The 52,958-nt window shown below is 65.3% G+C and carries 42 protein-coding genes and 3 pseudogenes; 22 read left to right on the forward strand and 23 right to left on the reverse strand.

Annotated features, from left to right (window positions below; translation table 11 throughout):
* Positions 1–153: 153 nt before the first annotated feature.
* Positions 154–708, forward strand: coding sequence for a putative glycolipid-binding domain-containing protein (locus G3N58_RS11055; protein ID WP_205999175.1), 555 nt, complete (start codon positions 154–156; stop codon positions 706–708).
* On the opposite strand, the gene G3N58_RS11060 is transcribed toward G3N58_RS11055, so the two are convergent.
* The 8 genes and pseudogenes from G3N58_RS11060 to G3N58_RS11095 form a co-directional block, all read right to left on the reverse strand.
* Positions 683–1,723 (reverse strand): alpha/beta fold hydrolase, encoded by a 1,041-nt coding sequence (locus tag G3N58_RS11060; RefSeq protein ID WP_205999176.1) that lies wholly within the window; start codon positions 1,721–1,723, stop codon positions 683–685. The genes G3N58_RS11055 and G3N58_RS11060 overlap by 26 nt on opposite strands.
* Entirely contained in the window at positions 1,720–2,601 is an 882-nt protein-coding gene (locus tag G3N58_RS11065; RefSeq protein ID WP_205999177.1) for a metal-dependent hydrolase, read from the reverse strand. Before G3N58_RS11065 ends, G3N58_RS11060 begins: the two co-directional genes overlap by 4 nt.
* Before the next feature lie 103 nt (positions 2,602–2,704).
* Positions 2,705–3,613 (reverse strand): SDR family oxidoreductase, encoded by a 909-nt coding sequence (locus G3N58_RS11070; protein ID WP_167049807.1) that lies wholly within the window; start codon positions 3,611–3,613, stop codon positions 2,705–2,707.
* 218 nt (positions 3,614–3,831) lie between these two features.
* Positions 3,832–5,367 (reverse strand): annotated as a pseudogene (locus tag G3N58_RS11075) (NAD(P)/FAD-dependent oxidoreductase); the annotation flags it as partial.
* A 273-nt stretch (positions 5,368–5,640) separates the two neighbouring features.
* Positions 5,641–6,507 (reverse strand): MerR family transcriptional regulator, encoded by an 867-nt coding sequence (locus tag G3N58_RS11080; RefSeq protein ID WP_167049811.1) that lies wholly within the window; start codon positions 6,505–6,507, stop codon positions 5,641–5,643.
* Positions 6,508–6,597: 90 nt separating this feature from the next.
* Positions 6,598–7,191 (reverse strand): GNAT family N-acetyltransferase, encoded by a 594-nt coding sequence (locus tag G3N58_RS11085; protein WP_205999179.1) that lies wholly within the window; start codon positions 7,189–7,191, stop codon positions 6,598–6,600.
* A gap of 112 nt (positions 7,192–7,303) precedes the next feature.
* A complete protein-coding gene (locus G3N58_RS11090; RefSeq protein ID WP_167049815.1) occupies positions 7,304–8,218 on the reverse strand; it encodes a MurR/RpiR family transcriptional regulator in 915 nt (304 codons plus the stop codon).
* A 114-nt stretch (positions 8,219–8,332) separates the two neighbouring features.
* On the reverse strand, positions 8,333–9,220 hold the full coding sequence (locus G3N58_RS11095) for a DMT family transporter (protein ID WP_205990790.1): 888 nt from the start codon (positions 9,218–9,220) through the stop codon (positions 8,333–8,335).
* Between the two features lie 111 nt (positions 9,221–9,331).
* Here G3N58_RS11095 and G3N58_RS11100 point away from each other — a divergent pair, with 111 nt between their 5' ends.
* Positions 9,332–10,771: a PLP-dependent aminotransferase family protein gene (locus G3N58_RS11100; protein ID WP_167049819.1), complete on the forward strand. Its 1,440-nt coding sequence runs from the start codon at positions 9,332–9,334 to the stop codon at positions 10,769–10,771.
* Between the two features lie 30 nt (positions 10,772–10,801).
* Here the strand turns inward: G3N58_RS11100 and G3N58_RS11105 are convergent, their stop codons facing one another.
* The 3 genes from G3N58_RS11105 to G3N58_RS11115 form a co-directional block, all read right to left on the reverse strand.
* Entirely contained in the window at positions 10,802–11,893 is a 1,092-nt protein-coding gene (locus G3N58_RS11105; protein WP_167049821.1) for a TAXI family TRAP transporter solute-binding subunit, read from the reverse strand.
* Between the two features lie 278 nt (positions 11,894–12,171).
* The gene (locus G3N58_RS11110; protein ID WP_205999180.1) at positions 12,172–13,260 is read right to left on the reverse strand and encodes a hypothetical protein; all 1,089 of its coding nucleotides are present in this window, start codon (positions 13,258–13,260) and stop codon (positions 12,172–12,174) included.
* Positions 13,261–13,684: 424 nt separating this feature from the next.
* Positions 13,685–15,217: an MDR family MFS transporter gene (locus tag G3N58_RS11115; RefSeq protein WP_167049825.1), complete on the reverse strand. Its 1,533-nt coding sequence runs from the start codon at positions 15,215–15,217 to the stop codon at positions 13,685–13,687.
* A gap of 75 nt (positions 15,218–15,292) precedes the next feature.
* On the opposite strand from G3N58_RS11115, the gene G3N58_RS11120 reads away from it, so the two are divergent.
* Together G3N58_RS11120 and G3N58_RS11125 are read left to right on the forward strand one after the other, a co-directional pair.
* Positions 15,293–16,150 carry a TetR/AcrR family transcriptional regulator gene (locus tag G3N58_RS11120; protein WP_205193380.1) on the forward strand — a complete coding sequence of 286 codons (858 nt, stop codon included), beginning with the start codon at positions 15,293–15,295 and terminating at the stop codon, positions 16,148–16,150.
* Positions 16,151–16,940: 790 nt separating this feature from the next.
* On the forward strand, positions 16,941–17,453 hold the full coding sequence (locus tag G3N58_RS11125) for a response regulator (RefSeq protein WP_167049829.1): 513 nt from the start codon (positions 16,941–16,943) through the stop codon (positions 17,451–17,453).
* A 122-nt stretch (positions 17,454–17,575) separates the two neighbouring features.
* On the opposite strand, the gene G3N58_RS11130 is transcribed toward G3N58_RS11125, so the two are convergent.
* Both G3N58_RS11130 and G3N58_RS11135 read right to left on the reverse strand, forming a co-directional pair.
* The gene (locus G3N58_RS11130) at positions 17,576–18,169 is read right to left on the reverse strand and encodes a Fur family transcriptional regulator (RefSeq protein ID WP_167049831.1); all 594 of its coding nucleotides are present in this window, start codon (positions 18,167–18,169) and stop codon (positions 17,576–17,578) included.
* 70 nt (positions 18,170–18,239) lie between these two features.
* On the reverse strand, positions 18,240–18,866 hold the full coding sequence (locus G3N58_RS11135) for a glutathione S-transferase (RefSeq protein ID WP_205999181.1): 627 nt from the start codon (positions 18,864–18,866) through the stop codon (positions 18,240–18,242).
* 216 nt (positions 18,867–19,082) lie between these two features.
* On the opposite strand from G3N58_RS11135, the gene G3N58_RS11140 reads away from it, so the two are divergent.
* Positions 19,083–20,750, forward strand: a complete 1,668-nt coding sequence (locus tag G3N58_RS11140) for an ATP-binding domain-containing protein (RefSeq protein WP_205999182.1) — start codon at positions 19,083–19,085, stop codon at positions 20,748–20,750.
* A gap of 52 nt (positions 20,751–20,802) precedes the next feature.
* On the opposite strand, the gene G3N58_RS11145 is transcribed toward G3N58_RS11140, so the two are convergent.
* Complete coding sequence (locus G3N58_RS11145) at positions 20,803–21,750, reverse strand: phosphoribosyltransferase (protein ID WP_167049837.1); 948 nt, start codon at positions 21,748–21,750, stop codon at positions 20,803–20,805.
* A 363-nt stretch (positions 21,751–22,113) separates the two neighbouring features.
* Between G3N58_RS11145 and G3N58_RS11150 the strand changes: the two genes are divergently transcribed.
* Both G3N58_RS11150 and G3N58_RS11155 read left to right on the forward strand, forming a co-directional pair.
* Entirely contained in the window at positions 22,114–22,671 is a 558-nt protein-coding gene (locus G3N58_RS11150) for a molybdopterin-dependent oxidoreductase (protein WP_205999183.1), read from the forward strand.
* Positions 22,641–24,479 (forward strand): ATP-binding protein, encoded by a 1,839-nt coding sequence (locus tag G3N58_RS11155; protein ID WP_167049841.1) that lies wholly within the window; start codon positions 22,641–22,643, stop codon positions 24,477–24,479. Before G3N58_RS11150 ends, G3N58_RS11155 begins: the two co-directional genes overlap by 31 nt.
* Before the next feature lie 27 nt (positions 24,480–24,506).
* On the opposite strand, the gene G3N58_RS11160 is transcribed toward G3N58_RS11155, so the two are convergent.
* The 3 genes from G3N58_RS11160 to G3N58_RS11170 form a co-directional block, all read right to left on the reverse strand.
* Positions 24,507–25,361 carry a helix-turn-helix domain-containing protein gene (locus G3N58_RS11160; protein ID WP_205999184.1) on the reverse strand — a complete coding sequence of 285 codons (855 nt, stop codon included), beginning with the start codon at positions 25,359–25,361 and terminating at the stop codon, positions 24,507–24,509.
* Positions 25,362–25,659: 298 nt separating this feature from the next.
* The gene (locus G3N58_RS11165; protein ID WP_167049845.1) at positions 25,660–27,000 is read right to left on the reverse strand and encodes a type II toxin-antitoxin system HipA family toxin; all 1,341 of its coding nucleotides are present in this window, start codon (positions 26,998–27,000) and stop codon (positions 25,660–25,662) included.
* 1 nt (position 27,001) lies between these two features.
* Complete coding sequence (locus G3N58_RS11170) at positions 27,002–27,256, reverse strand: helix-turn-helix transcriptional regulator (protein ID WP_167049847.1); 255 nt, start codon at positions 27,254–27,256, stop codon at positions 27,002–27,004.
* 263 nt (positions 27,257–27,519) lie between these two features.
* On the opposite strand from G3N58_RS11170, the gene G3N58_RS11175 reads away from it, so the two are divergent.
* The 4 genes from G3N58_RS11175 (at position 27,520) to zwf (ending at position 32,602) form a co-directional block, all read left to right on the forward strand.
* Positions 27,520–28,860: an FAD-binding oxidoreductase gene (locus G3N58_RS11175; RefSeq protein WP_205999185.1), complete on the forward strand. Its 1,341-nt coding sequence runs from the start codon at positions 27,520–27,522 to the stop codon at positions 28,858–28,860.
* A gap of 76 nt (positions 28,861–28,936) precedes the next feature.
* Positions 28,937–29,569 (forward strand): C39 family peptidase, encoded by a 633-nt coding sequence (locus G3N58_RS11180; RefSeq protein WP_167049859.1) that lies wholly within the window; start codon positions 28,937–28,939, stop codon positions 29,567–29,569.
* 393 nt (positions 29,570–29,962) lie between these two features.
* The gene (lhpI, locus tag G3N58_RS11185; RefSeq protein ID WP_205999186.1) at positions 29,963–30,931 is read left to right on the forward strand and encodes a bifunctional Delta(1)-pyrroline-2-carboxylate/Delta(1)-piperideine-2-carboxylate reductase; all 969 of its coding nucleotides are present in this window, start codon (positions 29,963–29,965) and stop codon (positions 30,929–30,931) included.
* A gap of 189 nt (positions 30,932–31,120) precedes the next feature.
* The gene (zwf, locus tag G3N58_RS11190; RefSeq protein WP_167283941.1) at positions 31,121–32,602 is read left to right on the forward strand and encodes a glucose-6-phosphate dehydrogenase; all 1,482 of its coding nucleotides are present in this window, start codon (positions 31,121–31,123) and stop codon (positions 32,600–32,602) included.
* A 222-nt stretch (positions 32,603–32,824) separates the two neighbouring features.
* On the opposite strand, the gene G3N58_RS11195 is transcribed toward zwf, so the two are convergent.
* Positions 32,825–33,781, reverse strand: a complete 957-nt coding sequence (locus G3N58_RS11195) for a LysR family transcriptional regulator (protein WP_167049855.1) — start codon at positions 33,779–33,781, stop codon at positions 32,825–32,827.
* Between the two features lie 819 nt (positions 33,782–34,600).
* Positions 34,601–35,655: pseudogene (locus G3N58_RS11200) on the reverse strand (NAD(P)-dependent alcohol dehydrogenase).
* Positions 35,656–36,003: 348 nt separating this feature from the next.
* Here G3N58_RS11200 and G3N58_RS11205 point away from each other — a divergent pair.
* Complete coding sequence (locus G3N58_RS11205; RefSeq protein ID WP_167050429.1) at positions 36,004–36,972, forward strand: AraC family transcriptional regulator; 969 nt, start codon at positions 36,004–36,006, stop codon at positions 36,970–36,972.
* A gap of 13 nt (positions 36,973–36,985) precedes the next feature.
* Here the strand turns inward: G3N58_RS11205 and G3N58_RS11210 are convergent, their stop codons facing one another.
* The 3 genes from G3N58_RS11210 to G3N58_RS11220 form a co-directional block, all read right to left on the reverse strand.
* Positions 36,986–37,807 (reverse strand): molybdopterin-dependent oxidoreductase, encoded by an 822-nt coding sequence (locus G3N58_RS11210; protein WP_205999187.1) that lies wholly within the window; start codon positions 37,805–37,807, stop codon positions 36,986–36,988.
* Positions 37,804–38,466, reverse strand: a complete 663-nt coding sequence (locus G3N58_RS11215) for a cytochrome b/b6 domain-containing protein (protein ID WP_167050427.1) — start codon at positions 38,464–38,466, stop codon at positions 37,804–37,806. The genes G3N58_RS11210 and G3N58_RS11215 overlap by 4 nt, the downstream gene beginning before the upstream one ends.
* 88 nt (positions 38,467–38,554) lie before the next feature.
* Positions 38,555–39,184, reverse strand: a complete 630-nt coding sequence (locus G3N58_RS11220; protein WP_167283944.1) for a hypothetical protein — start codon at positions 39,182–39,184, stop codon at positions 38,555–38,557.
* 242 nt (positions 39,185–39,426) lie between these two features.
* On the opposite strand from G3N58_RS11220, the gene G3N58_RS11225 reads away from it, so the two are divergent.
* Together G3N58_RS11225 and G3N58_RS11230 are read left to right on the forward strand one after the other, a co-directional pair.
* Entirely contained in the window at positions 39,427–40,098 is a 672-nt protein-coding gene (locus tag G3N58_RS11225; protein WP_167050423.1) for a heavy metal response regulator transcription factor, read from the forward strand.
* Positions 40,095–41,495 (forward strand): heavy metal sensor histidine kinase, encoded by a 1,401-nt coding sequence (locus G3N58_RS11230; protein WP_205999188.1) that lies wholly within the window; start codon positions 40,095–40,097, stop codon positions 41,493–41,495. Before G3N58_RS11225 ends, G3N58_RS11230 begins: the two co-directional genes overlap by 4 nt.
* 58 nt (positions 41,496–41,553) lie before the next feature.
* On the opposite strand, the gene G3N58_RS11235 is transcribed toward G3N58_RS11230, so the two are convergent.
* A complete protein-coding gene (locus tag G3N58_RS11235; protein ID WP_205999189.1) occupies positions 41,554–43,032 on the reverse strand; it encodes a sensor domain-containing diguanylate cyclase in 1,479 nt (492 codons plus the stop codon).
* A gap of 236 nt (positions 43,033–43,268) precedes the next feature.
* Here G3N58_RS11235 and G3N58_RS11240 point away from each other — a divergent pair, with 236 nt between their 5' ends.
* The 8 genes and pseudogenes from G3N58_RS11240 to G3N58_RS11275 form a co-directional block, all read left to right on the forward strand.
* Complete coding sequence (locus G3N58_RS11240; protein WP_205999190.1) at positions 43,269–44,201, forward strand: 2-hydroxyacid dehydrogenase; 933 nt, start codon at positions 43,269–43,271, stop codon at positions 44,199–44,201.
* Positions 44,202–44,404: 203 nt separating this feature from the next.
* Positions 44,405–47,335, forward strand: coding sequence for a molybdopterin-dependent oxidoreductase (locus G3N58_RS11245; RefSeq protein ID WP_205999191.1), 2,931 nt, complete (start codon positions 44,405–44,407; stop codon positions 47,333–47,335).
* Between the two features lie 43 nt (positions 47,336–47,378).
* A complete protein-coding gene (locus tag G3N58_RS11250) occupies positions 47,379–48,161 on the forward strand; it encodes a 4Fe-4S dicluster domain-containing protein (RefSeq protein ID WP_205990560.1) in 783 nt (260 codons plus the stop codon).
* A gap of 31 nt (positions 48,162–48,192) precedes the next feature.
* The gene (locus G3N58_RS11255; protein ID WP_167050411.1) at positions 48,193–49,149 is read left to right on the forward strand and encodes a DmsC/YnfH family molybdoenzyme membrane anchor subunit; all 957 of its coding nucleotides are present in this window, start codon (positions 48,193–48,195) and stop codon (positions 49,147–49,149) included.
* Positions 49,150–49,236: 87 nt separating this feature from the next.
* Positions 49,237–49,482, forward strand: coding sequence for a hypothetical protein (locus tag G3N58_RS11260; RefSeq protein WP_205999192.1), 246 nt, complete (start codon positions 49,237–49,239; stop codon positions 49,480–49,482).
* A gap of 87 nt (positions 49,483–49,569) precedes the next feature.
* Positions 49,570–50,322, forward strand: coding sequence for a Fic family protein (locus G3N58_RS11265; protein WP_346778259.1), 753 nt, complete (start codon positions 49,570–49,572; stop codon positions 50,320–50,322).
* Between the two features lie 554 nt (positions 50,323–50,876).
* Positions 50,877–52,082 carry a UDP-N-acetylglucosamine 2-epimerase (non-hydrolyzing) gene (gene wecB, locus G3N58_RS11270; protein WP_167283952.1) on the forward strand — a complete coding sequence of 402 codons (1,206 nt, stop codon included), beginning with the start codon at positions 50,877–50,879 and terminating at the stop codon, positions 52,080–52,082.
* A 51-nt stretch (positions 52,083–52,133) separates the two neighbouring features.
* A pseudogene (locus G3N58_RS11275) lies at positions 52,134–52,958 on the forward strand (cellulose synthase); the annotation flags it as partial.

The following is a 52,958-nucleotide window of genomic DNA, read 5'->3' on the forward strand; positions in this document are numbered from 1 at the left end:
AACCGCGAGCATAGTCCGGCGACCCCGCATGAGGCATCGCTGTGCGTTGATAGTGGCTATTTGTGCGCGAGGCTTTCCACGTCGTGCCCGATCCGCTTTCGCGCTACGATAAACAACCGGCGCGCGCCGCGCCGTTTCGCGAGGAGACAGGCGATGCGTGAACTACGGTGGGCCTCGGAAGAGGGCGACGGCATCGAACATCTGATGTTCGATGCGCGCGACGACGGCTTCGCGGTCGAGAGTGTCGTCGTCGGGCAGCGCTACGGCAAGACGTATGGGCTGCATTACAGGGTGCGCTGCGATACGCAGTGGCGCACGCGCCATGCGTGGCTGAAGATCGTCGGCGGCGGCGAACTGGAATTGCACGGCGACGGCGTGGGGCGCTGGCACGACGGACATGGTCTGACGTTGGGCGCGCTCGAAGGCTGCATCGACATCGATATCGCCGCGACGCCGTTGACGAACACGCTGCCGATTCGCCGGCTCAAACTGGCCAAAGGCGAGCGCCGGCCGATCGAGGTCGCGTATGTCTCGACGCCGGAGTTGCAGGTTACGCGCGCCGAGCAGGCTTATACGTGCATCGAGCCGGATCGCGAGTATCGCTATGAAGGCCTATTCCGCGACTTCACCGCGGATATGCGGGTCGATCGCGATGGCCTCGTGATCGACTATCCGACGTTGTTTACGCGCTTGCCGCGCGCGCGTTGAGCGTTGTGTCGGCTGTCGTTGTGCTTGTAGTTGCGGCTGCCGTTGCGGTTGCCGTTGTGGCTGTCGTTGCGATTATGCTTGCGGCGTTTTCATCCGCCGCCTGTATTGGCCGTGCGTCGACAAACCGCGCGACATGCGCCGCGATCAATGCGGGATCGCGCAGCACGACCCAGTGGCTCGCGTCGATCTCGGTGCGTTCGTAGGCGCCGAGCCATCCTTCGAGTCCCAGCGATAACGCCGGTCCGACATAGCGGTCGCGCAGCGGCACGATGAACTGTACCGGCGCATGCGCGTGACGTGCGCGCGGCCGCAGCAGTGTGTCGATGAAATTCGCGCGATAAAGATTGAGGCCGTTGATCGCGTTGCGCTTCTGCGCGGGATCGCGAGCCGTGCGTACGTGCTCGGTCGCACGCAGCCATAGCGGCCACGCGTATGCGCCGCCCATGCGCCACACGAGTTCCGGCAGCCACGGCAGATGAAAGAAGAAGATGTACCAGGATTTCAGCGCTTGCCGCACGCCGCTGCCGAACGGGCGCCGCGTTTTGCGCTCTGCCGTTGCGTGCGTTGCGCGTGCCGTACGCTCCGCGCCACCGCCGCGCAAATCGAGCGATGCGTGATCGAGGCACGGTCCCGAGATCGATGTATACGATGCAATACGGCCCTTGAACGCCGGATCGGTGACCGCTTCCCAGCTTTGAATCGAGCCCCAGTCGTGACCGACGAGATGAAACGGCTGCGCGCCGCAGGTTGCATCGGCGACCGCGGCGAGATCGGCGGCAAGACGTTCGAGCCGGTACGCGGCGCGCGTGGCCGGTGCGCCGGACGCGCCCGCACCGCGCACGTCGTAGGCGATCACCCGATAGCGCGCCTCGAGTTGCGCGCGCACCGGTTCCCACACCGCGGCCGAATCGGGATAGCCGTGCACGAGCACGATCGGCGTGGCGTCGCGCGGTCCGCTGACGTAGACCGCGAGCCGCACGTTGCCGGCATCGACCGACAGCGTCTCGCGCATCACGCGGCCGCCCGCACGCCGCGGCGCGGTACATTGCGCGCGACCGGCGAGTGCGCGTTGGCGGCTTCGACGGCGGCGACGAGCCCGTCGATCCGCGCGAGTTGCGAGCGGTTGTCGTGATCCCACGGATGGAAGCCGGGCCGGAAAAAGCTCAGCCATTCGCCGGCGATGCGTGCAAACACGCCATGGCGCGGACCGTACAGGTACTTCGTGAGACGCCACATGCCGCGCAGGTGTCCGCCGCGCTTGCGATCGGCGACGATGAGCCGCACGTTGTAGTCGAACACGATGAGCCAGAACGTCAGCGTGGTGGCGAGCATCGTGCCGGTGCGCAGCAGGTAGCGCCCGAGGCCGGGTTTGAGCACCGTATTCCAGACGTCGTACGAAACGGACTTGTGCTCGGTTTCCTCGAGCGCGTGCCAGGTCCACATCTGCGTATAGCCTTCGACCGAGCCGGCGATGCGCGTCGAGTCTTCGAGCAGCAGACCGGCCAGCATCGCCGTGTAGTGTTCGAGGCAGACCGTGATCGCGAGCTGATACGAATCGGGCAGTACCTTGCGGAATAGATTGAGCAGCCACCACAGCCGCTTGTCGAGCTTGTGCGCGGGCAGTCCCGCCTGTTGCAGCAGGTCGTTGTACTCGATGTGCTCGCGCGTATGCATCGCTTCCTGGCCGATGAAGCCGAGCACCTGCTTCTTCAGCTCGGGGTCGTCGATCCGGTCGCGATAGTTGCGCACGGAATCCATGAAGAAGCGCTCGCCGGCCGGAAACAGCAGCGAAAGCGCATTGAAAAAGTGCGTGACGTGCGAGCCTTGCGCGTGCCAATCGCACGCGCGTTCCGGCGGCAGATTGAAACGCAGGTCGCGGCGAACTGGCATCATGGCCTGTCTCCCTTGTGATCGCCGGCACGATGACGTGCCCGGTCTTGCCGATTGAGCGCGGCGTGACTAACTCGGTATCGTTGAGCGTATGACATCGCGGACCTCACGCGCGCTTGCCGTCTAGCTGCGCGGCGCGGCGCGCGCGTTTTTCGGCGACGCGCTTGAGCCGGCGCGTCTGCATCACGACGAGCGCCTGATAGGCGGCGGGCAGCGTGCGCGCGAGCCAGTCGGCCGCGCGCGCGTCGCGGCCGATCAGCACGCGCCGTCTGTTTTTGCGCACGCCGTCGAGAATCACGCGCGCGGCATCGTCGGCGCTCGTGATGAAAAATTTCTCGAAGTCGTCCTTACCTTGCTGTTCGTTCTCGACCATGAAGCCGACCATGTTCTGCGCAATCCGGCTCGCTTGCGCGATGTTGGTTCGAATGCCGCCCGGATGCACGCAGGTCGCCGAGACGCCGCATTTCATGAGGTCGAGCTCCTGACGCAACGACTCGGTGAAGCCGCGCACCGCGAACTTGGTCGCGTTGTAGCCGCTCATGCCGGGCTGCGAAAAGAGCCCGAACACGCTCGACGTATTGACGATATGCCCCTCGCCCGAACTCTTCAGATACGGCAGGAACGCTTTCGTGCCATGCACGACGCCCCAGAAGTTGATGCCGACGATCCATTCGAGATCGGCGTACTCCATGCCGTCGATCGTGCTCGACAACGCGACGCCGGCGTTGTTGAACACGAGATTGACGCGCTCGTGTTCGAGCGCGGTGGCGGCGGCCCACTCGAACATCGCCGCGCGATCGGCGACGTCGAGCACGCGCGTCGTGATCCGCAGCGGCGCGCCGACCACGTGCGGCGCGGCGGCCTGCGCGAGCTGAGCGGTGTCGGCGAGGCTGGCCGGATTGCGGTCGGCGAGCGCGAGATGACAACCCTCGCGCGCGAGCCGGATCGCGAGCGAGCGGCCCATGCCCGAGCCCGCGCCGGTGATCGCGGCCACTTTATCGGTGAAGTGCTTCATTGGTTCCTGTCCTCCCTGATTGCTGCGCTGCCGTCGTTATCCGTTCAGGTCGCTTCCGCCGACATCACCGCGGCGTTGCCGTGCGCAGGCGCGGGTTGCTGCATCTGCGCTGTGGCGCTCGCGGGATGAGTCGACTGCCTGATCGCCTGCATGCCCGCCTGTACGCCCGCCTGTACGCCCGCCTGTACGCCCGCCTGTACGCCCGCCTGTACGCCCGCCTGCGGCGCGGGCGCAAGCGCGAAGTAATCGTTCATGCGGAACGTGCTGGTGGCCTGGCGGAACTTGTATGCGAAGCCCGGCCACAACGTGGTGTTCTTGCCGGTCTTCGGATCGAGATACCAGCTCTCGCAGCCGCCCGTCGACCAGATCGCGTGATCGAGCTTGCGCTGGATGCGCTCGTTGTAGTCGCGCTCGACCTGCGGACGCACTTCGATCGCGGCGGCCCGTTCGGTCTTCATCGTCCGCAGCGCCTGCAGGACGTATTCGACCTGCGACTCGATCATGAACACCATCGAGTTGTGGCCGAGACCGGTGTTCGGGCCGACGATCATGAAAAAATTCGGATAGCCAGGCAAGGTCGTACCGAGGTACGCATGCGCGCCGTCGCGCCACGTCTCGACGATATCGACGCCGCCGCGACCGCGTACGACACCGGGTGGAAACGGATCGGCGACCTGGAAGCCGGTGCCGAAGATCAGGCAGTCGGCCGGATGACGCACGCCATCGGTCGTGACGACCGCGTCTTCCTCGATGCGCGCGATGCCGGTGGTCTTCACCGAGACGTTCGCTTGCGCTACGGCCGGGAAATAGTCGTTCGAGATCAGGATGCGCTTGCAGCCCATCGTGTAGTTCGGCGTGAGCGTCGCGCGCAGTTGCGCATCGGGCACCTGGCGGCGCAGATGACGCTCCGCGACTTTCTGCGCGGTCTTCATCAGCGAAGGATGAATCGCGAAGCCGACCGCGCGCGATTCGAGTATGCAGTACAGCGCCGAGCGCATGATCTTCTGCGTGAACGGCAGACGTTTGAACAGCCACTGTTCGAGCGGCTTCACCGGCCGGTCGGCCTTCGGCATGATCCACGGCGGCGTGCGCTGGAACAGATCGAGATGCGCGACGCGCGGCTGGATTTGCGGCACGAACTGGATCGCGCTCGCACCGGTGCCGATCACGGCGACGCGTTTGCCTTCGAGCGCATAGTCGTGATCCCAGTGCTGCGAATGAAACGCCTTGCCCTTGAAGTTTTCGATGCCGGGAATATCGGGCAGCGCCGCGCGCGACAGGCCGCCCATGCCCGAGATCAGCACGCGCGCCGACCATTGCTGGCCGTTTGCGAAAGTCAGCTGCCAGCGGTGGCGCGTTTCGTCGTAGATCGCGCTCGCGAGTTCATGGCCGAAGCGCAGATGACGCTCGACGCCGAAGCGCCGCGTGCAGTCTTCGAGGTACGCGCGAATTTCGGGCTGGCGCGCGAACATGCGGCTCCAGTGCGGATTCGGCGCGAACGAAAACGAATAGACGTGCGATTGGACGTCGCACGCGCAGCCGGGGTAGTGGTTGTCGCGCCAGGTGCCGCCGACCGAGCCGGCCTTCTCGGCGATGACGAAATCGGTGATGCCGGCCTGGCGCAGGCGGATCGCCATGCCGAGGCCCGCGAAGCCGGAGCCGATGATCGCGATGTCCGTGTGGACCAGCGCTGTATCGAGAGGCGCGCGCGGTTCGGGCGGCGCGTCGTCGTGGGACATCGTGCGGGCGTTCATCCGATCCGTCTCCTTTTTACGCTATTAACTGTTACATTGATTGATGTAACAATAGAGGCTGAGAACGAAGGATGCAAGATGCCGGTTAGACGGCGGGCTCTAGGGTGGGGGCGCGGTGCGAGATGCGCCCGGCGTAGGCGGCGAGGCGCGTGACGGTGTGGGGTGGCGTTGGCCGGTGCCGGGCCTGGATTGCGGTTGCGGCGGGACTGAGTTGCGCCTCGCCAATGCTGGAAGCCGGCGAGGCCGTTTCGCAAAGCGGTGTGGGTGCCCGGCTTACTTCTTCGTCTTACTTTTTTTCTGCGCCGCGCGTTTTGCCGTTTCGCCGTCCGCGGAGTGGCCGAGCTTCTTTTCCATGATTGCGGCGACGCGGTCGCCGAGATAATCGCCGGAAGCTTCTTCGAGCGCGCGGTTCATTTCGCTTTCGACGAGCACGCTCGCCAGCGGCCGCAAGCGCCAGATCGCGTCGACGAGCGCGGGTACGTCGGCGGGCGGCGGCAGCGCATCGGCTTCATAGCGGTCGAGCTGACGCACGACCAGATCGACGAGCGCTTTCGCGACCGCGTTGAAATGCGGCCGCGCGATGCTCACCGCGTCGAGCAGGTCGGTGAGCGGGATGCCTTCCTTCGCCATCGTCGCGCCCGCGGCGAGCGCGGTCGGATTGGCAGAGACGAAAGACAGGCCATTGCGTTCGAGCAGCCCGAGCTCGACCGCTTTCGCGAGCGCGCTCGGCGAGGCTTTGTCGCCGAACATCTGCACCAGCTCGATCAGCGAATATTTTTTCGGCCGCTCGCGCGACCAGCGTCCGCCAATGGCGGTTTCGAGCCCGAGGATCGAGCGCAGGTCGTGACCCTCGTCGACGGCCTTGATGAGGTCCTGGATGTTCGCAAGCGTGTAGCCGCGCGCGAGCAGATGGTTGATGAGCTTCAGACGCGAGACGTGCGTGTCGTCGTACACGCCGACGCGGCCGCGCTTTTCCGGCGGCGCGAGCAGACCGCGATCCTGATAGGCGCGCACGTTGCGCACGGTCGTGTCGCTGACGCGCGCGAGTTCGTCGACGGTGTATTCGTTGCGCGGCGACGCGCTTGCCGGATGGCTGGAACCGGCGGGCGCGGGCGGGGCGGAAGGCGGCGTGTTCGGCATGCCCGGATTTTAACGCGGCAGCGCCGCGCGCCACCAGCGCGCGGGCCAGGTAGCGCGGCTCGCCTCATGGGTTCGCCCCGGAGGCTCGCATCAGCCGCTGATCGCGTCGTCGGGGGCGCTCGAAGCGCCGCGGCCGAGCGTGTGCTGCATCAGCGTCGTATCGAGCCAGCGGCCGTGTTTGTAGCCGACCGCCTTCAGCGTGCCGGTCAACTCGAAGCCGAGCTGGCTGTGTAAAGACAGGGAGCCGCCGCTGCCGCCATCGGCGATTACCGCGATCATCTGGCGCCACGGCCCGCTTTCGCAGCGTTCGATCAGCGCCTGCAGCAGCACACGCCCGAGGCCGCGTCCGCGATAGGCGTCGCTCACGTAGATCGAGTCCTCGATCGTGTTGCGATAGGCGGCGCGCGGGCGATACAGCGTGGCGTAGCAATAGCCGGCCACCTCGCCGTCGAGTTCCGCGACCATGTACGGCAGGCCGTGACCGCGCACCGACGCGAGCCGCATGCGCAGTTCGTCGACCGACGGCGGCGTTTCCTCGAACGAAGCGACGCCGGTCAGCACGTGGTGCGCGTAGATGGCCTGGATCGCGGGGAGATCGGCCTCGGTGGCGTCGCGAATCCGTGGCGTGCCGGGTGAGCCTGGGTTGGCAGTAGTGGGCGGGGACGTGGATCGGGTCGGGCTCATGAGCGTTCCTGGCGTGTTGCCGGCAAAGATTTCGACTATGCCTGCCGCGCGAGCAGATTTGAAGCGGGTCAAAAATCCCCGCTATGCGTGGGAGCGTACGAGAGCCGAGGCCTCAAAGATCGAACTGATCGAATTCGCTCTGCAATTCGCGGTTGCGCGCGACGCGCTCGTCGATGGCCGGCCCGAGCCGCTCCACCACGGCCGAGATCAGCAGATTGAACAGGCACGTGAGCGGTGCGAGCGAATCCCAGAACTGGCCGACGTCGGTCTTCACCTGCAGAAGATCGCCCTCGAAATCGCGCGCCCACGGGCAGTAAATGTCGGTGACGAGCGCGAAGGGCAGGCCGCGGCGCGAGGCGGCTTCGCAATAGCGGCGCGCGATGGCCGAGTACGCGCGCGTGTCGGTGACGATCAGATACGGTGCGTTGAATTCCGAGTTCAGCGAATCGACGTAGGAGCCCGACATGCCGTCGGAATAGAACACGCGCGGGCGGATGTATTCGAGGTAGCTGTAGAACGCATTGCCGATGCCGCGCGTCGACTGGATGCCGAGAATGTAAATGGCCTCGGCATGCGCGATGCGTTCGGCGACGCGCGCGAACACCGGCGAGCGCGCGAGTTCGTACACATGCTGGATCGCGCCGATTTCGAGTTCGAGCGATTGCGCGAGCGTCGCGTCGCGCGCAGACGAAGCGCCGGCATCGCCGGCGGCGGGCGTGCCGCCTTGCGCGTGAGCGGCTTCGTGCGTGCCGCGGCGGAACGCATCGAGCCGGTCGGTGATGAGCCACGGACGTTGCTGTGTGGTGCCGCGCAGTTCGCGCTTGAGATCGTCGAGATTGCGGTAGCCGATGCTGCGCAGAAAGCGGCCGACGGAGATGCCGCTCGTGCCGGCTTGCTGCGCGATCTGGTCAGCGGTCTCGAGGCCGAGCCGGTCGAGGTTCGCGAGCATGTAGCTGGCGACGCGTTTCGAAGTCGGCGTGAGTTCGGCAAAACGGGCTTCGACGGTTTGGGCAAAGGCGGTCGGCATCGGCGGTCGCGGCGCGGGGCAGGGGGTGAGCCATCGTCGGCATGATGACATATCGACCCGCGGGCCGCGCGATTCGATCCCGAAAAAGGCCGGCGGTTTTGGCCGGCCCGGGTGTCAGGCGGCGCGCCGCGCCGGCGCCGCGCGCGAGAAACGCCGCGCGAAGGCCACGCAGGCGACCACGACGACGGTGACGAGAATCATCGACGGCGGCACCTGTTCGTGCAGCAGCAGTCCCGCGAGCAGCAGGCCGAAGAACGGCTGCAACAGCTGCAACTGTCCGACCGCTGCGATGCCGCCGAGCGCGAGCCCTCGATACCAGAACACGAAGCCGATCAGCATGCTGAAGAGCGACACGTAGGCGAGGCCCCACAGTGCCGCCGCGCCGATGCCCGCGAACGAGGCGGGCCGCGTCCACCACGCGAGCGGCAGCATCAGCGGCAGCGACAGCACGAGCGCCCACGAGATCACCTGCCAGCCGCCGAGATGGCGCGAGAGGCGCGCGCCTTCCGCATAGCCGAGCCCGCAGACGACGATGGCGGCGAGCATCAGCGCGTCGCCGAGCGGCGAAGCGTCGACGCCGTGCCGCAACGCGAACGCGACGACTGCACCGCTGCCGAGCGCCGAAAACAGCCAGAACGCGGTCTGCGGCCGCTCGCCGCCGCGCAGCACGCCGAAGATCGCGGTCGCAAGCGGCAGCAGGCCGATAAACACGACCGCATGCGCGGCGCTCACGTGACGCAGCGCGAGTGCCGTCAGGAGCGGAAAACCGACCACGACGCCGAGCGCGACCACGACGAGCGGCAGCACGTCGCGCCGCACGGGCCGCGTCTCGCGAAACGCGAGCAACAGTAGCAGGCCGAGGAGACCCGCGATCGTCGCGCGCGCGACGGTCAGAAACACCGGGTCGAGCCCTTGCACGGCAAGACGCGTGGCCGGCAGCGAACCGCTGAAAATCAGCACGCCGGCGAGACCGCTGAGCCAGCCGTTGGTTGTCTTGTCCATTGAAGTTATCCCGCCTGTCGAGGAAGCACCATGATGCGCTCCGGTGCCGGAAACGGTAAGCTACAGATCAGTACACTTTGCACAAACTGTATTGAACATGGAGCAGTACAGATGACGGAAAACGGGAACAGCGGGGCGCCTTCGGGCACCCGGGTCGAGCGCGTGATGAACAGCCTGCGCGAGCGCATCGCGAGCCGTTCGCTGATGCCGGGCTCGCGCGTGCCGTCGATCCGCGCGATGACCGGCACGCTCGGCGTGTCGAAGTCGACGGTGGTGGAAGCCTACGATCGTCTGGTCGCCGAAGGGGTGATCGTCGCGCGGCGCGGCTCCGGTTTCTTCGTGTCGGGCCATGCGCCGCCGTTCGCGCTCGCCGATCTCGGGCCGCGCCTCGATCGCGAGGTCGATCCGCTGTGGCTCACGCGGCAGTCGCTGGAAACGGACTCGAAAGTGCTGAAACCGGGCTGCGGCTGGATGCCGGCGTCGTGGCTGCCCGAAGACGGCGTGCGCCGCGCGCTGCGCGCGGTCGCGCGCGACCCGCAGGCATCGCTTGCCGACTACGCGAGTCCGGCCGGCTGGCCGGCGCTGCGTCAGCAGCTTGCATGGCGGCTCGCGCAGCATGGCGTCGATGCGCCGCCCGAGCAGATCATGCTGACCGACGGCGCCACGCATGCGCTCGACCTCGTGTGTCGCTTCCTGCTCGAACCGGGCGATACGGTGCTGATCGACGATCCGTGCTACTTCAATTTCCAGGCCTTGCTGCGCGCGCACCGCGTGCGGATCGAGAGCGTGCCGTATACGCCGCAAGGACCGGATCTCGCGGCATTCGAGCGCGCGCTGATCGAGCATCGTCCGCGCCTCTACGTGACCAACTCGGCGATTCACAATCCGACCGGCGCGACGCTCGCGCCGGCCGTCGCGCATCGGCTGCTCAAGCTCGCGGGCGAGCACGATCTGCTGATCGTCGAGGACGACATCTTCGCCGACTTCGAGGACGAAGCCGCGCCGCGTCTTGCCGCGTTCGACGGGCTCGCGCGCGTGGTGTCGATCGGCAGCCTGTCGAAGACGCTGTCGGCGGCGGTGCGCTGCGGCTATATCGCCGCGCGCGCCGAATGGATCGAGCCGCTGATCGATCTGAAGCTCGCGACGTCGTTCGGCAACGGCCAGCTCGCGGCGGGCGTCGTGCATCGCATGCTCGTGGACGGCACCTATCGGCGCCATCTCGAAGCGATGCGCGCGAAGCTTGCCGATGCGATGGGCGAGACGATCCGGCGTCTCGGCTATGCGGGCCTTGATATCTGGACGCGGCCGCGCGCGGGGTTGTTCGTGTGGGCGCGTCTACCCGATGGGCTCGATGGCGCCGAGATCGCGCGTCATGCGTTGTCGGCCGGCGTGGTGTTCGCGCCGGGCAACGTGTTCAGCGCATCGCGGGCGGCCGCGGGCTTTCTGCGCTTTAACGTATCGCAATGCAATCGCCCGAAGGTCTACGAGGCATTGCAGCGGGCGATGGAAGCGAGTGCCGTGGCGGGTGCGACGCAGCGCGAGCGCGTTTGAACGCTCGCGTTTTTGCCCTACCGGCAAGCGCTATTTGCACAGCAGAAGCAGGCGCTCCTGGTCCGTGCAGGGCGTGCGCGGTTTCTGCGCGGCCTGGGTGGGCTGAGTGGTTTGAGCCGCCGCCGCGTTTATCGCCGCGCCGCGGTTCGCGATGCAGGCGCGCAGATGTTTTTCGACGGGGCCGTAGTACTTCCATCCGCGCACGAGCGTCGGCAGTTCGAGCTTCACCTGTTTCCATTTCGGATGGCCGTGCTCCTGCAGATTGTCGAAGTTCGCGCACAGCGAGTCGGCGAAATGATTCAGATTGCTGACGGTATCGCGCAGACCGTAGTCGTAGGTCACGAGAAACGCCTTCACGGTCAGGCCGGGCACGTCTTCCTTGAGCCAGCCCGGATAGCTGCTCTGACGGATCGTGGTCGGGAAGTAGGTCTGCTTCGCGCGGTTCGTTTCCGGCGCATTGGGGTCGGCGCGCAGCAGGCGCAACTGTTGCAGCAGGTCGGGACTCATGTCGTTGAAGAGCTTGGCGGGCTGCCCGACCACGATGATCGCGACGTCGATCTTCTTCACGATCAATGCGGCGAGCGCGTCCTCGTTGCTCAGGTGCTGGATGTTCTGCTCGGGAATCGGCTGGCCGAACATCAGGCGATAAAGCGTCGTTGCCGACTGCGCGGTGCCGCTGCCGAGCAGGCCGACGCTGATGGTTTTGTCCTTGATGTCGGCCAGCGTTTTCAGCGGCGAATCCGCGCGCACGACGACGTTGATCTCCTCGTCGTAGAGCGGCATGATGAGCCGCAATGGCCGGATCGTCGTGCCCGCTTCGGGGTTGCCCGAGTTCGCCATGTCGACGAATGCCTGGTACACGTCGGACTGCACGAGCGCGAGCTTTACGCCGGGCTCGAAGCGCATGCGCTGCACGTTTTCGGCCGAGCCTTTCGAGGCGACCACTTCCAGATCGATGCCGACCGGTTGCGCCACCCATTTCGCCAGATCGTTGCCGAACTGGATATACGTGCCGCGCTCGGGCCCCGTGACGATCTTGTAGTGAGCCGGTTCCGCACTTGCCAGCGAACCCACGACCAGCGCCGCCAGCCCCAGCCATCCCGCGAGAAGTCTCTTCAGCATGGTCTCTACCTATCGGTCAGGTTTATCGAGCTTCCCGCGTCGGCGCGCGCGAAGCGCCAGTGATCCGGCTGTGATGTCATGTTCGAGGTGCCGCGATGCCTGGATCCGTCTGTTTCCGCTCAGAGAAAGCACGATAAGGTGTGCGTTGGTATGGAGCATGGCAATTTATTCGGTATCCAGATAAAAAATTGCATGCCGGAAGGCGGCGAGACGATTTCCTGCCTTTCGAGCGTGCGTGCGAGTGTGCGCGTTGTTGCCGATCTGCTGTCGCTCTCCTGTTAATCGCGTCGAGGCGGCGGCGTTTGCAGTTGCGTTTGCGCGATCGGCTTGCCTTGTGCCGCGCCGGTGGCCGACGCGTGCGGATTGAGCGGCGCCCAGCCGGTCTCGCGAATCACACGTTCGAGAATGTTCTTCGCCATGTCGTTGCCACTGTCGATCGCCAGAGCCTCGTTCGCGTGCTGACGCGCGCACGGCCACGACTGTTGCGCGACGCAAGCCTGCGCGGCCTGCAACGCGCTGTCGCGGCGCTCGGTGAGGGGACGTAACTGCGCGGCCAGATCTTTCGCGTCGGCGTTGCCCGGTTGTAACGTTTGCGCGGCGGCGAGCGCGGCTTGTGCCTTGGACAGATCATTGCCGCGCAACGCGAGACGCGCAGCATCGAGTGCCCGCGTCGCGTCGCGGAACTGCATCGGCGGTTTCGCGGGCGCGGCGAGAACCGGTGGCGCGACAGGTGCGACAGGCGTAACCGGAACGACTGGCGTCGTGGGCCTGACCGCGGCCGGTGAATTCGCGGTCAGCGATTGCGTGACGGAAGGCGCCGACGCTAGTGGCGCGATCGTGCCGGTCGTCATTCTGGCATCCTGATTAATTGCATCGGCACTTTCATCCTCGTTGTCGGCGCCATCGCTAAAGAGGGTATAGCCGACATACGCCAGGGCAATGGCGACAAGCGCGCCGAGCACATACAGCACGCGTCGGATCGTCCGCGTTGTATTACGCGGCACATACACAGGTTCTTCTTCGAGCAGCGGATCCGGCGTATCGGGCGAGACGAGCGCCGTGCGCATGGCCGGCTTGCGGGGCCAGACTTCGTCATGGCGCGCCGGATGGGCGACGAGGCTTCTCTCGTCCTGCGGGTCCGATGCGTTCAGCCCGGTTTCGAAACTCTGTAAGGGCTTATGCATCGTGCTCGCGCAACTGCCCGGTATTTCGGTGCGTGTGTGAGGATGCAGGGCGGGGGCCGCATCCGCATCGAAGGGATGCGCGGCGCCGCAATACGGGCAGCGCGCAACCTGCCGGTACAGCGCGCCGCCGCAGCGTTTGCAGGGCATCGGAAAGCTATGGCCGGTTGCGGTCTGTATGGACATGCCGTGGACCCACCTGTGGAAAACGATGCCGTAAAGGCATGCTCCGGATCGTGTTGAGGCTGGAAGCTGGTCCGCGGAATCACGATCCACATGCGCCGGAGAGTCTCGCAGACGTAGGCCGCGCCTACGTTGCCGCTATTTCCAATATGTGGCGTTTCGCCGGGAACGTCAATCTGCTTTCATACCCGACCTGTGTGCGCTAGCACACATTCGGAAGCAGGACGAAACAGTGCTCATGCGTTGAGAACGAATGGACGTATGGCTTTTTGCACGTCGTTTGCGAGTGAACGCATTGCGCGAGTAGAGAAGAGCGGGATGGGCAATGAAACGGGCAATGAAATGAAGCGAGGCCGACGCGTTTTGCGTACGGCCTCGCGAGAGCGTCATCGTTAAGTGCTTGCATCAGGATGCAGGCACGTCGGGATTATTGCTTGCGCAGCGGATGATCCTTCAGCAGCCACGCGAGTGCGAAAGCGAGCACCACGACGCACGCGGCCGACAGATACACCGTGTGCAGCGCACCGGAAAACGCATGCAGATAATCGTTGCGCAATGCTTCGGGCAACTGTTGAATCGCGGCAGGGCCCAGGGCGTGCGGCAGTTCGGTATCGGCGGGAATCAGCTTTTCGAGGCGCGCGGCGAGGCCGTTCGAAAACACCGCGCCGAAACTGGCGACGCCGATCGAGCCGCCGATCGAGCGGAACAGCGTCACGCCCGATGTCGAGACGCCCATATGCCGGAACTCGACGGTGTTCTGAACGGCGAGAACCAGCACCTGCATCACCATGCCGAGACCGAAGCCGAGCAGGCCCATGTACAGATACATCACATGGATCGGCGTGTCGATCTGCAGGCGCGCGAGTAGCAGCATCGCGATCGATACGAGACACGTACCCATGATCGGGAACATGCGGTACTTGCCGATCTTGCTGATGACACGGCCGGTCACCATCGACATGATGAAGAGCCCGCCCATCATCGGTAGCATCTGCATGCCGGCCTCAGATGGCGTGGAGCCTTTCACCACTTGCAGGTAGAGCGGGATGAACGTTACCGAGCCGAACAGCGACACGCCGATGATGAAGCTGATGAGACTGCTCAGCACGAACGTGCGGTCTCTGAACAGTTCGAGCGGCATGATCGGTTCGACCGCGCTGCGTTCTTCGTGGATGAAGCCCCAGATCGACACGAGCCCCATGCCGAGCGTGAACCACAGTTGCGGCGACGACCACGGCAGGATCGTGCCGCCCTGGCTCGTGAACAGGATGATGCAGGTTAGCGCGCCGGCGAGAAACGCGGCGCCCATATAGTCGATCGTATGCTTCACGTGACGAACGTGCGGTCGGAAAACCGCGCCGATCACGACGAGCGAAACGATGCCGAGCGGCAGGTTGATATAGAAAATCCAGCGCCACGTCAGGTGTTCGACGAGAAAGCCGCCGAGCAGCGGGCCGATGACCGTGGCAAGACCGAACACGCCGCCGAACACGCCTTGATAGCGGCCGCGTTCGGCGGGCGGAATCACGTCGGCGATCGCGGCCATCGTCACGACGAGCAGGCCGCCGCCGCCGAGCCCTTGCAGCGCGCGCAACACGATCAGCTGGCCCATGTTCTGCGCGATGCCGCACAGCGCGGAGCCGACGAGGAACACGACGATCGCGGTTTGCAGCACGATCTTGCGGCCGAACAGGTCGCCGAATTTGCCATACAGCGGTACGACGATCGTCGAGGTGAGCAGGTAGGCGGTCACGACCCACGACAGGTTGTTGAGCCCGCCGAGTTCGCCGACGATGGTCGGCAGTGCGGTCGAGACGATCGTTTGATCGAGCGCGGCGAGCAGCATGACCAGCAGCAGCGCCGGAAACAGCAACCGGATCGGCGGATGGTCGGCGGCCGAAGCAGACCGCGAATCCGGCGGCGCGGATTCGACCGGCTGGGTCGTGGCGGGTTGTTCCATGGCGGAGACGCATTGAAATTAATTAATTGAGAGATTAATATATTCGACATTGTCTCTCACGTCAAATTGAATGCAATGGCAAGGATCTCGTCAGATGGCTCCGCGGTTGATAACCCCACGGTGAACGTGGCATCGTCGCCGCGTGCGCGGGGTAGCGCTCAGGAGCGTAATGCCGAGCGCGGTTCGTCGAAGCGCGGCACCGTCAAGGCAGCACAAGCTACGGCACACGCGGATACTGCAACCGATGCGGCAACTGATACAGCAACCGACACGAGCGCCGCATCGCCCGCTGCCCGCCGTCCGGGCCGGCCGACCGGCGCCGCACGCGGTCCCGAGCAACGCGCCCGTTTGCTCGATGCGGCGCTCCGGCTATTCGCGAAGCAGGGCATCGTAGAGACTTCGCTCGGCGAGATCGCGCGCGAAGCCGGCTTCACGCCCGCGATGGTGCATTACTACTTCAAGACACGCGATCAGTTGCTCGACGTGCTGATCGATGAATGTTTCGCACCGTTACGCGCGAGCTTCGGCGTGCCGTTCCAGGAGAATCCCGACGATCCGGTCGCGGCGATCACGCAGCTCGCGCGGCGGCTCGTGCAGGTCGCGGACGACTATCCGTGGTTTGCGTCGTTATGGGTGCGCGAAGTCATCAGCGACGGCGGGCTGCTGCGCCAGCGCATGCACGAGCGCTTCGGCAATGCGAATCAGAAGGCCTCGCTATCGGCCATCGCGCGCTGGCAGAAAGAGGGGCGTCTGAACGCGGCGCTCGAACCCGCGCTCGTGTTCGTCACGTTGCTGGGCATGACGATCCTGCCGCTCGCGACCTCGAAGCTGTGGGGCAACGATCCGATGCGGCGCAACATCGGCGGCGAGGAGATCGCGCGCCATGCGGTCGCGTTGCTGATGCACGGCATCGGCGCGAAGAAGGGCAAGTGAAGTTCAAGTGAGGCTCGCTCAAGACGACTCTTGCGAACGCCCTTCAGACGCCCGTCCAATTCCGTGTTTCTTTTTCCCGTCCTCGAACGTCGCTTTTGTCGCTTCCTTTGTCCCTTCATTCGGCGCTTCATTCGGCGCTTCATTCGGCGGATCAATCCCGAGCCGCGCCGCATCGCCGCAAACCCATTCGATGAGCAAGGCTTCGAGCCGGCCCTGCCAGGCCGCGGCTTGCGCAAGGTCGGCCGTTCAAGCCTAAGCTTCTGCAAAATGCGCCAGGCGCGGCAAGCGCACACTAGCGTGCCCATGATGACAGCGCCGCTGCCGGTCTTATCGGCTGCGTACCGACGGCTTCTCGTGCGAACGCGTTTCGCGCGCCGCGAAGCACTGCGGCAAGGCACGTGACGTGCTATTCATGGAGACCGAGGCGGGATGAACGCGGCCGCCGCGCGTAACCCGCGTGTAACCCACGTGCAACAAACGAGGGCGTCGCAGCCGCGCAAGCAATTCGACGGGCAGAAAAGAAACGAGACAATGCCGAGTGGCACGGCCCATGCGAGCGGGGTTGGGCACGAGCCGCGCCGGTAAATCGGTTGCCGGCAATCGGCGAGCCGTGGCAATACTGGGGAAGACGGGCAGGCGAAGCGCGGTGAATACCGGCGGCCGTTTTTTCATCAGCGTGCAATTTTGGCGCGTTACCGTGCGCACGCGTTGTACTCGGGAAGGTGATGAGCGCGATGTTTTACAATCGCGAACCTGTCTGCAACTCGGCGTGCGAAATCGAGTCGGAACCATGGACAGCAACACCGTAGCCGCGCAGATCGGCGGCAAGCAGCAGAGTGAAACATTGGCCGGTTCGGACGGCCTAACCGCTTTTCCAGAGCAACAACAGAAGATGAACGGAGCAATGAGGCTCGATCACGCCACGATCGTGCTGGTAGAGGACGACCCGGACAGCCGGGAGTCGCTGACCTTGTTACTCGAGGCGGAAGGCGCGAAGGTTTGCGCGGTGGCGGATGCGGAAGAGGGCGTGGAAGCGGCAATGCGCCTGTTGCCCGATGCGGTCGTCTGCGATCTCGATCTGCCGACGATGGACGGCTTCTATCTGATCCAGCGGCTGCGCGACCACGAGATTTGCGGCGGTCATTCGCCGGCGGTGGCCGTGGCCCTCACCGGCCATACCGACGACGCCTACCGTCTGCGCAGCATCGGCGAAGGCTTTCAGCATTTCATGACCAAACCCGCCTTGCCCGACGATCTGGTGACGCTGTTGCACGACGCGATCGACGCACGCGCGGCCGGTTGAGCGTCGCGGCGAATCCCGGCCGGAGTGCGCGGCAAGGCGCTGCCGCGCGATTGGCGCAACCTGCGCACCGGGTGCGCCAGCCGCGCCTGACCTGGTGCCGGCGCATGCTTGAGCCGCGATGATTACTTCGCCGCGGCCACCCGCGTTGCGGCACCTTCCGCCTGTTGCGCCTGGCAGGCGGAACACAATCCCTTCAACTCGATTTCATCGCTCGCGAGGCGGTAGCCCGCGTCTTCGATCTGCGCGACGAGCGACTGGCGCAGCTTCGGCTGGTGCAACTCGGTGACACTGCCGCATTGCTGGCAGACCACGAGAATGCCGTGCTGGCACTGCGTCAGGTCGTGGCACACGGTGAAGGCGTTGATCGATTCGATCCGATGCACGAGGCCGGCCGAGAGCAGGAAGTCGAGCGCGCGGTAGACGGTCGGCGGCGCCGAGCCGGGATGGATCTGGCGCATTTCGTCGAGCAGCGAATACGCCTTGGTCGCGCGCCCCGAATTCAGCAGCAGTTCGAGCACCTTACGCCGGATCGGCGTGAGCTTTTCGCCGCGCTCGCGGCAATATTCCTCGGCGAGCGCGAGGGCGGCTTCCTGCGAGGCGCCATGCGTGTGCGCGGCCTCATGATGCGCATGATGGCCGTGAGCATCGGCGGAATGGGCGGGAGTGGCCTGAGGGCCGGTTGCGGCGGGCTTGGCGACGGGCTTGGCGATCTTCATGCGTCGATTATAGAGGTCTCCACGTGATGCCGTGCCCGGCCGTGACCGAGCGCCAGCTCCGGACGCCACTTCAAGTTAGCGGAAAGTCGACGTATTTCCTGAAGCCCGAGCGTGTGGCGATGCGCGAATACCAACGCTCGAGATTCGGCAGCGGCGGCCGCTCGATGCCGTCGAGCCCGAACCAGCGCTTCGCATATGCGCCGATCACGATGTCGGCCAGCGTGAACTTCTCGCCTTCGAGAAAGAAGCGTCCTTGCAGATGCGCGTCGAGCAGGCGCCACAACTGGCCGACGGCGGCGACATCGGTGGCGAGCCGGGCCATGTCGCGCTGCTCCGCCGGCGTGCGCACGAGCGTCCAGAACACCGGGCGCTCGGCGGGCTGCAGTGTCGACAGCGACCAGTCGAGCCAGCGGTCGACGCTCGCGCGCAGCTTCGGCTCGGCCGGATACAGCAGGCTCGATTCGCCGTATTGCATCGCGAGATAGCGCAGGATCGAGTTGGATTCCCACAGCACGAAGTCGTCGTCGACCAGCGTCGGAATCTTGCCGGTCGGATTCATCGCGAGATAGTCGGGTTCGTTGTTGCGGCCGAATTGCAGACCGGCGTCGATGCGCTCGAACGGCAGCACGAGTTCGTCGCAGCACCACAAGACTTTCTGGACGTTGACCGAATTGGTGCGTCCCCAGATCGTAATCATCCGGCGAATCCTTTTCTTTTACGGTGGGTAAGCCGCGCCTCGCGCGCGGCGTTCGCCGGTAACGATACACGATGCGCGCGCGAGTGCGGGCGTGGCTCTGCTGCGTGCGACGGCGTTGCGTACAATGGCCGCACACCGGATCGCGCGTCCTGGCGCATGCATCTGCGCATCTGAACCACGCACTTCATCCACACGCTTCTCCCATTGAGGCACTGCATGGCCCGTATTGTTCCCGACGACTGGAAGAGCCTCGAAGCGACCGGCGCGGCCGCGCGCGAACGCGAAACGCTGGCGCTGCTCGAAAAGGCGCTGCCGGCCGACTACACGGTCTACCACGGCGTGCACTGGACGCGCCTGAACCAGAACTTCTCGGTGTTCGGCGAGGCCGATTTCGTGATCGTGAGCCCGGCGGGGCGCGTGATGATCGTCGAACAGAAAACGGGTTTTCTGCGCGAAACGCCGAAAGGGCTCGTCAAGGTCTATCTGCAGACCGAGCGCAATGTCGCGATCGCGCTCGCGCATACGATCGAGGGGCTGCATCGGCGCTTCACCGCGGCGTTCGGCGCCGGCACGTATTTCATCGAGGAGCTGCTGTACTGTCCCGATCACATCGTCAAGGATGCGGCGATTGCCGGCGTGAACCCGGCGCGCATCGTCGACGCGAACCGGCGCGACCGGCTCGCGGCCGTGATTCGCGAAGCGCTGCCGGCCGACGAGCCGCGCCTTGCCTGCGCCTCGAAAATCCACCACTTTCTCGCCGACGAACTCGCGCTCACGCCCGATACGAGCGCGCTCGTCGGGCAGGCAGGCACGCTCGTCACGCGTCTCGCGGGCGGGCTCGCGACGTGGGCGCGGCGGCTCGAATTCGCGCCGTTCCGGCTGCGCGTGATCGGCACGGCGGGCTCGGGCAAGACCCAGCTCGCGGTGCAGGTGATGAAGGATGCGGTCGCGCGCGGCCAGCGTCCGCTCTATGTGTGTTTCAACCGGCCACTCGCCGATCACATCGCGCGGGTCGCGCCGCCCGAGGCGAAGGTCGCGAACTATCACCAGTTGTGCGACTGGGTCGCGCGCGATGCGGGCCGCACGCCCGATTTCCAGTCCGCCCAGGTGTTCGATCGGCTGGAAGCGGTGTTCGCCGATACGCCGATCGAACCGCGCTGGCAATTCGACGTGCTGATCGTCGACGAAGGGCAGGACTTCCAGCAGCCGTGGGTGGCCGCCCTCGAGCGGCTGCTGCGCCCGGGCGGCGCGTGGTGGTGGCTCGAAGACCCGCTGCAGAACCTCTATATGCGCGAGCCGGTCACGCTGCCGGGCTGGACCACGTTGAAGGAAACCACCAACTACCGGAGCCCGCGCGACATTCTCGACTATCTGCGCGAGGTGCTCGGCGCGTCGGTGCCGCTCGCCGCGGCGCTCGCCTCGGGCAGTCCGTTCGACGGCTCCGAGGTTTCGCTGTCGGTCTACGACGAGGCGCAGGGCGCCGACGGCGTCATTGACGCGACCAAGCGCGCGATCACGCAGGCGTTGTCGCTCGGTTTTCGCAAGCAGGACATCGCCGTGCTGTCGTTTCGCGGCCGCGAGGGTTCGGCGATGAGCGCGCTCGATCAGCTCGGGCCGCATCGGCTGCGCAGTTTCACCGGCAAATACGATCTGTTCGGCAACCCCGAGTATCGCGAAGGGGATGTGCTGTTCGAGTCGATTTATCGCTTCAAGGGCCAGGCCGCGCCGTGTGTGATTTTCACCGAGATCGACTTCGACGCATTCGACGAGCGCAGCGCGCGCAAGCTGTTCGTCGGCGCGACGCGTGCGACCATGAAGCTGATCGTCGTAGCGTCGCAGCGGGCCACGCGGCATTTGCAGCCGCGCGAGGGGAAGGAGACGTAGCGCGACGGCTCGCGAGATTCAGCGAAACCCCGCGAAATTCAGCGCAGCCCGCTCAGCTCCACGCCCGCGCGCCGACCAGCATCCCCGTGCGCGTCAGCGCATCCCACCAGATCACGCGCAAAAGCGGCGCCTGCTGCGCGATCAGCAGCGCCTGCACCGGATCGCTTTCGACAAAATGCGTGACGCCCGCGCGCAGCGCCGCGCCCGCCTTGTGCGCGGCCGCGCCGGCGGGGCTCTCGTCGTGCCGGCCGGGCGCGCGCATCACCAGTTGCAGATGCGCGAAGCCGTGCCGCGCGAGCCATGCCTCGGTGCGCGCGCGATCCATCTCCGGGCGGCCGGTGATGATCGCGCGAACGCGCCGCAGATCGATGCCGGGCAGCACCTCGAACGGCGGCAGCGCGTCGCGTTCGGCGAGCGCGGCGGCGAGGTCTTCGTCGTAGCGCGCGAGCGGCACGTCGGGCAGCAGGATGCCGTCGAGGTCGATCGCGTAGGCCGCGTACTCGTGGTCGTCGGCCATGGCGGACGCGGCGCCGGCCTCGACGCGCGCCCAGTCGTCGCGATAACGCTCGGTGTACGCCTGGCGCTCCCACGGAAACAGTGCGAAATAGCCGCGCGCGTCGATCGCGTAGTCGGGCTGCGTGCGGCTCAGATCGTCGACGGCGCCGGTCAGCGTCTTCACTTCGAGCCCTTCCGCCTGCAGGAACGCGATGCAATCGACGAGCGTGAAGCCGCGCCCGGCGATGTCCTCGCACAGCAGCACCTTCGAGCCGCGAGGCGGAACCGGCAGCGTCGAATCCCACGCGACCTCGCGCGCGCCGCGGTCGTAGCGCAGGAACGCGACCGGCGTGCCAACCGCGTGCGACACCATCAGCGCGAGCGGCGCGCCGCCGCGTAGAATGCCGAGCGCCATCGTGAAGCGCTCGGCGAGCAAGGCGGGTTGCAGCGATTCGATCCAGTGATCGAGCTGTTCGTAGGTGAGGGGCAGGACCGGCTTGTTCATGGCTGTCGAAGCGCTGCGTGGCGCGTGGCGGGCGAGTGTCTCGGCAGGCACGGGAAGCTCGCCGGCGTGGCGCGGCGGTCCCCGTTTTTGCGACACTGGATTTTGGCGATATTATGCATGCGGGTCAAAGATAGCGTGTCGGGGGTGACACGCGTTCGGCGGCGCGGCACGACGTATCGCATGAGATCGCGGCGGTCGCGGCGGGTAGCGGGAGCGCCGTCTCCACCCTGTTGACGCAGGGGCGGCGACCCACGAGGGCGGGGCAAGGGAGCAAGGGGAGTGGGGAAAGCGTCGCGCGCCATCCCGGCGGAGTCGCGCCGCGGGCCGATCCCGCGGATCAACGAAAAACGGATAAGAAAGTCGATGGCCAAAGTCATTGCAACACTGCGCGGCGCAATCAGCGCAAGCGGCGCGCTCGGACCTGTGCGCTGGATGATGGCGCTCGCCTTCGCGCTGACCGCCTGCTGCGCGCAAGCGCAGGAGCCAGCGCAGGCGCCGCCGCTCACGCTCGACGTGTGGGGCAAGATCAGCAACACGAACGACGCGGCGCATCGCGTCTATCATTTCAGCGAAGCCCAGCTGCTTGCGCTGCCCGTTCATTCGATCACGACCGGGACCACCTGGACGCCGCGCTCGACCTTCACGGGTCCGCTGCTCGCCGACGTTCTGAAGACGGTCGGCGCAACCGGCCGCGAGATCGAATTCCGTACCTTCGACGACTACACCTACACCGTGCCGGTCTCGGACGCCGAGCGCTACGGCGTGATCGTCGCGTACAGCATGAACGGCCAGCGCCTGAAAATCAGCGACTTCGGGCCGCTGTTCCTCATCTACCCGCGCGACGAGTTTCCCGATGAACTGACGGGCGCGCTCGGCGACTCGAAATTCGTATGGCAGATCAAGGCTCTCATCGTCAAATAGTGCGCAGTCCGTGGCGCCGCGTGTTCCACGTGCTGATCTGGCTCACCGCGCTGGCGGCACCGGCCGGCGCGATCGGCTATCTGCTCTATGCGAATCTGCTGAACCCGCGCGTGACCGAGCAACTGACCGGCACCTATGACGGTTTCTATTGGGACGCCGCGCAGTTGCAGATCGCGTACGGGCGCTTCGAGAGCCAACTGCTGCTGTATCAGTCCGGTGTCGACGACGACTATCAGCGGCTGCAACTGCGTTTCCAGCTGCTGCAATCGAAGCTGCGCGTAATCGACGGCTCGACGCACCGGCTCGCCGCGCAACTCGCGCTGCTGCAGCGTCAGCTCGACGAGATCGGGGCGCTCGAACAGGTGCTCGACGATATCCAGCCCGAGGTCGACGCGCTGCCGCGAGACCGCGGCGGCGCCGCGCAGATCGTCTCCAAACTGCGCCAGCACTGGAACGAGGTCAACGATCTCGCGCTCTCGCGCCGTTTCGCCGACGTCGCCGACCGCGAGGCGATGAACCGCGATTTCATCGACAAGCGCCGCATGCTGTTCGCGGGCGGGCTGTTGCTGCTGTTGCTGTCGGCGGCGGCGACGCTGCTGCTCGTGCTGAACGGCCGGCGCCGCGCGCGGCTCATGCATCAGCAGCGCGCGGCGCTCGACGCCGAGCATCAGGCAAGCCGCGCGGCGCGCGAGGCGAGTCTCGCGAAGGACGCGTTTCTCGGCATGATCAGCCATGAGTTGCGCACGCCCTTGCATGCGATCGTGTCGTCGGTCGAACTGCTCGGCTTCAACTATCACTCGGAGGCCGACCGCAAGGTGATCCAGCGGCTCGAAACCGCGGCGCGCCATCTCGAAGCGCAGATGAAGGACCTGACCGACTACGCACGCCTCGGTGCCGGCAAGCTCGAATTGCGGCACGAGCATTTCGAGCCGCGCGAGCTGCTCGCGTCGATCGTCGACGAACACACGATGTCGGCCGAAGCGCGCGGGCTCAAGCTCGACAGCGAGGCGAGCGGCGTGAGCGGGCTCGTCGAGTCGGACCCGCACCGCATCCGCCAGATCGTCAGCAACCTCGTCACGAATGCGATCCGCTATACCGAAACCGGCACCGTGCGCGTACGGTTGCTGCAGCGGCCGGCGCTGCTGAGCTTCGTCGTCAGCGATACGGGGCCGGGCGTGCCGAACGCGCAGATTCCGCTGATCTTCCAGGAGTTCACGCAACTCGACGCCTCGCGCACGCGCCGCTACGAGGGTGCGGGGATGGGACTCACGATCGTGCAGGGGCTCGTGAAGCTGTTCGGCGGCACGGTCGACGTCGCGAGCACGCTCGGCGAAGGCACGACCTTCACGGTGACGATTCCGGTCGTGCCGGTCTCGACGGTCGAGCCGACCGGTGTCGCGGCGCAGGCCGAGCCGGGCGGCGCGCGGCCGTGCGTGCTGATCGTCGACGACAACCGGCTGATCCGCGAGTCGTTCAGCGAAATGGTCGCGCACATGGGCTATGACGCGCATGCGCTCGGCAATGCCGACGACGCGCTTGCGTGGCTCGACACGCACCGTTGCGACGTGGTGCTGCTCGATCTGCATATGCCGGAGCGCGACGGCTATACGTTTCTCGCGGAGTTCGCGACGCGCGGCGGGCCGTCGGCGGGCGTGCCGGTAATCGTGGTCAGCGCCTATGCGCCGGAGGTCGTGCGGGAAGGAGAAGGCGGCTCGCCGGAATTCTTCGAGGCGTTATTAAAGCCGGTACATTACGGTGATTTGCGCAATGCGCTGCAGCGGGCGTTAGCGGCGCGGCATGCGCTGTGAGGCGCGCGGCGCTTCAGCGCCGCCGCGTCACGGCCGGTTCAGGCGCTTCGACAGATCCGCGACGAGAATCGCCATGCGCGCGGGCTTCTCGTAACACGCGACGTCGTAGTTGCGGATCACCTGGCTGATCTCCGACTCGCTCGCCTTGCCGGTGAGCAGCTCGCCCGTCAGCACGAAGATCGGCGCGTCCGGATTCTCCGAGCCGCGCACCGCGCCGATCGCGGCGGCCGACGTCTGCGCGCCGAACAGCCAGTCGATGATCACGCCGTCGAACACCTGGGTCTGCAACTGCTCGGTGAAGGTCGCGAGTCCGTAGATCGCCACCGCCGCGAAACCGCTGCGTTCGAGGTAGTCGCGCAGGTTGTCGGCGCTTGCCTGATCGTCGTCGACGACGGCGATGGTCGGCTTGTCGGTCTCGGCGCGGCGCGGATAGATCTCGATCTTGTGGACTTCGTAGGCGCTCTGGTACAGCGTGCCGTCATGGCGCGCGACGCGCCATTGGCCGAGCCGCGCATACGCGACGAACTCGGGGCGGCTGCCCGCTTCGAGCGCGGCGCCGACCCAGGCGGTGCAGGCAAGCTCGGTCGAGCCGATGCAGAACACCGCTTCCTGGGCGACCGCGCCGACCACGCCCGGATCGAGCGATTGCGCGCCGAACAGCTGCGCCGCCGGTTCGTCGAACACTTCGGCGACTTTCTTGATCTGCGAGAGGGTCCAGGGGCTATTGCCGCGCAGCTTGCGGTGTCCCTGGGAAAAACTCAGATCGAGGATGCGGCATAGTTCCGTGGTTTGCTGGCGTTTGCCGATTCCATGCCGGCTCATCAACTCGCGCACGCGCTCGGCAACCGCGATGGAGTCGGGTGAGTTTGTTTCGTTGGCCATACTGCGTAAGAATCCGCCGTCTTAAAAGGTACAGAAAAGGTACAGGAAAAGCGCGGTGCGAGAGACACTGCGCAGCCGCGCGCAGTCAATACACATACCGCGCCGGCGCGGGGGACAGCAAATGTACCGTAAAAAAATTCACAATTTATGATTTTGTCGGGCCATCAGCCGACGCCGGCCCTGCGAAGGACGCAACGGGCATGCCCGCCATTTTTGATGTATTTCGCATCAAAACGAATTTTACCGATGAAACGATGACGTATCTGTAGGGTATGCCGCGCATGAGTTCCGTGCGAGCCTAGCTTGCCGGCATCTTTTCGAGCCTCGCCGCCGAGCTTTTCAGGCCTTTGAAAATCCGCTCCGCGACCTTGCCCGGAAACCGCTCGGGCAGCCGTGCCGCGACCCGCTCGATCACCGCGGGCGTCTGTTCGATGAGGCGCGCGATCAGCGGCTCGGCGTCGGCGCCGTAGGAGCATTTCAGCGCCATCGCGTTGAAGTGGCGCCGCTGCACGTCGCGAAACGCATCGTGCTTGCTGCGCGACCACAGGCCCATCGCGAGCCGTGCCTTGTACCACGACCACTGGTTCGGGCCGTTGCCCTCCACCGGCCAGATCGACATCACGTCGTAGAGCGGCGTGAGCCGGAAGTAGCCGCCCGCGAGCAGGCGGATGCTGAAATTCTTCGCGTGGCCGTCCGGCGCCGCGAGCATCCAGAACAGGATCTGGCTGGCGAGCAGCGTTTCGAGGTCCTGCCGCGCGTCGACCGATTGCTGGAGAATCCGCGCAAGATCGCGCAGGCCCGGGCCGCCTTCGTTTTCGTACTTGCGATGCGACGGCACGCCGTACACCTGGCAGAAGTCTTCCTGCGGCAGACGCAGCAGCCATTGGCCGCTCGAATGCATCTGCCGGTCGAAGCGCTCGACGGCGAGCACGCGCTGCTTGCCGAATCTCAGCACCTCGGCGTTCGCGGCCGGCAGGCCGTACTCGCGCAGAATCTGCAGACACAACCATTCGTTTTCGACCGACGTGCTGAGATCGGCGAGCCGGTTGCCGACGAGCCCGAGCGGCAGCTTGAAAATATGCGTGGTGGGCGTGGCGCCGTGCGGCCGCTGCCATTTGCCGTCGTGCCAGAGCAATGCGGTTTTCTCCTGGGCGCCCGCGAGCGAGATGCGGAAGTCGTCGGTTTCGTCGGGTGCGCCGAGCGCCGGGCCGCCGACCGTTTGCGCGAGCAGCGCCTCGATCTCGTCGTCCGTGAGCGGGGTGCCCTCGATGCGGCCGACGCCGTCGGGCCTGTCGTCTTCGCCGAGCAGTTGGACCGCGCCGACGCAGTCGCGGCCGATCGCCCGCAGCAGATCGAATGCGTCGAGCGTTTCGGTCTGGTAGCGTTGCGCGATGCGTTTTCTGATGACGTCGCTATCGGGCAGCAGGTTGTCGAAGTAGTTGAGCACGCGCGGCCCTTTGTGCGGCCAGTTGCCGGGCGTGAACGGCAGCGATAGCGACAGCGGCCGGCCCGCGGCCGAGGCGATCCACGGGAGATCGTAGGAGAATTCCATCGGGCCGCGCGAGGGCAGGCGCCAGATGCCGACGCGCTCACCGTTGGCCCAGACCGACAATGCCCGTGCGTGAGTCGCGCGCCCCATCTCACCACTCGATGATCGGCGCCGGTTCGGCAACCGGCTGGTTTTTGTCGAGCATCTGCAACTGCAGGCCGTAGGCGCCGCACAGCGCGAGCAACTGGGCGAGCGTAAGCGCGCTCGCGTCGGTTTCGAGCGACGAAACGCGGCTCTGGCTGACGCCGATGCGCGCGGCCGCCTCGGTTTGCGTGAGGCCGGCCTGCCGCCGGCTGGCGGCGAGCAGTTGGGCCATCTGGTCTGCCTGAGCGATGAGATGAAGCATGGCAAAATATCTGCGAGACGAATATTTGCAATATATTCGCCAAACGAATATTTGTCAAATATGCGTGTGGCGAATAATGTGCGAATGCCCGGGAAATTCGCTGAGCGCCAGTCCTGGCAGGCTTCCCGCCCGGATCGCCGGTCCGCGCATTGCGGACAACTCGCGCGCCTGCGAAGATGAGGTCCACGTTCAGGACCGTTCGCCCGCTGGTTGCGGCTCGATGAACATCACGCCATGCCCCCCGACCCGATAACCGCGATTCAATGACCACGACTTACCCGCTGCATTCGCACTTCACCCGCGCCGATCAAGCGTTTCCCGCCCATGCCGACGTCGTGATCGCCGGGGCCGGCATCATGGGCTGCGCGGCCGCCTACTACCTCGCGCGCCGCGGCCTCTCGGTCGTGGTGCTCGACAAGTCGCGCATTGCCGGGCAGCAGTCGTCGCGCGCATGGGGTTTCGTGCGCCAGCAGGGCCGCGAAGCCGCCGAGGTGCCGCTGATGATGGCGAGCATCCCGTTGTGGAAAGAACTCGAGCGCGAGCTGAATTTCGATCTGGAATGGCGCCAGGGCGGCTGCCTCTACGTCGCGACCGATGAAGAAGACTGGGTGGCGTTCCAGCAATGGATGGACGTCGCGCGCCAGCACGGGCTCGACACGCGCACGCTCGAGCGCCGCCAGATCGATACGGTCGTGAGCGGCATGCAAGGTCCGTCGCTCGGCGGCCTCTACACGCCGAGCGACGGCCAGGCCGAACCGCGCCGAGCTGCGGCGGCGTTCGCGGCACGCGCGGCCGAAGCCGGCGCGCTGTTTTTCGAAGGCTGCGGCGTGCTGGGCGTCGAGCGCGCGGGCGGCGCGATCGCCGGCGTCGTCACCGAGCGCGGGATGCTGCGCACCTCGCGCTTCGTCTGCGCGGCCGGCGCGAGCAGCTGGAAACTGCTCGGCACGCTCGGCCTCGAATTGCCGCAGCAGGCAGTGCGCGGCACCTGCATGCGCACCAATCCGCTGCCGGCCATCACCGCGTCGACGTTCTGGGGGCACGGCCTCGGCATCCGCCAGCGCGCGAACGGCGCGATCAATCTCGCCGACGACATGCAGGTCGATGTCGACATGACGCCTGGCCATTTCCGCGCGCTCAAGTGGTTCCTGCCCGAGCTGTGGAAGCAGCGCGAGAAGTTCAGCTTCCACCTGAACGGCGCGTGTCTGCGCGACTTGCGCGAGCGCCTGCCGGGCGGCGCGCCCGACGAAGCGCGCGTGCTGTATCCGCGCGATCCGCAGCCGCAGCCGAACGAGGGCCACGCGCCGCGCGCGCTTGCCAAACTGCGCGCGCTGTTTCCGGCGCTCAAGGACGCGCAGGTGGTCGAAGCGTGGGCCGGTCTGATCGACGTGCTGCCCGACGGCATTCCGGTGATCGACGCGCCGTCGCAGGTGCCGGGCCTTACGATCGCCACCGGCTTTTGCGGCCACGGTTTCGCGATGGGGCCGATCGTCGGCAAGCTGCTCGCGGAACTCAACGATGGCGGCCGCCCGTCGCTCGATCTGTCCGCGTTCCGTCTGGGGCGTTTCTTCGACGGCACGATGCAGCGGCCGCGCAGCATGCTGTAAAGCTTTTTGTTTTCCACGAGACCCGCCGATACGACTGTGCATGACCGTGAATAATCGCGAATCACCGCTACGACCGATGATCGAACCCGCACTGCGCCACACCGGCGTTCCGTACTACACGCAATGGGGCAGCCCCGCATGGGTGCGCGACATCGTCGAGCGGCAATGCGATCCGTGCGACGACCCGCACTGGCGGCGCAGCGGTTTCGCCGATCCCGAGCGCTACCGCTTCTGGGCCAAACGGCTCTGCGGACTCACCTGCCTCGAATCGGCACTCGACTACTGGCGCATCGGCCATCCGCCGCGCGCGGCGTTGCTCGACGCAGCGCTGCGGCATGGCGTGTACCGGCTGCGCGACGACGGCGGCGTCGACGGCCTGATCTACCGGCCGTTTGCCGAGTGGGCGGGCGCTGCGTTCGGCATCGAGGTCGACGTGCTGCCGCAGGTGTCGCTCGAAGAGATCGCCGCGCGCCTCGCGGCCGACACGCTCGCGATCGTTTCGGTGAGCCCCGAAATCCGCTATCCCGAACGGCCGAACCAGCGGCAGGGCGGTCATCTGATCCTGCTGCACGGCCGCGATCGCGAGGGCGCGTGGTTTCACAATCCATCGGGCGTCGCGCCGCATCAGGCCGACGTGTATCTGCCGTTCGCGACGATGGCGCGGTTCTATGCCGGACGCGGGATGACGCTGACGTTCGGCGCACGGTAGCGGCGGCGTGCGGTGTTCGGCAACGGCAGGACGGCAGTGTGGCAGGGCGGCGACAAGGGCGCGTGGTAGTAAGCGGTTGGCAATGCGGGGCTGGCGATACGAGGCTGGCGATGCGCCAGGTGACCGGTAAAGCGGGGCGGCACCTGGGCGCGCAAGCACGAACGTGGGCATGATCCGCGCGGCTGGTCATTTTCGCCGCGCTCGGTTACGGTGATGCCCATGCCCATGCCCATGCCCATGCCCATGCCCATGCCCATGCCCATGTCTGTGCCTGTGCGGTAGCCCCGCCCGCTCGCAAGCCACGGAGCCACCATCAGGCCTCACCGGCGCATCCGGCCCGCGCGGTCCTGCCCACCGAACACCACCCCTCACCAGGATTGGAACGCCCCGCCCATGATCCGTCCGCCCACGCCGATCTTCGACGCCGCCGCGACCGCGCGGCTGATGCCATACGCCGCGCTCGTCGAGGCGCTCGAACGCGCGAGCCTCGACTATGCGCAGCAGCGCATCGCGAGCCCCGAACGGCTCGTGGTGCCGCTCAACGCGGGCGGCATCATGCTGTCGATGCCCGCGACCGCGCCCGATCTCGCGATCCACAAGCTCGTCAACGTGTGCGCGAGCAACCGCGCGCGCGATCTGCCGACGATCCATGGCCAGGTCATGGCCTTCGACGCCGATATCGGCGAGACGCTGTTCGTGCTCGACGGCCCGACCGTGACGGGCCGCCGTACCGCGGCGATGTCGATGCTCGGCGTCGCGACGTTCATGCCCGCTGCGCCGCGCGAGTTCCTGCTGATCGGCACCGGCACGCAGGCGCTCCATCATCTCGAAGCGATCGGCGAGCTTTACCCCGAGGCGCGCGTATGGGTGCAGGGCAGCGCGCCCGAGCGTGCCGAGGCGTTCTGCGCCGCGCAGCGCGGCAAGGCGCGCGAACTGCGGATGCTGATGCAGCCGGCCCAACCCGCGCGAGGCGCCGCCGCGGCCTCTGCTTCCATCCCCGCCTCGATCGACGTCGTGATCGCGCTGACCACGAGCCGCCAGCCGGTCTATGACGAAGCGGCGCGTGCCGGACGGCTCGTGATCGGCGTGGGCGCGTTTACGCCGGAGATGGTCGAGATCGGCGCGAACACGCTCGCGGGAAGCGCCCTGTTCGTTGACGATCCCGCCGGCGCGAAGCACGAAGCCGGCGATTTCATCCAGGCGCGCGTGGACTGGGCGCGCGTCGCCGGCCTTGCCACGGTGCTCGGCGATGCCGGGCCGCGGCCGGGCGGCCCCGTGATGTTCAAGAGCGTGGGCTGCGCGGCCTGGGACCTCGCCGCGTGCCGGGTCGCGCGCGCGGCGTTGTCGTCGAAAACACCCTGAAAACAGGGCGCTTTCGCGCCCGCTTGGCATCTTGCCCCAACCTGGGGCAGATGTTGCCGTGCAAACTATTGCAAAACGTTGCACCATAGACGTTTGCCGGAAAAAAACGCCTGCGGATTTCCGCTGCCGGACCCGCGGGCTGCCGATTTCTGATCGACGCCTTTTCTCTTACGACGCTGCGACCGTGCCATGACGACCCAACAAGCCTCTGCCACACCCGAACTGCCGCTCGACATGATCATCTTCGGCGGGACCGGCGACCTGTCGTTCCGCAAGCTGCTGCCCGCGCTTTACATGGCGCATCTGCACGGCAATCTGCCATCCGATACCCGCATCCTCACGATCGGCCGCAAGCCGTGGTCGCGCGAGCAGTACATCGGCGAATTCATGGAGCAGAAGGCGAAGCCCTTCATCGAGAAGAAGGCGTTCGACGCAGCGGCGTGGGACAAATTTCTCGCGATCTTCGAATACGTGCGCATGGACGTCGATTCGCCCGACGATTACCTGCGCCTGAAGGAAGCCTCGCGCGAAGACGTGCGCCGCGTGTTCTATCTCGCGACCTCGCCGGACCTGTTCATGCACATCTGCGACAACCTTTCCGCGGCGGCGCTCGTCGACGGCAATTCGCGCGTCGTGCTCGAAAAGCCGCTCGGCCACGATCTCGCTTCCGCGCAGGAGATCAACATCGCGGTCGGCAAGCACTTTAGCGAAGCGCAGATCTACCGGATCGACCACTACCTCGGCAAGGAAACCGTGCAGAACCTGATGGTGCTGCGCTTCGGCAATCCGATCTTCGGGCCGCTGTGGCAGGCGCCGTACATCAAGAGCGTGCAGATCACCGTGGCCGAAACGGTCGGCGTGGGCAGCCGCGCGGGGTTCTACGACAAGACCGGCGCGCTGCGCGACATGGTGCAGAACCACCTGCTGCAACTGCTGTGCATCGTCGCGATGGAGCCGCCCGTGTCGCTCGATCCCGACGCGGTGCGCGACGAAAAGCTCAAGGTATTGCGCTCGCTGCGCCCGATGACGCCCGAGGACATCGCGCGCGACACGGTGCGCGGCCAGTACACCGCCGGCGCGGTCGACGGCGAGGCGGTCAAGGGCTACCTCGAGGAAGACAACGTGCCGGCCGGCAGCCGCGCCGAAACCTTCGTTGCGTTGCGCGCGCATATCAACAACTGGCGCTGGGCCAACGTGCCGTTTTTCCTGCGCACCGGCAAGCGCATGCAGAAGAAGCTCTCGGAAATCGTCATCGAGTTTTCCGATCTGCCGTTCTCGATTTTTCCGAGCGGTGGCCGCAACTATGGCAACCGGCTCGTGATCCAGTTGCAGCCGGAAGAGTCGATCCAGTTGCAGATGCTCGCGAAGGAACCGGGCAGCGGCATGCATATGCTGCCGGTGAGCCTGAATCTGGACCTGCAGCAGGCTTTCACCGAGCGTCGTGCCGAAGCGTATGAGCGACTGCTGATCGACGTGGTGCGCGGGCGTCTCACGCACTTCATGCGCCGCGACGAACTCGAAGCGGCATGGGCATGGGCCGAGCCGATTCTCGACGGCTGGGCGAAGTCGGGCGAGCGGCCGCGCTCGTATACGGCGGGCACGTTTGGGCCGGCCGCGTCGACTGCGTTGATGGCGCGCGAGAACGCGGTGTGGGCTGAAGAATCGCAGTAAGCGTTGCCGATGGGCGCCGCCGTGGTGTGGTGGCGCGATCGACGTGCCCGGCCCTATCACCGCAACCGCCGGATTCAACGGGTGGTTCGATCCTGAAGCGGCGCAAACGGCGCTGCGTTTGCCGATCAGACAGAAGTGATTCCGCTCGACTTGACGGACAGCGAGTTCGTGACGAGCCGCATCCCCGCGTGCGTGCGCATTGCCGCGTAGCAGGTTCGCGCTTCATGCGGGATGCAGCCCGCGCAGCAACTGGCGTACGCGCGACAGATCCTGCTCGACGTGGCCGTTCTTCTCGAACAGCTCGGCGAGCCAATCGACGAACGCGCGCACGCGCGGCGACACGCGACGGTTTTTCACATACGCGATCGAAACCGGCATCGGCACCGGTTTCCATTGCGGCAGCACTTCGCGCAGCAATCCCGCATCGAGGTAGGGCTGCGCGGCGACGCGCGCGGGCTGAATGAGACCGAGCCCCTGCAGGCCGCAGGTCAGGTAAGCCTGCTCGTCGGTGACTCTGACGAAGCCATCGAGCTTGACCGTGAGCGCTTCGCCGTCCACTTCGAAATCGAAATCACACTCGCGGCCGTTATGCGGCGACACGCAATTGACGGCGACGTGCGCATGCAGATCGTCGAGATCGACGGGCGTGCCGTGGCGGGCGAGATAAGCCGGACTCGCGCAGGTCACGTGTTCGAGCGTGCCGAGTTGCCGCGCGACGAGGCTCGAATCGGGCAATTCGCCGAGCTGGATGCTGCAATCGATTGCTTCGGATACCAGATCGACGGTGCGGATGCTCACGCCGATCGCGAGATCGAGATTCGGGTAGAGCGCGTGAAACTCGTCGAGAGCGGGCAACACGATTGCGGTTGCAACGGAGTTCGGCATTTCGATACGCAGACGGCCGGTCAGATTGTCGGTCGAATTACGGATGCTGGCTTCCATCTCGTCGATATCGGCGAGGATTTGCGCGCAGCGTTCGTAGTAGGCAGCGCCTTCCGGCGTGACGCTTAGACGCCGTGTCGTGCGGATCAATAGCGCGGTGCCCAGCAGGGCTTCCAGGTTCTGGACGATCGTTGTTGCTGTTGCTCTGGGGATGTTTAATGACTCCGCTGCGCGGGTGAAGCTGTTGGTGTCCACGATTCGGATGAATGTGCGCATGGCGGTTATTCGGTCAATCATGGAGTGTGCTCCTGGTAAAGGGTTTTGCCTGCGGCGGTTTTTTGTCGTTGTTCTGACTTTGTTGGCCTTTCCTTGTGTTCATGTCGGTCTATTGGCGTTGCCCCTGTGCGGGGCGGCACCTACTTTCTTTGCGGCTGCAAAGAAAGTAGGCAAAGAAAGCAGCTTCACACCGCCAGTTCTTAAGCGGGTCCCCTGGCTTGGAGGGGGCAGTGGTGCATCTGGAATCGGTGCCCTCGCACATTCAATGCAGGTGACAAAGCCATCATCCGTTCCCACTCCGCACTGCGTGCGTCGCGGACGGGGCTGCCAGGAGAACCAGCGGGTTCGTTCGCAAGCGAGGGCCATCGACTACGCCTCGGCGACACGCCGAAACAACCGATGGTTTTTGAGCTGGGGTTCGGCGCGCGCAGCGCCGCCGGAAGAATGACTGCCTTGTCACTTACGCGGAGTGCGCGAGGAGACAGACTCCAGATGCACCACGATCCCCTCCAGGCCAGGGGACCCGCTTAAGAGCTGGCGGTGTGAAGCTGCTTTCTTTGCCTACTTTCTTTGCAGCCGCAAAGAAAGTAGGTGCCGCCCCGCACAGGGGCAACGCCAATAGACCGACACGAACACAAGGAAAGGCCAACACCAGAAGAACAACGACAAAGAAGCACCGCCCCACACAGGGGCAACACCAACAGACCGACACGAACACAAGGAAAGGCCCACAAAGTCAGAACAACGACAAAACCACCGCAGGCAAAAAAATAAAAACAACAAAACATACCCCCGCGCCGCAGGCAAAAAAACCATCCGCTGCGCGGGCAAAACCACCCACTACTTCCTCAAAGAATCCATATCCACCACAAACCGATACTTAACATCACTCTTCAGCATCCGCTCATACGCCTCATTGATCTTCTGCATCGGAATAACTTCAATATCGGAAGTAATGCCATACCGCCCACAAAAGTCCAGCATCTCCTGCGTCTCCGCAACTCCCCCAATCAACGACCCGGCCAGGCGCCGCCGCTTGAGAATCAGATTGAACACCTGTGGCGACGGATGATCGTGCTCCGGTACGCCACAACGAGCGTCAGCGTGCCATCCCGCTTCAACAGACTCAAAAACGGATTCAGGTCGTGCTGCGCCGCCACCGTATTGATGATGAGATCGAAGCTGTTCGCATGCGCTTCCATCTCTTCCGGGTTCTTCGAAATCACCACCTCATCGGCACCCAGCCGTTTCGCATCCTCGATCTTCGACGGCGACGTCGTGAACAGCACGACATGCGCACCCATCGCATGCGCAAGCTTCACGCCCATATGGCCGAGACCGCCGAGGCCGACAATGCCGACCTTCTTGCCTGGACCCGCACCCCACGTGCGTAGCGGCGAATACGTCGTGATGCCCGCGCACAGCAGCGGCGCGACGCCGGCCGGGTCGAGGCTGGCCGGCACGTGTAGCGTGAAGGCTTCGTCGACGACGAGTTGCGTCGAGTAGCCGCCGTATGTCACCCGGCCGTCGACGCGATCCATGGCGTTGTACGTGCCGACAAAACCGCTCTCGCAATACTGTTCGAGACCTTCCGCGCAATTCGCGCAGGTGCGGCACGAATCGACCATGCAGCCCACCGCGACGAGATCGCCGACCTTGTGCTTCGTCACGTTCGGGCCCACCGCGCTCACGCGGCCCACGATCTCGTGGCCCGGCACCAGCGGGTAGATCGTGTTCTTCCATTCATTGCGTGCCTGGTGCAGGTCGGAATGGCACACGCCGCAGAACAGCACGTCCATCTGCACGTCATGGGCGCGAGGCGCGCGGCGTTCGAGGTCGAACGGGACCAGCGGCGCGCTGGCGTCGGTTGCTGCATAGGCATAAGTCGTGCTCATGGGTAGCTCCAGCAAAAAGATGATGGCGCAAAAGGCGGCGCGCCAGCGATACGCAACCTGCGTTGCGGATGTGGCGAACCCCAGCATGAAACAGGATCGTGATGCGAACGACGGCAAGCGCGAAGCGGACCCGATTCTCCACTCGATGCGAGGTAGGGCAACGAATGGACGGGCGCGCTTTGCGCAACGAAAAGGACGATCCGGCAGGGTTCCCATCATAGGAGCCAGACACCGCTCGCGGAATACCTGATCGTCTTGAAGGTTTGCCTAAAACTCCTGGGTAGCGGCACGGCAGGCTGTTTGATGCTAGATTTCAAGCATTATTCTCTTGCCTGTCACCATACCGTCATGTCCACCCAAGTTGTCCGCCCAGCCACGCAAGACCTCGCGCAGCAGCGCGTGCTCGAACTGTTCGAGGTTCTCGCACCCAATGTCGGCTTCACGCGCACGAGTCTCGAAGGCGTCAACCTGCTGCGCGCGAATCAGCCGATGCCGCGCATGCCGGTGATGTACGAGCCGAGCATCGTGATTGTCTGCCAGGGACGCAAGCGCGGTTATCTCGGCGATCAGGTGTTCCAGTACGACGCGCAGCAGTATCTCGTGCTGTCGGTGCCGCTGCCGTTCGAATGCGAGACCGAGGCGAGTGTAGAGGAGCCGTTTCTCGGCATCTCGGTACGCGTCGATCTGACGATGGTCGCCGAGTTGCTGATGGCCCTCAACGAAACGCAGGGCGTCGCGCAGAACGAGCCGGTCGGCATCTATTCCACGCCGCTCGACCCGGCGCTCAGCAACGCGGTGCAGCGCTTGATGGAAGCGTTGGCCGCGCCGCTCGACGCGCGCATTCTCGCACCCGCCATCGTGCGCGAAATCTGTTATCGCGTATTGACCGGCGAGCAGGGCGATGCGATTCGCGCGGCGCTCACGCATCAGAATCACTTCGGCCGCATTGCGAAGGCGTTGCGGCGCATTCATGCGGACTATCACGGTTCGCTCGACGTCGATACGCTCGCGGCCGAAGCGGGCATGAGCCTCGCGGTGTTTCATGCGCAATTCAAGGCAGTCACGGCCACCTCGCCGATGCAGTACGTGAAGACCACGCGCCTGCATCACGCGCGTCTTCTGATGGTGCAGGACGGTTTGAATGTAGGCGCGGCCGCGGTGCGGGTTGGCTATGAAAGCGCGTCGCAATTCAGCCGCGAGTTCAAGCGCCTGTTCGGCCTCAGCCCCGGCGACGAAGTCAAACGCATGCGTGCCGTGTACGACTCGCCGCCGCGGCAGCCGCCCAAGCCGGCGCCGCGCTATGTCACCGCGGTCTGATGGCGACAGGCGGCTACAGGCCGCTGAACCAGTTGTAGCCCTGGTCTTCCCAGTAGCCGCCAGGGTTCGTGTTGGTCACGAAAATGGCCGCGATATGCTTCGGGTTCTTGAAGCCGAGCTTGGTCGGCACACGCAGCTTTAGCGGATAACCGTATTTGGCCGGCAGCGGCTCGTTGCGGAAATCGAGCGTCAATTGCGTTTGCGGATGCAGCGCAGTCGCCATGTCGAGGCTCGAGTAATAGCGGTCCGCGCATTTGAAGCCCACGTAGCGCGCGCTCAGATCGGCGCCGATCCGTTCGAGGAACGTGCGGAACGGCACGCCGCGCCATTGTCCGATCGCGCTCCATCCTTCGATGCAGACGTGACGTGTGATCTGCGAAACCTGCGGCAGCGCGCGCAGCTGTTCGAGCGTCCAGCTGCGCTTGTCGGCGATGAGCCCCGACACTTCGAGCCGGTAGGTCGAGCCGTCGATATCGGGCGCGTCGAACTCGGGATAGAACGCGTTGAACGGAAACGGGTCGGTGATCTCGCGTTCCGAATAGGTCGGCGCGAGTTTGTTGCGGTTGAACAGCCACGCCTGCACGCGATCGTTCCAGCGCGACATGGCCCACAGCACCTTGTCGACGGAATCGCCGTCCTGCATGTTGCAGCCCGACAGCATCGCGAGCGCGCCGATCGACAGCGACGAGCGCAGGAACAGACGCCGCTGCAACTGCTCGATCTGCGGCTGGTGGTCGGCGAGAAGGATGCGCGAGCGGCGCGTATCCTGCGCGGCAGCGGCACTTTCGGCACTCCCGGCGCTATCGGTTCCGTCGTTTCGTTTGGGCGTGTTCATGCGCGAGTCCTTTCCTGCGCTTCGCGCGGGGCATGCGAGACGCGGCGCGCGCGGCCCGTGAACATTGGCGGCAACGTGCGCGGCACCAGCAGCACGAGCGCCAGATGCACGACGACGAAGCCGGCCACGCCGGCCATCGCGACGAAGTGCACGCGCCGGGCGAAGTCGAAGCCGCCGAACAGCGCGGTTAGCCACGAGAATTGCACGGGCTTCCAGATCGACAGTCCCGAAGCGACGAGCAACACGCCGAGCATGAGCACGAGCAGATAGAGCGCGCGCTGCACCGCGTTGTATCGGCCGGTATCGTGCGGCAGTCTGAAGCGCAAGGCGAGCGCCGCATCGCGCGCCACCTCGCGCGGATGAACCGGCAGCAGCTTGCGCCGCAAATGCCCGCTTGCGAGGCCATACGCGAGATACAGCAGGCCGTTCGCGCACAGCAGCCACATCGCCGCGAAATGCCAGGCGATCGAGCCGCCGAGCCAGCCGCCGACCGTTGCCCACACCGGGAACGTGAACGGAAAGATCGGCGAGGCGTTGTAGATCGCCCAGCCGCTCATCAGCATGCAGACCATCGCGAACGCGTTGATCCAGTGCGTCACGCGCACGACGAGCGGGTGAACGATCAGGATGGCTTGCGGTTTTGCCTGCGGTTCGGACATCGGCGGAAAGCGCTCAGCGAAGAGAAGCGGCAAGCCGCGCCCGGTGCGGGCGCGGCCATTCGAATAAAATACAGGGAAGGGCGGTGCCTTACATCGGCGGCGTCACGCCATGCTCGCCGGCCGAGATGAAGTTCGCGGTCATCGAGCCGTCCGCTTCCTTATGCGCGAACAGCACGACCTTCGTGCCCGACGTGAGCAGCGCGCGGGTGCCCGGTTCGAGGCTGACGATGGGCACGTCCTGCGGAATCACGATCTTCTTTTCGCCGTCCTTGTACTTGACCGTGATCGTGCGGCCGTTGCTGACCACGAGCGAGCCGACCGTGCCGTTCGTCATCGTGCTGTTCGCGCCGAGATCCCACGGGCGATGGCCTTCGCCCGAGCCGCGCATGCTGGCCGGGAACACGTGCACTTCGAGCGCCTTCAGCGTGCCGTCGGCTTGCGGAATCGCGGCGGTGCCGACATAGCTGTCCGGCTTGATGTCGTTGACGTTGGCGAGCAGGACGCCGCGAATCGGCGTGTCGGCGGGCAGCTTCACGTCGACGTCCTTGCCGTCGCGCGTGTGCACTTTGAGCACGTCGCCCGACAGCGACGTTATCGTGCCGCGCAGGCCGGTCGGCGCGGCGGTCTGGGCCTGGGCCGCGGGCATCGTGGCGAACAGGGCGGCGGCGAGCGCGGGGGCGGTGAGGGCGCGCAGCATTCGCGCGGAAACGATCTTCATGAGGCTGCTCCAGGAAGGGTGAAACAGGGAATGGTGCGCACAGCCTAGCTCGCGCCCTGGCTCGTCGCGGTGACAGGCGGATGACAAAAACGTCATGAACGCAGGGTGACGGCCACGTAGAATGGCCGCCAGGGCCATTGCGGCGTATCGGGCATATTCGGGCATATCGAAGCGTGTGGAGCGTGCCGATCGGATATGCCGCGGGCCATTATGTCGAACCGTGGGCAGGAGCCGCGCGCATCATGAGCATTCTCGTCATCGAAGACGATCCGAAGACCGGCGATTATCTGAAGAAGGGCTTGCGCGAGAGCGGCTATGCGGTCGACCTCGCGCGTACCGGCACGGACGGCCTGCACATGGCGCTGGAACACGCATACGAACTCGTGGTGCTCGACGTGATGCTGCCCGGCATCGACGGATGGGAAATCATGCGCGCGTTGCGCGCGCGGCGCGATCTGCCGGTGATTTTCCTGACCGCGCGCGATCAGGTTAGCGACCGGATTCGCGGCCTCGAACTCGGCGCCGACGACTATCTCGTCAAGCCGTTTTCGTTTACCGAACTGGTGCTGCGCATTCGCACGCTGCTGCGCCGCGGCGTGATTCGCGAGAGCGACGTGTTCGAGGTGGCCGACCTGAAGCTCGACGTGCTGCGCCGCCGGGTCACGCGCGAGGGCGTCGAGATTCCGCTCACGAACAAGGAATTCATGCTGCTGCATCTGCTCGTGCGGCGCGAGGGCGAGGCACTGTCGCGCTCGCAGATCGCCTCGGAAGTGTGGGACATGAACTTCGACAGCGACACCAACGTGGTCGACGTGGCGATCAAGCGGTTGCGCGCGAAGATCGATCATCCGTTCGAGAAGAAGCTGATTCACACGGTGCGCAGCATCGGCTACACGTTCGGCGACGGCGCATGAGACTGTGGACCGAACGCTCGCTGATCGCACGCACGACGATACTGTTCGCGCTGATCGCGTGCGTCGTGATCGGCTCGCTCGGCGCGTATTTCTATCAGTCAGCCGAAGTATCGCTGCAGCGCCGCGCCGACGTCGTGCTGACCGGCCGCGTCGAGCATTTCAGCCGCATCGTGCACGATCTTTATTCGGTCAGCGAATTGAAGAAGCGGCCGCTGCTGTTCGAGACGATGCTCGGCGCGGAGGAGGACGTGCTGCTGTTTCGCCGCCCGGGCGAAGCGCCGTTCGTCGACGTGAATCCGGGCAATCTCGCGGTGCCTGATTTGCCGGCGCGTCCGGCGGGCAATCTGCCCGGCGTCGCCGATATCCGTCAGACGTTGCTGCCCGACGGCGTGCCCGTGCATTGGGCGGTCGCCACGGCGAGAGCGCGCGAGGACGGTACCGAAGTCGAAGTGATCGCGGGGCACCCGATGACCCACGAAATGCGCATGCTGGCCGCGTACCGCAACCGCATCGTGCTCGCGACGCTGATCGGCATGCTGGCCGCGACGCTGCTCGCCTACTGCGTATTGCGCCGCGCGCTGCGGCCGGTGCGCGAGATCGCGACGCGCGCCGCGCAGATCAGCCCGGCGAATCTCGCGGTGCGTCTCGACAGCGAGGCCGCGCCGCTCGAACTGCGTCAGCTCACGCGCGCGTTCAACGCCATGCTCGATCGTCTCGCGGACGGCTATCAACGCTTGCAGCAGTTTTCCGCCGACCTCGCGCACGAGATCCGCACGCCGGTTGGCGTGCTGATCGGTCAGACCCAGGTCGCGCTCGCGCAACCACGCGAGGCCGACGAATATCAGCAACTGCTCGAATCGAATCTGGAAGAGCTGAATCGCCTCAGTCATATCGCCGAGAACATTCTCTTTCTCGCGCACGCGGATCATGCGGGCTTGCCGATCGAGCGGCAGCCGGTCGACCTGCAAGGCGAACTGCTCAGGATCGCAGATTATTTCGAAGGTCTTGCCGACGAACGCGGCATGCGCTTCGAAGTCGATGCGGCCGGCGTGGTGTCGGCGAACCCGATGCTATGCCGCCGTGCGATCAACAATCTGGTCGTCAACGCGGTGCGTTACGGCGCGGGCGATACGGTCGTGCGCCTGAGCGGCGCGCAGGACGAGCAGGGCGCGACCGTGACGGTCGAAAACGAGGGCGCGCCGATTCCGGACGCGCAACTGGACCGTCTGTTCGACCGCTTCTATCGCGGCGACGCGGCGCGCAGCGCCTTCACCGAATCGAACGGACTCGGGCTCGCGATCGTCAAGGCGATCATGCATCTGCATGGCGGCACCGCGCGCGCGGTGTGCCCGATGCCGGGCGTGGTGCGCTTCGAGCTGAGGTTTCCGGGCGCCTGAGCGGGCGAGTTGCGAAGCAGCAAGCGCCGCCACGCGATCGGCTGGCCGGCAGCGTCTCTTACGCGTCCGGTCCATCCGTTGCCGGCTGGTTCTCATAGTGCGCGCGCTTTTTCTCGTACATCAGCAGATCGGCGCGCTGTACGCCCGCTTCGAGCCGGTCGCCGCGCTGGCAGGTCGCCGCGCCCATCGAGAAGCTCAGCGGTGCGCCCGGATAGAACTGGTTGTTCATCTCGACGAGCTGATGGATCGAATCGATCATCGCGGCGCCGCCGCGCTCGTCGGTATCGGGCATCAGGATCGCGAATTCGTCGCCGCCGATACGCGCCGCGTGGAACGGCAGCTCCATCGCCTTCGCGAGCACTTCGCCGGCGCGCCGCAGCAGCGCGTCGCCGGCCGCATGGCCGAGCTGATCGTTCACGCGCTTCAGGCCGTTCAGGTCGGCCATGATGATCGTCACGGGCCACGGCCCCTTGCGTTCGAGCCGGTTCAGTTCGTCGACGTAGAACGAGCGGTTGCGCAGCTTCGTCAGCACGTCGTGCTTGCCGAGGAATTCGAGGTAGGCCTCGGCCTTCTTGCGCGCGGTGATGTCCGTGAGCGCGACGAGCACGAGGTCCCAGCTATCCTCGTGGCCGGGCAGCACCGAGAATTGCAGATGCACGTGCACCTCGTTGCCGTCGAGCGAGTAGTTGAGCACTTCGCGCTGCTGGAACAGCTTGTTGTCCCACAGGTCGATCAGCTGCTCGCGGAAATGCGGGCGCATGTCGTCGCGGAACACGTCGGCGAGACGCGCGAGCAGCGTCTTCTTGTCCTTCGCGGCGAACATGCCGAGCGTGTGCTGGTTCACGTCGAGCACGTGAATCTCCGCCATGCAGCGTTCGACGAACTCGGGATGCACGTCGGTAAACACGCGGAAATCGCTGATGCCCGCCGCGCGCGCGCCGTCGATCAGGCGCTTGACCGCGCTGAAATCCTCGACCCATAGCGACACCGGCGAATGCTCGAAGAGACCGCGCGCGTACTGCTCGGCCAGCGAGACGCGGCGCCGCGCGCCTTCGAGTTCGGTGATGTCTTCGGTCGACACGAGCACGCGGTCCCAGCGCTCCTCGTGACCGGGCAGCACGGCGCCCTTGAGCAGCACGTCGAGCCGCCGTCCGCCGAGCGTGTAGTTGACCGTGTGGCTCGTGAAGTGCAATTGCCCGGCCCATAACTGGCACAGCTCTTCGAGGTGCGTCTTCAGCATGTCGTCGCGGAACACCGACGCGAGGTTATGCGTGAGCGTGTCGAAATCGGCGGCCTCGAACTGCGCGAGTGTCTGCCGATTGACCTTGATGACGCGGATGCGGTGCGCGCATTCGGCAACCCGGCGCGGGTCTTCCGCGAAATGGGCGCGCAGATCGGTCACGCCCGCGGCGCGCCATGCATCGAACAGCGTCTGCACGCCGCTGAAGTCTTCGAGCCAGAGCGAGACGGGGGCGAGCTCGAACATCCCGGAATCGTCGTTGACAGGCGCAGAGCCGCTCGTGAGGGTATCCAGCATGAGGTTCTCGGGATCGAAAGTGCGGCTATTTTATGACGGCTTCGCGCGCGCCGAAACGAAAGACTGGCGAGACGTCGTTTTTTTTCGCAGGCGCTGGGGGGCGAAAGCGGCCAAAGCGGCGAGGGGACGGCCATGCACGCGCGACCTTGCTACACTCGGACATCATGGGTTCGGCTTGAGCCCTGTCCAAACCCCGTCCGAACTCCGTCCATTCACCCCGTCGGGACACTATCGTCATGAAGCCATCCCTGCTGGTTCTGATCCCTCTAAGCGACGCGAGCCGCGCGAGTGTCGAGGCCGCGTTCGACGTCGTCTACGCCCCCGAACCGACGCAGCGCGAAGCCGCGCTCGCCACGCACGGCGCGGCGATCCGCGCGGTGCTGACGAACGGCACGACGGGTCTTGCTGCCGCGGAAATCGACCGCATGCCGCGACTCGAACTGCTGAGCGCGCTTGGCGCCGGCTACGAAAACCTCGCCGTCGATCACGCGCGCTCGCGCGGCATCGTGCTCGTCAACGGCGCGGGCACCAACGATCACTGCGTCGCCGATCACGCGTTCGCGTTGCTGCTGGCCGTCGTGCGCGACATTCCGCAGCTCGACCGGGCGACGCGCGAAGGGGTATGGCGCGATCATCTGCCCTTGCATCCGAATGTGTCGAACAAACGTTTGGGGATCGTCGGGCTCGGCCATATCGGCGCGAAGATCGCGCGCCGCGCCGCCGGGTTCGACATGGAGGTCGGCTACCACAACCGCAAGCCGCGCGAAGATTCGCCGCTGCGCTATTTCGACAACGTCGCGGCACTCGCGCAATGGAGCGACTTTCTCGTCGTGGCGACGCCGGGCGGCGCGGGCACGCGGCATCTGATCGGCGAGACCGTGCTGGCGGCGCTCGGTTCGCGCGGCTTCGTGGTCAACGTGTCGCGCGGCAGTGTCGTCGATACGGCGGCCCTGGCCCGGGCGCTGGCAGCGGGAACCCTGGCGGGCGCGGCGCTCGACGTCTACGAGGGCGAGCCCGAACCGCCGCAGGCGCTGCTCGGGCTGCGCAACGTGGTGCTGACGCCGCATGTCGGCGGCCGCTCGCCGGAAGCGATCACCGCGTCGGTCGACAACTTTCTCGCCAACGCGCGGCGGCATTTCGCGGGCGAGCCAGTGCTGACGCCGATCTGAATCCGAACGGCGCGGCGGGGCGGCAACGCTGAAAGCCAAACGGAAACTATCGGCGAGCCGGATAGTTTCCGTCGCGAATCGCGATTTCCCTTGTGACGGCGACGCGCATACGATGGTCGCTATCGTATGAGCCGCCTGAGTAGTATGAGCAGCACGGATGACCCGCTGCTTCGGCTCATCCGCAACCGCGCCGGAGATCGCCCATGGAGCATCGCGCCCGCACGCAGAACGAGCGGCTCGACATCAAGACCACCACCTGCTACATGTGTGCGTGCCGCTGCGGCATTCGCGTGCATCTGCGCGATGGCGAGGTGCGCTACATCGACGGCAATCCCGAGCATCCGCTCAACCAGGGCGTGATCTGTGCGAAGGGCGCCTCGGGCATCATGAAGCAGTACTCGCCCGCGCGCCTTACGCAGCCGTTGCTGCGCAAGACCGGCGCCGAGCGCGGCAGCGCGCAGTTCGAGCCGGTCTCGTGGGAGGTCGCATTCGACCTGCTCGAAAAGCGCCTCGCCGCGATTCGCGCGACCGATCCGAAGAAGTTCGCATTGTTCACAGGCCGCGATCAGATGCAGGCGCTGACCGGTCTCTTCGCCAAGCAGTTCGGTACGCCTAACTATGCGGCGCATGGCGGCTTCTGCTCGGCGAACATGGCGGCCGGCATGATCTATACGATAGGCGGCTCGTTCTGGGAGTTCGGCGGGCCCGATCTCGACAGCGCGAAGCTGTTCTTCATGATCGGCACGGCCGAGGATCATCATTCGAATCCGCTCAAGATCGCGCTCTCGAAGTTCAAGCGCGCGGGCGGCCGCTTCATCGCGATCAATCCGGTCCGCACCGGCTATGCGGCGATTGCCGACGAGTGGGTGCCGATCAAGCCCGGCACCGACGGCGCGCTCTTCATGGCGTTCCTGCACGAACTGATCGCCGCCGACGCGTGGGATCACGAGTTCGTGCGCCGCTACACGAATGCGGCCGAGCTGATCGATCTCGACGAGGGTAGCGAGAACTTCGGCCTCTTCGTGCGCGATCCGCGGCGGCCCGTGGGCAATCCGCTGTTTCCGCAGAACCATCTCTGGTGGGACCCGGCCGCGCAGCGCGCGGTGCCGCATCACACGCCGGGCGTCACGCCCGCGCTCGACGGCCGCTATACGCTCGAGGACGGCAAACCGGTCACGCCGTCGTTCGCGTTGCTGCGCGAGCGCGTCGCCGCTTGCACGCCGGAGTGGGCCGCAGAAATCACCGGCATCGCGGCGGCAACGATCCGCCGTCTCGCCGGCGAAATGATCGAAACGAGCCGCCGGCATCGCATCACGCTGCCGATCCGCTGGACCGATGCCTGGGGCGAAACGCACGAAACGGTCAGTGGCAATCCGGTTGCCTTTCATGCGATGCGCGGGCTGGCCGCGCATTCGAACGGCTTCCAGTCGATTCGCGCGCTGGCGGTGCTGATGTCGCTGCTCGGCACGATCGACCGGCCCGGCGGCTTTCGTCACAAGTCGCCGTTTCCGCGCGCGGTGCCGCCGTCGGCGAAACCGCCGAACAGTCCCGACGCGGTCAAGCCGAATACGCCGCTCGCGACCGGCCCGCTCGGCTGGCCCGCCGCGCCCGAGGATCTGTTCGTCGACGAACACGGCGGCCCCGTGCGCATCGACAAGGCGTTCTCGTGGGAGTATCCGCTCGCGGTGCATGGCGTCATGCATAGCGTCATCACCAACGCATGGCGCGGCGATCCGTACCCGATCGATACGCTGATGATCTTCATGGCCAATATGGCGTGGAATTCGTCGATGAATACGATGAAGGTGCGCGAGATGCTGGTCGACAGGCACGCGAACGGCGAGTACAAGATTCCGTTTCTCGTCGTGTGCGATGCGTTCCAGTCGGAGATGACCGCGTTCGCCGATCTGATCCTGCCCGACACGACCTATCTCGAACGCCATGACGCGATGTCGATGCTCGACCGGCCGATCTCCGAGTTCGACGGTCCCGTCGATTCGGTGCGTGTGCCGGTCGTGCCGCCGACCGGCGAGTGCAAGCCGTTTCAGGAAGTGCTGATCGAACTTGCGGCGCGCCTGAAGTTTCCGGCTTTCACCACGGCGGACGGCGCGCGGCGCTTTCGCGACTATCCCGACTTCATCGTCCATCACACCACGTCGCCCGATTCCGGCGTCGGCTTTCTGATCGGCTGGCGCGGCAAGGACGGCGACAAGGCGCTCGTGGGCGAGCCGAATCCGCGCCAATGGGAGCAGTACGCGAAGAACAACTGCGTGTTCCATTACCGCTTGCCCGAGACCTTGCAGTACATGCGCAACTGCAACGGACCGTATCTCGACTGGGCGGTCAAAAACGGCTTCCGCAAATTCGGCGAGCCGATCCTGATCCAGCTTTACTCGGACGTGATGCAGAAATTCAGGCTCGCGGCGCAAGGGCGCACGCGCGGCCGACAACCGCCCGAGCATCTGCGTGCGCGCCTCGCAACCTATTTCGATCCGCTGCCGTTCTGGTATGCGCCGCTCGAAAGCGCCGTGACCGATCTCGCGCGGTTTCCGCTGACGGCGCTCACGCAGCGGCCGATGGCGATGTATCACTCGTGGGATTCGCAGAACGCGTGGCTGCGGCAGATTCATGGGGAGAACTATCTTTACGTGAATCCGCAAACGGCGTCGGCGCAGGGCATTGCCGATGGCGGCTGGATCTACGTCGAATCGCAATGGGGCCGCGTGCGCTGCATGGCGCGCTTCAGCGAAACCGTCGAGCCGGGAACCGTATGGACCTGGAACGCGATCGGCAAGGCGGCCGGCGCGTGGAATCTCGGCCCCGGCGCGAACGAATCGCAGCGCGGCTTCCTGCTCAATCACCTGATTACCGACGAACTGCCCGGCGGCGATGGGCAGGCCGCGCGTCTGTCGAACTCCGATCCGGTGACGGGGCAGGCCGCCTGGTACGACGTGCGTGTGCGGATCTATCCCGCCGAAGCCGACGCGCGGCATACGTTGCCGCAATTCGCCGCAATGCCTGAATTGCCCGGCTCGGTGGGCGGCGGTGGTGTCGTGTCGCGCATCGTGCAGACCTATTTCGCGGGCCGTGGCGAATTCGCGGCGCGTCTGCGCGGCGCGGCCCGCCGCAAGTAACGATGACGCTGACGATGGCGGAAGCGACGGCAAGGAGCGTGCGATGACCCAGATGGCGCTGGTGATCGACCTGAACGTGTGCGTGGGTTGCCAGGCATGCGTGACGAGCTGCAAGGAGTGGAACACGTCGGGCGAGTCGGGCAGTCTCGCGGACTTCAACCCCTACGACGCGGACCCGTCCGGCACGTTCTTCAACCGCGTGCAGAGTTTCGAGGCGGGCAGTTTCCCCGACACGGAGATGATCCATTTTCCGAAGTCCTGCCTGCATTGCGAGGACCCGCCGTGCGTGCCCGTGTGTCCGACCGGCGCGAGCTACAAGCGCAAGGAAGATGGTCTCGTGCTGGTCGATTTCGATCGCTGCATCGGCTGCAAGTATTGCGCGTGGGCGTGTCCGTACGGCGCGCGCGAGCTCGACGAAGGGCGCAAGGAGATGACCAAGTGCACGCTGTGCGTCGATCGCATTCACGATGACAAGCTCTCCGAGCGCGATCGCCAGCCCGCTTGCGTGCTCGCGTGCCCGACTTCGGCGCGGCTCTTCGGCGACATTCACGATCCGCAGTCCGTCGTGTCGCAAGCGATCAGGGAGCGCGGCGGCTATCAGTTGATGCCGGAGTGGGGCACGCGTCCCGCGAATCATTATTTGCCGCGCGTGCCGACCACGTCCGCCGGTTGCGGTGGCGACGCATGCGCGTGCAAATCGTCCGGCTCGGCGGCCGACGGTTCGACGCCCATGCCGGCCTCGCCCGAAGCGGAACTCGCATCGGAACTCGAAGCGCAGCTCGGACGCGGCGAACTGCATCTCGCGTCGATGGCGAAGCGCATCTGAACAACAGCATGAACAACAGCGAGACCTCACGATGAATCCGGCATTTTCCGTCGTATTCCTGACGACTTTGAGCGGCGCGGCGCAGGGCTTGCTGATTGCGCTCGTCGGCGTGGAGAGCGCGGCGTGGTGGGGTCTCGTTGCGCAACCGGCCGCCGCGACCGCGTTTTACGTCGCCGGCGCGGCATTGGCCGTGGTGCTGGGCGGCCTCGGACTGATCGCGTCGTTTTTCCATCTCGGCCATCCCGAGCGCGCATGGCGGGCGATCGCGATGTGGCGCACCTCGTGGCTGTCGCGCGAATGCCTGTGCCTGCCCGCGTTTCTCGCGTGCGCGTGCCTGTATGGCGTCGCGCACGCGTTTGGTTGGCCGTGGTCGCTTGCGCTCGGCTGGCTCGGCGTGCTCGCGAGCGTGGCGCTATTCGTCTGCACCGCGATGATCTATGCCTGCCTGCGCTTTCTGCAGGAATGGGCGACGCCGCTGACGCTCGTCAACTTCGTGTTGCTCGGCTGCGCATCGGGCTTCACGCTCGCGACGGCGCTCAGCGCATGGCTCGCGCCTGCGTTGACGGCCGGGCTCGCGATCTGCGCGTGTCTGCTGACGCTGGCGGGATGCGCGAGCCGTTCGGCCTCGCTCGTGCGCAATGCGCGCTTGCGGCCGAAGTCGACCGTGCAGAGCGCCACCGGCATTCGCAACCCGAAGCTCGTGCAGGTGACGCGCGGCTTCACGGCGGGCGCGTTCAATCTGCGCGAGTTTTTCCACGGCAAGTCGGCGGGGACGTTGCGTGGCGTTAAATGGGCTTTTCTCGCGGCTGCGTTCGTTGCGCCGGTGCTGTTGATCGTGCTCGGCGCGAGCCTGCATTCGATTGACGTGTCGTTCGGGCTGCTGGCCGCGGCCTCGCTCGTGCAGTATGCGGGGCTCGTTGCCGAGCGCTGGTTTTTCTTCGCGGAGGCGAAGCATCCGCAGAATCTTTATTACGCGCGGGTGGGGTGAGAGGCTGGGGCGGGGGAGTGATGCGGGCAACCGCGTGCGATTCCGAGGGAGGATGAGCCGATGCTATGATAGGCACATGTGCCTATCATGCACGACGCGCCCGTCTGTTATGCCGGTACGTCGATGACCAATCGGGAAAAATATCTCGTACTGTTGCAGCAAGCCGGCGTCACGCAGGTCGAGAGTGTCGCCTTGATTGCCCGGCAGACGCAACGGCCCTGTTCGCCGCGCACGGTACGGACCTGGCTCGCGAAGCCCGGGACGCCGAGCGCACGGCCTTGTCCTGGCTGGGCCATCGAGGCGCTCGAGCGCCAACTCGAGAATGAGAAATAACGCGACTCTTCCACAGGCCCGGGTGCTTGCCCTCGATGTGCCGATTCCTTGCGACACGGAAACGTGATGACTCTCCAACTACAGGCGCTGCTGCAAACGGTCGATGCCAGCAAGACGCAACTCGATGCGGCACGCCCGCTGCCGCCCCACACGCTCGCGTCGCTGCGCGAAAAGCTTCTGCTCGAGTGGACCTATCACTCGAATGCGATAGAGGGAAATACGCTCACACTGCGCGAAACCAAGGTCGTGCTCGAGGGTATTACCGTAGGCGGAAAGTCGTTGCGCGAGCACTTCGAGGCGACGAATCATCGCGACGCGATCCTGTATGTCGAAGAGATCGTCGCGAAAAGCGAAACGCTCTCGGAGTGGCAGATCCGGAATATTCACGCACTGGTGCTCAAGGCGATCGACGACAAGGAGGCAGGCCGTTATCGCCAGGAGAACGTGGTGATCGCGGGCGCCAGCACGACGCCGCCCGATTTTCTGCATCTGCCGGCGGAAATGAAGCAGTTGATCGCGTGGTATGACGGCGCGGGAGCGATGCATCCGGTCGAGCGGGCCGCGGAACTGCATACGCGGTTCGTCAGGATTCATCCGTTCGTGGATGGCAATGGCCGAACCGGTCGGCTGCTTCTGAACTTCGAGTTGATGAAGGCCGGTTATCCGCCGGCGATCATCCGGAAAGAGGACCGGCTCGCCTACTACAATGCCCTGGACGAAGCCTGCGTGAGCGGCAACTATGACAGCATTTTCGTGCTGGTCGCCCACTCCGTGCTGCGTTCGTTGACGACCTACCTCGATGTGCTCGGACTCGCCGATTCGAGGCGTGACGACGAGTGACCGGTGCGGGGTTCGGAACCGTTGTAAATCGCTCGCGCAATCTATGCCGCATGCGGCACAAACTTTTCATCTCTCCCGCCAATACACGACCGGATTGAGGTCATATTCGTGTCGTTTCCGTTTTGGAGCGCGTTCATTTTCGTTGGCGGTTCGGCACCGGGATAAAACCGGTTATTGTCGACACCCGTGCTCTTGCTGATCTTTCTCCCGTCAAGTTTTCCTGCTCAATAGGGGCGCGACTTGCCGTCTTTTTGCCGGCTGATAGCGCTATTCGCCGGGCACGTCCCGGCGGCAATTATTTGCGCTGTATAAGCCGCTATTTCCACGAATTTCCAGGTTTCACCTATGGACAGAAAATCGCCAAACGTTTGCGTTTTGCGAATTTAAATTTTCCTTATATTAATTTATCAATAATTTGCAGTTTGGCTCGATAAACACTGGCTTTTTTAGGATAAGGCCGCTTAGAATTCTTTCCCTTCGGGGGAGTCGATATAGCATCCGGCTCGATTAATTTTTAGTGACACCAAAACAAAAACGACGGTAACAACAACGCTATGGGGTCCAGAATTCTGTCGATATTTGGCACGCGACCGGAAGCCATCAAGATGGCGCCGCTCGTCATGCGACTCGAACGCGAGGCGGAAGTTGAATCAGTTGTTTGCGTGACTGGCCAGCACGGATCGATGCTCGGTCAGGTGCTCGATCTTTTCGGCATCAAGCCGCATTACGATCTGGCGGTGATGACGGCCAATCAGACACTCAATGGCCTGAGTGCGCGGCTCCTGACGTCACTCGACGAGGTGCTTGCCGCCACGGGGCCGGACCGCGTGCTCGTGCACGGCGACACCACGACCGCCTCGGTGGCGGCGCTGGCCGCCTTCCATCGCCGCATACCAGTCGGGCACGTCGAAGCTGGGCTGCGTACCGGCAACCTGATGCAGCCGTGGCCAGAAGAAATGAACCGTCGCGTGGTCGACGTCATGAGCGACCTGATGTTCGCGCCGACCCCGCGTTCGAAGTCGAATCTCGAAGCCGAACACCTGCATGGCCGGATTGTGGTGACCGGCAACACGGTGATCGATGCGCTGCTGGCCATTGCCGCTCGCCTGGACGGCGACGCCGCGCTGCGTGCCGAACTCGACGCGCGCGTGCCGCCGCTCGACGACGCTTTGCCGGTGCTGCTCGTTACCGGACATCGCCGCGAGAGCTTCGGCGACGGTTTCGCGCGTATCTGCGAGGCGCTCAACCATCTGGCGCGCAGCGGGAAGGTGCAGATCGTCTATCCGGTGCATTTGAATCCCAACGTGCGCGGACCGGTGCAGGCGACGCTTGGCGAGGTGCCGCACGTTCATTTGATCGAGCCGCTCGACTATCTGAGCTTCGTGAGGCTTATGCAGCGCGCGTCGATCATCCTGACCGACTCGGGTGGCATTCAGGAAGAGGCCCCTGCGCTCGGCAAACCGGTGCTCGTGATGCGTGACGTCACGGAGCGCCCCGAGGCGGTCGAGGCCGGTACGGTGCAGCTCGTCGGCACGAGCCGTGAGGGTATCTGCGATGCCGTGCTAGCCTGCCTCGAACGGCTCGACGATGCACCCGGGCCGATTCCGTGCAATCCATATGGCGACGGCTTGGCATCGCAACGCATCGTAGCGGCGCTGACAGGCAAACCCTTCGCGGACTTCCCCGCAACGCTCACCGATGCAGCCGATCCGCCCGCGCGCCGGCACGCCTCTTCCTTCGAATTTGCCGGCGAGGCGTAGCGCCCGCATCCAGCACGTCCGCTCCCGCCGCTTCTTTCCTGACAGACGATCGTGAATTCAACCTCTGCTTCGCGTGCCGAGCGCTTCGCACGCATTCGCCGTAGCGGGGCTTCCCGCTGCCTGCATATCGCCGGTTTGTTGCTGGGCTGCGCGCTCGCGGCCACCGGCGGCTTCGCGCCGGTTCCAGCCGCCGCCGCATCCGCCGATGGTTTTGCCGAGGCGCTGACCAGTGCAGGCAACAGCGTGACGACGCGAACCGTCGCACTGCGCGATCTCGGCGTGCGTGACGTCGCCGTGCTCGATGCGCCGCGGGCGAGCCGCGAGTACTACTTTCCGGTGCCGGCCGGTGTGCCGCTCGACGGCACCGAATTGCAGGTCGATGCCGACTATCTGCACGCCGACGGCGGCCGCACGACGATGCGCGTCTCGCTCGACGGCTCGCCCGTGCTGGCTCGCGCGCTCACGGAGCCGCGCGGCGACGCGGCGGCGAGCGTCGGCGTGAGCGGCGAACCGAGGCCGGGCGGCTATGTGCGCGCCGGGCTTGCGTGGGCGTCGGTGGTCAACGACGCGGACTGCGCGGATCAGACCGCGATCGGCAACGTGCTGCGGGTCGCGCCCACCACGCGTCTCACGTATCGCTACGACACGAACGACGTCAAGGATTTGCGGACCGCCTGGTCGGCCTTGCCGCCGGTGCCGTCCATCGTGATCTCGGCGCCGCGCGTGGCCGCGCCGGGCTACGACACGGCATGGCGCGCCGCCGCGCTGATGCAGCGCGACGGCCACGAGCCCGTGATCCGCGCATGGCCCAAGGCTGGCGACACGATCGATCTCGGTACGCTCGACGTGCCGGCGCCGCTGCGCGCGCTGCCGGCG

The sequence above is a fragment of the Paraburkholderia sp. Ac-20342 genome (assembly GCF_017104985.1).
Classification (GTDB): domain Bacteria; phylum Pseudomonadota; class Gammaproteobacteria; order Burkholderiales; family Burkholderiaceae; genus Paraburkholderia.

Bases quoted from the DNA above. Each gene is read 5' to 3' on its own strand.
- G3N58_RS11055 (WP_205999175.1), top strand. From the start codon at position 154: ATGCGTGAACTACGGTGGGCCTCGGAAGAGGGCGACGGCATCGAACAT.
- G3N58_RS11065 (WP_205999177.1), bottom strand. From the start codon at position 2,601: ATGATGCCAGTTCGCCGCGACCTGCGTTTCAATCTGCCGCCGGAACGC.
- G3N58_RS11070 (WP_167049807.1), bottom strand. From the start codon at position 3,613: ATGAAGCACTTCACCGATAAAGTGGCCGCGATCACCGGCGCGGGCTCG.
- G3N58_RS11080 (WP_167049811.1), bottom strand. From the start codon at position 6,507: ATGCCGAACACGCCGCCTTCCGCCCCGCCCGCGCCCGCCGGTTCCAGC.
- G3N58_RS11085 (WP_205999179.1), bottom strand. From the start codon at position 7,191: ATGAGCCCGACCCGATCCACGTCCCCGCCCACTACTGCCAACCCAGGC.
- G3N58_RS11090 (WP_167049815.1), bottom strand. From the start codon at position 8,218: ATGCCGACCGCCTTTGCCCAAACCGTCGAAGCCCGTTTTGCCGAACTC.
- G3N58_RS11095 (WP_205990790.1), bottom strand. From the start codon at position 9,220: ATGGACAAGACAACCAACGGCTGGCTCAGCGGTCTCGCCGGCGTGCTG.
- G3N58_RS11100 (WP_167049819.1), top strand. From the start codon at position 9,332: ATGACGGAAAACGGGAACAGCGGGGCGCCTTCGGGCACCCGGGTCGAG.
- G3N58_RS11105 (WP_167049821.1), bottom strand. From the start codon at position 11,893: ATGCTGAAGAGACTTCTCGCGGGATGGCTGGGGCTGGCGGCGCTGGTC.
- G3N58_RS11110 (WP_205999180.1), bottom strand. From the start codon at position 13,260: ATGTCCATACAGACCGCAACCGGCCATAGCTTTCCGATGCCCTGCAAA.
- G3N58_RS11115 (WP_167049825.1), bottom strand. From the start codon at position 15,217: ATGGAACAACCCGCCACGACCCAGCCGGTCGAATCCGCGCCGCCGGAT.
- G3N58_RS11120 (WP_205193380.1), top strand. From the start codon at position 15,293: ATGGCAAGGATCTCGTCAGATGGCTCCGCGGTTGATAACCCCACGGTG.
- G3N58_RS11125 (WP_167049829.1), top strand. From the start codon at position 16,941: ATGGACAGCAACACCGTAGCCGCGCAGATCGGCGGCAAGCAGCAGAGT.
- G3N58_RS11130 (WP_167049831.1), bottom strand. From the start codon at position 18,169: ATGAAGATCGCCAAGCCCGTCGCCAAGCCCGCCGCAACCGGCCCTCAG.
- G3N58_RS11135 (WP_205999181.1), bottom strand. From the start codon at position 18,866: ATGATTACGATCTGGGGACGCACCAATTCGGTCAACGTCCAGAAAGTC.
- G3N58_RS11140 (WP_205999182.1), top strand. From the start codon at position 19,083: ATGGCCCGTATTGTTCCCGACGACTGGAAGAGCCTCGAAGCGACCGGC.
- G3N58_RS11145 (WP_167049837.1), bottom strand. From the start codon at position 21,750: ATGAACAAGCCGGTCCTGCCCCTCACCTACGAACAGCTCGATCACTGG.
- G3N58_RS11150 (WP_205999183.1), top strand. From the start codon at position 22,114: ATGGCCAAAGTCATTGCAACACTGCGCGGCGCAATCAGCGCAAGCGGC.
- G3N58_RS11155 (WP_167049841.1), top strand. From the start codon at position 22,641: ATGGCAGATCAAGGCTCTCATCGTCAAATAGTGCGCAGTCCGTGGCGC.
- G3N58_RS11160 (WP_205999184.1), bottom strand. From the start codon at position 25,361: ATGGCCAACGAAACAAACTCACCCGACTCCATCGCGGTTGCCGAGCGC.
- G3N58_RS11165 (WP_167049845.1), bottom strand. From the start codon at position 27,000: ATGGGGCGCGCGACTCACGCACGGGCATTGTCGGTCTGGGCCAACGGT.
- G3N58_RS11170 (WP_167049847.1), bottom strand. From the start codon at position 27,256: ATGCTTCATCTCATCGCTCAGGCAGACCAGATGGCCCAACTGCTCGCC.
- G3N58_RS11175 (WP_205999185.1), top strand. From the start codon at position 27,520: ATGACCACGACTTACCCGCTGCATTCGCACTTCACCCGCGCCGATCAA.
- G3N58_RS11180 (WP_167049859.1), top strand. From the start codon at position 28,937: ATGATCGAACCCGCACTGCGCCACACCGGCGTTCCGTACTACACGCAA.
- lhpI (WP_205999186.1), top strand. From the start codon at position 29,963: ATGATCCGTCCGCCCACGCCGATCTTCGACGCCGCCGCGACCGCGCGG.
- zwf (WP_167283941.1), top strand. From the start codon at position 31,121: ATGACGACCCAACAAGCCTCTGCCACACCCGAACTGCCGCTCGACATG.
- G3N58_RS11195 (WP_167049855.1), bottom strand. From the start codon at position 33,781: ATGATTGACCGAATAACCGCCATGCGCACATTCATCCGAATCGTGGAC.
- G3N58_RS11205 (WP_167050429.1), top strand. From the start codon at position 36,004: ATGTCCACCCAAGTTGTCCGCCCAGCCACGCAAGACCTCGCGCAGCAG.
- G3N58_RS11210 (WP_205999187.1), bottom strand. From the start codon at position 37,807: ATGAACACGCCCAAACGAAACGACGGAACCGATAGCGCCGGGAGTGCC.
- G3N58_RS11215 (WP_167050427.1), bottom strand. From the start codon at position 38,466: ATGTCCGAACCGCAGGCAAAACCGCAAGCCATCCTGATCGTTCACCCG.
- G3N58_RS11220 (WP_167283944.1), bottom strand. From the start codon at position 39,184: ATGAAGATCGTTTCCGCGCGAATGCTGCGCGCCCTCACCGCCCCCGCG.
- G3N58_RS11225 (WP_167050423.1), top strand. From the start codon at position 39,427: ATGAGCATTCTCGTCATCGAAGACGATCCGAAGACCGGCGATTATCTG.
- G3N58_RS11230 (WP_205999188.1), top strand. From the start codon at position 40,095: ATGAGACTGTGGACCGAACGCTCGCTGATCGCACGCACGACGATACTG.
- G3N58_RS11235 (WP_205999189.1), bottom strand. From the start codon at position 43,032: ATGCTGGATACCCTCACGAGCGGCTCTGCGCCTGTCAACGACGATTCC.
- G3N58_RS11240 (WP_205999190.1), top strand. From the start codon at position 43,269: ATGAAGCCATCCCTGCTGGTTCTGATCCCTCTAAGCGACGCGAGCCGC.
- G3N58_RS11245 (WP_205999191.1), top strand. From the start codon at position 44,405: ATGGAGCATCGCGCCCGCACGCAGAACGAGCGGCTCGACATCAAGACC.
- G3N58_RS11250 (WP_205990560.1), top strand. From the start codon at position 47,379: ATGACCCAGATGGCGCTGGTGATCGACCTGAACGTGTGCGTGGGTTGC.
- G3N58_RS11255 (WP_167050411.1), top strand. From the start codon at position 48,193: ATGAATCCGGCATTTTCCGTCGTATTCCTGACGACTTTGAGCGGCGCG.
- G3N58_RS11260 (WP_205999192.1), top strand. From the start codon at position 49,237: ATGCACGACGCGCCCGTCTGTTATGCCGGTACGTCGATGACCAATCGG.
- wecB (WP_167283952.1), top strand. From the start codon at position 50,877: ATGGGGTCCAGAATTCTGTCGATATTTGGCACGCGACCGGAAGCCATC.